A 57149-nucleotide genomic window follows, 5' to 3' on the forward strand; every position below is an offset into this window, starting at 1 on the left:
CGAGCTGGACGAAGGGCGCGATCTCTACAAGAGCCGCGTGAGCGCGGAGATCTTCACGCGGGCGAACTTCTTCGAGCGCGCCATCAACGACATCGTCCTGCGCTCCAAGGCGCACGTGAAGTCCAAGATTTGGTAGCCCCGGATTCGCGCGAGCACCGCGCTCCGCCCGAAGCCCGGGGCGAGCGGTTGGATCAACACCTGGCGCGCGCGTTTCCCGAGCTGACCCGTTCCCGGATTCGGGGGCTGATCGACGCCGGCCATGTGCGGGTGGACGGCCGCCCCGTGAAGGCCGCGGCTCGCCTTCGGGGCGGGGAACTCCTGTCGCTCCACGTGCCCCCGCCGGTGGCCGCCGTCCCGCAGGCCGAAGCGCTGCCGCTGGAAGTGCTGCACGAGGACCGGGACCTGGTGGTGGTGAACAAGGCCGCGGGCATGGTGGTGCATCCGGGGGCGGGACACGCCTCGGGCACGCTGGTGAACGCGCTGCTGCACCGGGTGAAGGACCTGGCGGGGGTGGGCGGAGAGCTCCGGCCGGGCATCGTCCACCGGCTCGACAAGGACACGACCGGGTGCATGGCCGTGGCGAAGAACGAGCAGGCGCTGGTGGCGCTGCAGAAGGCCTTCAAGACGCGCGCGGTGGAGAAGACGTACCTGGCGCTGGTGCACGGGCACCCGAAGGCCGAGGGGCGCATCGAGACGCTGTACGGGCGCCACCCGGTGCACCGCCAGCGCTTCACGGGCAAGGTGAGGGAGGGCAAGAGCGCGGTGACGGTGTTCCGCACGCGCGAGCTCTTCGAAGGGGCGGCGCTGGTGGAGGTGGACCTGCTCACGGGCCGGACGCACCAGATCCGCGTGCACCTGTCCGAGTCCGGGCACCCCCTGCTGTGTGACGCGCTGTACGGCGCGGGGCGCAAGGGGAAGGGGCACGTGGCGGAGGCCCAGGCCCAACTGGGCCGCCAGGCGCTGCATGCCTGGAAGCTGAGCTTCGCCCACCCGAGGACGGGCAAGGTGCTGACGCTGGAGGCCCCCGTGCCAGAGGACCTCACCGCCTGCATGCGGGTGCTGCGGGCAGGCGCCTGAGGCCTGCGGGCTACCAGTAACGGCGTGGAGCCGGAGCCGGAGGAGGAGGCGGCGCGGCCACCGGTTGCAGCATGCCGCAGCTCAGCAGCCGGTCGACGGCGGCCTTGAGCTCCTTCGCGGTGGTGCCACAGTCCTCGAGGTTGCTCATCGCCTCGGCAATGGTGCGATCTCCGGCGCCGAACTCCACCAGAAAGAGCCCATCCTCGGAAGCGAGCCCCCGGGGAGCCCCCCAGGAGGCGCGGGCCGCGTCGAATTGGGCCCGCCCCGAGCCAGAGCGAGCCTCCGCGAGCATGAGCTCATAGGCGGCCACGGCCTCGGAGCCCCTGGGGGAGAGTTGGAACTTCTGCGCGCGTCCGTAGCGGACCCGCTCCTTCGTTTCGTCGCTCATGCTGCCTTCATCCTTGATACCGGCGCAGAGCGAATCCCTGCGCGGTCATGCCTTTGGCTGAAGCCGACCGCGCCAGAGTCCGGACAGTCTAGTGCGTCTTCAGCCCGCAGGCTCAGGATTCCTTGGGCGCGGGCCCGCGGAATGCATCCAGCTTCTTGGCTGCTTCCAGCTTATGCGGGCGGCCTTCCCGGGCCGCGCGGTAGATGGCTTCGATGACACGCATGTCCGCCAGGCCCTCCTCGCCGGGCGTGTGCGGCACCCGGTTCTCTTGCACACACTGGGAGAAGTGATCCATCTCCCGGGCGAACTGGCTGCCTCCGGAGAAGCGGCGCTCGATGATGTCCTCGGCCTTGGGGTTTGCCTGGGACTTGCGGCCGATCATCAGACGCTGGCCCTCGTAGGCGAAGGCGGGGTTCATCTCCGCCCAGGCGTCCGAGCCCATCAGCCGCATCCGTTGGGATCTGTGCAGGCCATAGCTCGTGGTGCACGAGGCGAGCATTCCCGAGGGGAAGCGCAGGTGGAACGCGACGCTCTCCTCCACCTCCTTGAAGCGCGCATCGCCGGGGGTGCTGTACTGGGTAGCCTGGACCTCCACGGGCTCCTCACCGGTCAGGTAGCGCGCCGCGTTCAGGCAGTAGATGCCCACGTCCGGCAACGCGCCGCCGCCGGAGAGCGCCTTCTTGAGCCGCCAGTGGTTGGGGTCTCCCTGGTTCTGGCCATTGTCCGCGCCGAAGAACTTCAGGGTGCCCAGCTCCTTCTTGCGCGCCATCTCGATGAGGGCCCGGTGGTGCGGCTCGTACTGGAGCCGGTACGCCACCGCCAGCTTGCGGTTCGCCTTGGCGCACGCGTCGATCATCTGCTGGCACTCGGCCACGGTGTTGGCCATGGGCTTCTCGCAGAAGACGTGCTTGCCGGCCTGGGCGGCGCGCACCGTGTACTCGGCGTGCATGCTGTTGGGCAGCACGATGTAGACGACCTGCACCTCCGGGTTGTCCCGGATCTGATCGAACGACTTGTAGTCGTAGAGGGCCTTCTCCGAGACTCCGTACTGCCGGGCCACGGTCTGGGCCTTGGCCCGGTCGCCACTCACGAGCGCCACCAGGCGGCTGCGCTTGCACTGGGCGAAGCCAGGCACCAGCTCCTCCAGCGACAGGTGGCCCAGCCCCACGATGGCCCAGCCCACGCGCTGGTCCGGGGGGAGGGGGTTGGGCAGGGGCTCCGGCTCGCCCTCGGTGGGCGCGTCGATGGCGGGCAGCTGCACCTTGGAGGGCTGGGAGGGGGCTGCGGCCAGCACGGTGCCCGGGGCCCAGGTGCTCGCTGCCAGCAAGCCGCCGGTCGTGCCCAGCACGCTCCTGCGCGTCCACAACCGGGGGGTATCGTCGCTCATGGGAAGGCTCCTCTGCCGGGGGTTCGGAGCCAGCCAACCCCAAGCGGCCCGGGGGGAGCGACCCCTTCAGCTCCGGGGCGGGGGAAGGCGTGTCCTGGTGGACAGCCCCCGTGCGCAACCGTTCACCTTCTATCCCGCGTGGAGGCCCCGGGGGGCCGATCCGGGTATGCCTCGCATCCCGGGCCGGGCACTCCTGCCCGGACGCAGGAGCCAATCATGAAGAAGGGGACGTGCATCGTGGTGGGGGCCGGGCCAGGCCTGGGGCTGGCCGTGGCGAGACGCTTTGGCAAGGAGGGCCACCCGGTCGCCTTGCTGGGACGGAGGCTGGAGCCCCTGGAGGCACAGCTGGAGGCGCTGCGCGAGGCGAACGTCCACGCCCGCGCCTTCTCCGCGGATGCCTCGGATCCGGGCTCCCTCATCCACGGGCTGGAGCACGCGCAGACGGCCCTGGGGAAGGCGGGGATCCTCATCTACAACGCCGCCGCGTTGCGGAAGACGGGCCACGTGCTGGAAGAGCGCTTCGAGAACCTCGTCGAGGACTTCAAGGTCAACGTGGCGGGGGCGCTCGTGGCCACGCAGCAGGTGTATCCCGTCATGAAGCAGCAGGGCCATGGCACCATCCTCCTGACGGGGGGCGCGCTGGCGGTGGACCCCATGCCGCTCTATGCCTCGCTGGCCATCGGCAAGGCGGGCCTGCGCAACCTGGCCTTCAGCCTCGCCAAGGAGATGGAGCCCCAGGGCATCCACGTGGCCACCGTGACGATCTGCGGCTTCATCCAGGCGGGGACGCGGTTCGATCCGGACCGCATCGCCGAGGAGTACTGGCGGCTCCACGCCCAGCCGGTAGGGACCTGGAACCACGAGTCCGTCTACGAGTGAGGGCGTCCGGGCGGGCCCGGGGCCGTGCTGAGAAGCGCCTGAGCTCCGCGGGAGGTGCCTATGCCGCGCTGGAGGCGCTGGCCAGGGACGACGGGGGCGGAGTGGCCAGCCGGGTGGGGCTGGCCGCATCGAAGTGCCCGGCCGCCCGCTCCACGCAGTTGTCGCAGCGCCCGCAGTCCGCGGGCTCGGGCTCACCGAAGTACTCGTTGAGCAGCCGCCAGCGGCACCCGGTGGTCTGCCCGTAGTGCATCATCTGCTTGAGCCGCTCCCGGTCGCTCTGATGGCGCTTCTCGTAGGCGGAGAGGTACGCGTCGAGCTCCTCCGGGGTGTCGAAGCCGCGCAGTTGCTGAAGCCCCCGCGTGCCGCGCTCGAGAATGCCCGCCCCGGCGAGCTGCGCCACCAGCACCTTCACGCGGGCGGGCGGCAGGCCCGAGGCCTCCGTGAGGACCTTGAGGGACACGGGCTTGCCCTGGCGCTGGGCCCACAGCTCCCGGAGCACCGCGTAGAGCGCCTGGGACTGCTCACGCCGGGGGTACTTGCCCCCGAGGAAGTAGCTCTGGATGCGCCGGTCCTCCAGCCGGTAGAAGAGCACCGCGCGCGCCGGCTCCCCGTCGCGTCCCGCGCGCCCCGCCTCCTGGTAGTAGCTCTCCAGCGAGTCCGGGAACTGCCAGTGCGCCACGAAGCGGATGTCCGGCTTGTCGATGCCCAGGCCGAACGCCTTGGTGGCGACGATGACGCGGTAGCCGTTCTCCATGAAGCGCCGCTGCGTCTCCTCGCGCTCGCGGGCCTTCATCTTCCCGTGGTAGCGGCCCGCCTCGATGCCGGCATCCTGGAGCCACTTCCACACCTCCTCGGCCTTGCGGACCGTGGAGGTGTAGATGATGCCCGTGCCCGGCTCGTCCTCGAGCAGCTTCAGGAGCCGCGCCTTCTTGGCCTCGGGGTTCACCGTGCGGGCCACCTCCATGAAGAGGTTGTCGCGCCGGATGCCGGTGTTCACCCGCCGGGCGTCCCGGATGCCGAGCTGCTCGAGCACGTCCTCGCGCACCTGGGGCGTGGCGGTGGCCGTCAGGGCGAGCACGGGCGGATGGCCCAGCTGCTGCACCGCGTCGCGCAGCGAGAGGAACGCCGGGCGGAAGTCGTGCCCCCACTGGGAAACACAGTGGGCCTCGTCCACCACGAAGAGGGACACCCCCGCCTTGCGCAGCGCCTCGATGCGCTCGGGCTTCTCGAGCTGCTCGGGGGTGACGTAGATGATCTCATGCTCGCCGCGGCGCACCTCGCCGGCCAGCGCGTCGGCTTCCCGGGCCGTGAGGGTGGAGTCCAGCTTCACCACGGCCACTTCCGCCTCGGAGAGCTTGTCGTGCTGGTCGCGCATCAGCGCCAGCAGCGGCGAGACGACGACGGTGGCCTTGGGCAGGAAGAGGGCAGGCAGCTGGAAGCACAGCGACTTGCCGGCGCCCGTGGGCATCACCCCCAGTACATCCTCGCCGTCCAGCAGCGCCTCGATGATCTCCTGCTGGCCGGGCCGCAGCTCCTCCACGCCGAAGCGGGCCTGGGCCTCGGCCATGAGCTGCTTCCAGGCCGGCCGCCGGAAGCCCGGGACGCCTGTTGCCGCGGTCCTCTTCTTGGGAGTCGTCATGCGCGTGGCGGCGCCCGGGGTAGGACGGACGGCCGTGCCTCTCAAGGTAGGAGGCCTCTCCAGGAGGCGGGAGCGGCCCCGCGCTTCGCGGGCGCGAGGGCTTGCCTGTCCGCCTGGTGGTGGGAGGGGCGTCAAGGGAAGGGCCGCATCGCGCGCCCCCGCTCGGCCAGCGCTTCGAGCGAGAAGGGCTTGGTGATCATCTCCATGCCCGGCTCCAGGAAGCCCCCACGCACCGCCGCCCCCTCCGCGTAACCCGTGGCGAAGAGCATCTTGAGGCCCGGCCGCCGCTGCCGGGCGATCTCCGCGAGTTGCCGGCCATTCATGCCCGGCAAGCCCACATCCGTGATGAGCAGGTCCAACCGCTCCCGGCCTTCGATGTACGGCAGGGCTTGCTGGGCATCTCCCGCCTCCACCGCCTGGTCGCCACCGTCAGCGTGCCGCCGTCCGGCATGGCATCCCGGGCGTTGATGACCTGGTTGAGCAGCGCGTTCTCGAACTGGTTGGAGTCGGTGAGCGCCGGCCACAGCCGGGGCTCGAGCGCCATGCGCAGCACGATGTTCTCGCCCAGGGTGCAGCGCAGCAGCTCCTCCATGGAGGCCACCAGGACGTTGATGTCCGTGGGCTTCACGTCGAGCGACTGCCGGCGCGCGAAGGCGAGCAGCTGGTGGGTGAGGGACGCGGCCCGCATGGCGGACGAGGTCGCGGCCTCGAGGTTGTTGAAGTCGTGCGCGATGCCCCCGGTGAGCTGGCCCACGGCCTCCATCTTCTGGGCCTGGCGCATCGCGTTGGCGCAAACGGTTTTCGAAACCCTGCCGTCACCGCCAACCGGAAGGAAGACGGGGCGCTGTTTCCGGCAGTGAATCTCAAGGGGAGCGGCAGGCGGGCAGGCATCCCCGAGGGCAGGGCCCTGCGGTCATGGGCACCCCCATGCCTCGGGCATGAGCAGGCAGCGCGTTGTTGCGTGTCCGGAAGTGAATGCACAAGGTTTCCGGTTGAATCCCTTCCTTTGGGACGCGAGCGTTCGATGAGCCTTTCCCAGCCCGATGAAGTGTGGCTCCTGCGTGCCGAGATCGACCGTCTGCGCGGACTGCTGCTTCGGGAGGGGATCGATCCCAGTGGCACCGAGGATGCGAGCTACCGGCGCATCGTCGAGAGCGCCATCGACTTCGCGGTCGTCGCCCTGGATCGCCAGGGGCGGATCACCCGCTGGAGCGAAGGGGCCCGGCGCATTCTCGGGTGGACGCCGGAGGAGCTCCTGGGCGAGTACACCTCGGTGTTCTTCACCGAGGAGGACCGCGCACTGGGGGTGCCAGAGCTGGAGATGCGCACGGCCCTGGAGCAGGGACGGGCCCTCGACGAGCGCTGGCACCAGCGGCGCGATGGCTCCCGGTTCTGGGCGAGCGGGGAGATGATGCCGCTCAAGGACGAGCAGGGCACCCCCATCGGCTTCGTGAAGATCCTGCGCGACCGCACCGCGCAGAAGCAGATCGAAGAGGAGCGCGAGCGCTTCATCCTCCTGGCCGAGCAATCGCCCGACTTCGTGGGCCTCGCCGACGCACAAGGGCAGGGGGTCTTCATCAACCGGGCGGGACGCCGCATGGTGGGGGTGGGGGACGAGGAGACCCGCGGCGTGAGCATCGCGGACATCTTCCCGCCCGAGGAGCGCGCCTTCGTCCGGGACGTCATCCTGCCCGCCCAGCGCGCCCAGGGCCACTGGCGGGGCCGGATGCACTTCCTGCACCGGGGCACCGGAGCGCGCATCCCGATGGACTACAACGCCTTCGTCCTGCGCGACGGGACCGGCGCGCTCACCGGCTACGCGACCATCAGCCGCGACCTCACCGCCATCGAGCAGGCCGAGTCCGCGCTGCGCCGGAGCGATGAGCGCTTGCAGTTCGCCTTGAAGTCCTCGGGCTCCATCGGGGTCTGGGACTGGGACATACAGGCCAACAAGCTCTACATGGACGCGCGCTGCGCCTGGCTGTACTCCGTGCCGCCGGAGGCAGCGGCCGAGGGCGCCCCGCTCGAGGCCTATCTGCCCGGCATCCATCCCGAGGATGTGCCGCGGGTGAGCCAGTGGATCCAGCACTGCATCGAGACAGGCGAGGAGTACGAGAACGAGTACCGGGTGCTGCCCAACGGGGGCGAGGTGCGGTGGATCCAGGTCCGGGGGCGCGCCTCCCGTGGCCCGGACGGCAAGCCCGCTCGTTTTCCGGGCATCATCCTCGACATCACCCAGCGCAAGCAGGCGGAGCTGCGCCAGCGCGCGCTGTTGGACCTGAGTGACCGGCTGCGGGACCTGAATGGCCCGGGGGAGATCGCCGCCCTGAGCGCCGAGCTGCTCGGCGAGACGCTGGGCCTGTCCCGGGCGGGCTTCGCCCGGGTCGAGCTGGACACGCGAACCCTCGCCATCGAGCGGGACTGGTCCAACGGGAAGGTCGCGGGGATCGCGGGCAGCTACCCCCTTGCCGTCTTTGGCGCCGCCATGAACCGGTTGCGGCAGGGCCTGCCCATCGTCGAGCCGGACGCCATGACGGCGGAGTGGATGGCCCCGGGGGAGCTTGCGAACTTCCGGGCCCTGGACGTCCGGGGCTTCACCAGCCTGCCGCTCATGCGCCAGGACCGGCTCGTGGGCTTCGTCTACGCGCACAGCGCTTCGCCCCGGGCCTGGACGGAGGCCGACGTGGCCTTCATCCGGGAGATCTCCTCCCGGACCTGGGAAGCCATCGAGCGGGCCCAGGCCGAGCAACGGCTGCGCGAGAGCGAGGCGCGGCTGCGGGTCATCCTGGACACGGCTCCGGTGGGCATCGTCATCGCGGAGGCCCCCTCGGGGCGCATCGTCGGAGGCAACCGCCGCAGTGAGGAGATCCTCCGCCACCCCTTGCCCGAGACGCCGGACATCGCGAGCTACCGGAACTGGGAGTCCTACCATCCGGATGGACGCCGGGTGGAGGGCCACGAGTATCCGCTCTCGCGCATCATCCAGGGGGGCGAGGGGCCCTGTGCGTTGGAGGTCCTCTACGTCCGTGGGGACAGCACCCAGGCGTGGGTGCGGCTCATGGGCGCGCCCATCCGTGACGAGCAGGGCACGGTCACCGGCGCGGTCGTCGCCATCCTGGACATTGACCACGAGCGGCGCGCCGAGCAGGCGTTGCGCGAGCGCGAGCAGGACTTGCGCCTGCTGACGGACGAGTCGCCCGAGATGATCGGCTATGTCGATCAGAACATGGTCTACCGCTTCGTCAACCACACCTATGAGAAGTGGTTCGCCCGGCCCCGGGAGCAGATCCTGGGTGCCACCGTGGAGGCGCTGGTGGGGAAAGAGGCCTTCGCGCAGCGCGAGCCTTACTTCCGGCGCGCGCTCGCGGGCGAGGCGGTGTCCTTCGAGGGCGTCCTGAACACGCCGGGGTTGCCCCGCAGGGACCTGGAGCTGCGCTTCTTTCCCCGCCGGGATGCGCAAGGCGCCATCCAGGGCGCCTACCTCTTCGTCCTGGACACCACCGGGCGCAAGCGGACCGAGCGCATGCTGCGCGAGGCGAACGAGCGTCTGGAGCAGCGCGTGGAGGAGCGCACGCGCGAGCGGGACCGCATCTGGAACCACTCGGACGAGCTGATGGGCGTCATCGGCCTGGACGGTTACCTCAAGTCCATCAACCCGGCCTGGACCCGGCTGCTGGGGTACAGCGAGCAGGAGCTGCTGGCGCGCCCCTTCATGGAGTTCATCCACCCGGAGGACCACGCCACCGTGGCGAAGGTCATGGCGGGCCTGTCCCGCGGAGAGCGCATCCACCGGCTGGAGGACCGCTTGCGGAGGGCGGATGGCGTCTACCGGTCGTTCTCCTGGACCGCGGTGCCCGCCGAGGGCGGCATCTTCTACGCCATCGCCCGGGACGTCACCGCGGAGCGCGAGGCCACCGCGCTCCAGCAGCGGCTGTTCAGCATCATCGACCAGTCTCCCGACTTCATCGGCTTCTCGGATCCCCAGGGCCGAGTGCTCTATGTCAACGCGGCGGGCCAGCGGATGATGGGCATTGACGGGCAGGACAGGGTGGGCGCGCACTCCGTCCTCGAATACTTCATGCCCGAGGACCGGCCGCTCATCGAGGCCACGGCGCTGCCCACCGTCCTGCGCGAGGGCAAGTGGGTGGGCCGCGCCCGCTTCCGCCATTTCAAGACGGGGCAGGAGATTCCTGTCGAATACAACGTGTTCGCGACGCGCGATGAGCGTGGGGAGCTCATTGGCCTGGGCACGGTGAGCCAGGACATCTCCCGGCAGCTCCAGCACGAGCAGGTCCTGCGCGAGGTGGAGGAGAAGCTGCGCCAGTCCCAGAAGATGGAGGCGGTGGGGCAGCTCACCGGGGGCATCGCGCACGACTTCAACAACCTGCTGGGCGGCATCATCGGCGCCATGGAGATGCTGCGGCGGCGCATCGAGGCGGGCCGCTACGCCGATACGGAGAAGTACATCACTGCCACCGTGAACTCGGCGAACCGGGCCGCCGCGCTCACCGCGCGCCTGCTGGCCTTCGGCCGCCGCCAGTCGCTCGACGTGAAGCCCGCGGACATCAACGCGCTCGTCCTGTCCATGGCGGAGCTGCTGCGCCGGACCCTGGGCGAGAGCGTCTCGCTCAAGACCCTGCTCACGCCGGAGCTGTGGCCGGCGACGACGGACGCCAACCAGTTCGAGAACGCGCTGCTCAACCTGGCCATCAACGCCCGGGACGCCATGCCGGACGGCGGCAAGCTGACGGTGGAGACCCACAACACCCAGCTCGACGAGGCCTATGCCCGTGGCTTCGACGCGCTCAAGCCGGGCGACTATGTGCTGCTGAGCGTGAGCGACACGGGCCAGGGCATGCCGCCGGAGGTTATCGCGCGCGCCTTCGAGCCGTTCTTCACCACCAAGCCCATTGGCCAGGGCACGGGCCTGGGCTTGTCGATGATCTACGGCTTCGCCAAGCAGGTGGGCGGCCACGTCCGCATCTACTCGGAGGTGGGGCAGGGCACGACCGTCAAGCTGTACATGCCACGCCATGTGGGCGAGAGCGCCGAGGTGGGCAAGGCCCCGCGCGCGGGCGAGCCGCCCCGCGCCCAGGAGGGCGAGACGGTGCTCGTCGTGGAGGATGAGCCCGCCGTGCGCATGCTGGTGACGGACATCCTGGGGGACCTGGGCTACGCGGCGATCGAGGCGAAGGATGCCCGCTCCGCCTTGCCCTTCATCGAGGGGCCGGGGCGCATCGATCTGCTGGTGACGGACGTGGGCCTGCCGGGGGGGGTGAACGGGCGCCAGCTCGCGGAGATCGCGCGCCAGCGCCGCCACGGGCTCCAGGTGCTGTTCATCACCGGCTACGCGGAAGGCGCCTCGGTGCGCGGGGGCTTCCTGGCCCCCGGCATGGAGATGATCACCAAGCCCTTCGCGCTGGATGTCCTCGCGGCGAAGATCCGGGAGATGATCGAGCGGAAACAGAAGGTGCGGCCGGTGGATGACGCGTAGTCAGTTTTGCCGGATTTGATAGGATGACCATGGTTCATGGGAGTCCTGGATTCCGGAGCCTGACGTGGCGCGCACCCTGTCGATCACACACCTCACCTACGAATGTTTCCCCTTCTCGAAGTTCGGTGGCCTGGGGGACGCCGCGGGAAGCCTGCCTGTGTATCTTCAGCGGGCAGGCACCGAGAACACCGTCGTCACGCCCTTCTTTTACGGCGCGATGAAAGTGGGAAGTTTTCCGGTGGAGCGCTCGCTCGCCATCGAGGTGGACTACCTGGGGCGGCCGGAGCCCGTGGAGCTCCTCCTCACCCAGCACCGGGGGGTACGGTTCGTCTTCATCCAATCGGAGAAGTACTTCCGCCGCGCGGGCATCTACCATGACCAGACGGGGAAGCCCTACGCGGATCAAATGGAGCGGGCCGCCTTCTTCTCGAAGGCCGCGCTCCGCGCGTTGGCCGCGCTGGAGCTGCCCATGGACCGCTTGCTGATACACGATTGGTTCCCCACCCCAGCGGTCAGTTACCTCCGCGAGCACCCGGTGCCGGGCCTGAAGACATACCTCGTGGTTCACAACTTCCAGTTTCATGGCGCCGTGAAGGACTCGGACCTGGCGGGTCTCGAAACCTGTGTCCGGGAGGATCTCCAGGCGCTCACGGACGCGGGGCTCCACCGCTCCACCGGCTGCAACGCGGTGCTCCGGTCCGACGGGGTCATCCTGGTGAGCCCCTCCTACCGGGACGAGCTCGTGCAGGGCAATCCCCCGTTGCATACTGGGACGGAGGTATTCCGGAAGGTTCCCTTGGCCCGGCTGCATGGGCTGCTCAACGGCATTGACCGGGAGGTCTGGCGGCCCCGCTGGGATGACATGAGCCCTGGCGGCATCCTGGCCGCCAAGGCCGAGGCCCGTAGCGCCCTCCTCCGGAAGCATCCCGGGCTGGACCCCCGCAAGCCCATCGTCCTGATGATGAACAGGCTCGCCAAGCAGAAGGGGATCTTCCTCTTCATCAGCGAGACGGGCGGTATCAACGAGGAGAATCCTGCCCTCTTGTCCTCCCTGTTCGAGCAGATCAACCTCGTGGTGTGCGGGAGCCTGGAAGGAATCATCTCCCACGTCGACGCATCCCTCCAGGCGCTCGCCGGGCGCTTTCCCCGGAGCGTGGTCTATCTCAACGCGTACACGGAAGAGCGGGCCCACGAGCTGCTTGCCGCCTCGGACATGTACTTGCTGCCTTCGCTCTTCGAGCCCTGTGGCCTGACCCAGATGTACGCCATGCGGTACGGGGCGGTGCCCATCGCGCACGCCACCGGTGGGCTGAAGGACTCGATCGTGGACTGGGATGACGGCTCCGCCCGGGGGACGGGCTTCCTCTTTCAGGGCGTCTCCCTGGCCGGGCTCGATGGCGCGCTCCGGCGGGCCGTCCCCCTGTTCCACCGTCCGCACGCGTGGAGCTCACTCGTGCGTCAGGCGCTGGAGGCGGACCACTCCTGGGAGACGCGCGCCGCGGCCTACCATCAACTGCTCACAGGCAGCCCCCCGCTCAAGGAATGACGAGCACGGGCGTGCTGTCCAGGACGAGCGGGTCCGTGGCGCCGTCTCCACCCCAGAACTTCCACTGCTCGGCGGTGGCGACGAGCGGCCGGTAGCCGCCGTCGTAGTCCCAGGTGGTGACATACACCTGGACGCCCTGGAGGCTGTCGAGCCCCTGGAACAGCGCTTCGGGCAGGGTCAGGGAGACGGTCTGGATGGCCTCATCGGCTTCCAGGGCGCCAGGGGGCAGGGGCATGCCCTCCGAGGTGGCCGAGGCTCCCCGTGCGTCGAACTCCGGGACAGGTGACGGACCCGGCGCTCGGTGAATCCCTGCGGCAAGGCTTCCTGCGCTCGGCGCACGAGCACATGGCCCTCTATGGCCGGTTGCTGGGGGCTCGCGTGCAGGGGGCCGCTTGAGGCGGTAGGGTGAACCAGGAGGCCCGCCGCCTCAACGCGGCGTGGAAGGGCACGAGGGAAACGCAGTCATGCATGAAGTGCGCAAGCAGGGAGAACTCCCCACGGGGCTGTTCCGGTTGACGTGGCCGATCTTCCTGGAGCTGTTGCTGTTCATGCTGATGGGCACGGCGGATACGCTGATGCTCAGCAGCGTCTCCGATGACGCCGTCGCGGCGGTAGGCGTCGTCAATCAATGCATCTTCGTCTGCACGCTGATCATGGGGGTGATCAGCCATGGCGCCTCCGTCGTCGTGGCTCAGTACCTGGGCGCCCGAAGGAACAGGGAGGCCTCCCGGATGGTGGCGCTCTCCATCACGCTGAACCTGCTGCTGGGCCTCACGGTCAGCGCGGCGCTGCTGCTATCCGGGCAGGTGCTCCTGCGCCACGTGAACCTTCAGGGGCCCGTGCTGGCGATGGCGCAGACGTACATGGGCATCGCGGGTGGTTTCCTCTTCCTGCAGGCGCTCATCAACATCTTCTCCAGCATGCTGCGCACGTACGGCTTCACGAAGCACTCCATGTTCATCTCGATTGGGATGAACGTGTTCCACGTGCTCGGCAATTACCTGCTCATCTCGGGCCATCTGGGCTTTCCGAGGATGGGGGTGGCCGGGGCGGCGCTCTCCAACGTGGTGAGCCGCTCCCTGGCACTGGCCGTCTTCGTGTGGATGCTGTACCGCGTGATGGACGTGCGGATGGCGCCTCGCGACTACGTGACGCTCTCGAAGGAGTACGTCCGGAAGATTCTGAAGGTGGGGATTCCTTCCGCGGCCGAGCAGTTCATGTTCCACGGCTGCCAGGCCGTCTTCTTGTACTACGTGTCCTTCCTCGGCACCGCGGCCCTGGCTTCCCGGCAGTATGCGCTGTCGATCTCCCAGTACATTTTCCTGTGTTGTCTGTCGATCGGCTTCGGGACGGCCATCCTCGTCGGGCGCAAGGTGGGCGCCAACGACACGGAGGGCGCCTACCGTCAGGTCCTGGCGGGCTTGAAATGGAGCGTGGCGTTCTCCCTGGGGATGGATGTGGCCGCGATCCTCTTGCGCGAGCCGATCGTGGGCCTGTTCACGGACGACCCGGAGATCCTCCAGTTGACCACCCGGATCCTCGTCCTGAGTCTCCTGCTGGAGAGCGGACGGTCCATCAATCTCATCCTGGTGCATGCCCTGAGGGCCGCGGGAGACTCCTCGTTCATCGCCTACATGGGGTTCGTTTCGATGGCCTGCATGAGCCTCTCGCTGGGCTACTTCCTCGTCTTCCGGATGAACCTGGGGCTGGCGGGGGTCTGGCTGGCCATGGCGGCGGATGAATGGCTGCGTGGAACCCTCTTCTGGTTCCGGTGGCGGAGCAGGGCGTGGGCGAGGCAGTCGCTCGTCACCCCCGAGGAGGACCCTGCTCCGGTTGCCGCAGGGTAGGGCGAGGCCTCAGCCGCGCCCGAGGATCAGCCGGCCCGCGTGGTCGCCCACCATCATGCTGGGCGCGTTGGTGTTGCCCGAGGGGACGGTGGGCATGATGGCGGCGCTCGCCAGCCGCAGCCCCTCCAGGCCCCTCACGCGAAGCTGGGGATCCACCACCGCCAGGTCATCCTGGCCCATGCGGCACGTGCCCACCGGATGGAAGTCGCTCTCGGAGTGCTGGCGCAGGGCGGCCAGCAGCTGCTCGTCCGTGGAGACGTCCGGCCCGGGGGTGTGTTCCACGTCCTCCACCCAGTCGCGCAAGCCGGGCGCGGCGAGCAGGCCCCGGATGGCCTTGTAGCCTTCGAGTTGATGGGCCAGGTCCTCCTCCGTGGAGAGCAGGGCCGGGTCGATGAGCGGCGCGTCCCGGAAGTCCGCCGAGCGCAGCTTCACGGTGCCCCGGCTCGTCGGGTGCAGGTGGATGAGGCCAAAGGCCACCGCCTCGGAGGGGTACGTGCCCCAGCCGTAGCGCATGTAATAGGCCTGCGCCTGGAACCTCGGCATGCCGGGCCGGGGGCCCTCGCCGAAGAAGACATTCACGTCCATCGCGGTGATGTGAGACGCCGGCTCGGGCTGCCGCAGCTTCCGGGCCGCCACCGAGATGAGGTGATCGTGCAGGTTCTGGCCTACGCCCGCCACTGCCGCCACCACGGGGATGCCATGGGGCTCCAGGTCCTCCGGGCTGCCAATCCCCGAGAGCATCAACAGCTGGGGGGTGTGCAGGGTGCCCGCGCAGACGATGACTTCCCGGTTCGCCTTCAGCGTCTGCTCCGCGCCCGCTTGGTCCAGGATGACGCCGTCCGCCTTCTTCCCGCGCACGGAGATGCGCTTGACCTGGGCCCCGGTCAGGATGCTCAACCGGGGGTTGTCCGCGTGCGGCGCCACGAAGGCGGTGAAGGCGTCCTGGCGCCGGCCGTCCTCCCACACATTGAGCTGGGTGTAGCTCACGCCCCGCTGGCTCTCGCCGTTGTAGTCCGTGTTGCGGGCATGGCCGAGCCCGGCGGCGGCCTCGAACACCGCCTGGGCCAGCGCGTTGCGCGACGTGAGCGCGGCGGACGGCTGAATCGCCTGGCTCAAGGTCTGGAACGAGGGCTGAACGCTGCGGGCGTCCCACCCGGGGCATCCGGCCGCGGCCCAGCCATCGAAGTCGGCTGGGTTGCCCTTCACCCAGACCATGCCGTTGATGGAGCTGCTGCCCCCCAGCACCTTGCCGCAGGAGTAGGACTGGACCTTGTCCCGCAGCGCGGGCTGGGGCACGGACTTGTAGCCCCAGTCGGTCTCGGAGCCGGGCTGAGTCAGCTTCCAGGACTGGCTGAAGTCGCGGATCTCCTCGCGATCATTCGTGCCCCCGGCCTCGATCAGCAGCACGCGCGCATCCGAGTCCACGAGCAGCCGGGCCGCCAGGGTGCACCCCGCCGAGCCCGCGCCCACGATGATGTAGTCGTACTCGGAGGAGGCGTCCCCACAGCCAAAGAGGGTCTGGGTTCCCACGGCCGTGGCCGACAGGCCGAGCAGCGTCAGGAAGCCGCGGCGGGAGAGGGTTCCTTGCTGGAGTTGCTGGAGGAGACGGTCCTTGTGGGGACGTCCGGAGGGGGGCTTCTGGGTCATGGGGGCTCGCGTGAAAGGAGTATGGCTTCCCCGAGGAGGATTCGCTAAGCCCTAATTGCGGGAGAACACGCACAGTCGCGGATTCTCCTGGTCCGTGCGCGGACATGCCGGGCGCGGCTGCCCAGGCTCACTTCGGGAGAGGGACTCATGTTGAAACGGTTTGCAGCTGTGGCGGTCACCGGGGCAGTGCTGATGAGCCAGGCGGGGTGTTATCACACGAGCATCGTCACGGATCGCGCGCCGGGGGGCCGGGAGTACTCGGACCGCCAGTGGTTCACCATCGCGGGCCTGGTGCCGCTGTCTTCCCCCGCGGGAGGCGAGTGCCCCAACGGCCTGGCCCGGGCGGAGAGCGAGTTGAGCGGCACGGACTGGCTCATCAACATCGGCCTGGGGGTGGCGGGAGCCTTCGCGGGCGCGGCGATCTGCAAGGACGAATCCGATGAGCGGGTGTCTTCCTGCGCGGCGACCGGCGCCACCCTCATTCCGTTCCTGCTCGGCTCGCGCACGGTGAAGTACACCTGCGTTCCGGAGGCTCGCGGGCAGCAGGACTTCATGCCGCAACCTCCGGTTCCCCAGGGCTAGGGAAAGGGAGGCTTTTCGTCACAAGCCAGGGCTGCTCCCTCTGACTGAAGTGGGATGGATCCACTTGCGCCCGAGGGAAGCCCCATGGCCACCAAGACTCGACGTGTCTTCACTTCCAAGAAACCCGGTCTCCGCGAGCCCTCGACGCCGCCCCTGGTCTTGGGCCGCAAGGCGTTCCGCCAGAGCATGGTGGCGCTCTTCCAGGAGCTCGACACGGATGAGAAGGCCCAGCAGCGCTTCATCCAGGACCCTTCCGGCATCATCATGGACCGGGTTTTCCAGGAGAAGTTGCCACCGCAGCGCGCCTCCGAGGCGAACCGCCTGCTCTTCTCGGTGCTCGCCAACAAGCAGTTCTTCCGCTGGATGGACCAGTACGCGAGCGAGAACAAGGGGCGGCGGGTCAGCAAGGATGAGTTCAACCAGGACTTCGCCAAGGCGCTCCTGGAGTTCGGAGACCACGAGCTGCTGCTGAGCGTGGTGAGCAATGCGAGCACGGGCTTCGGCATTCCGGGCATGGGAGACCGTGCCCAGCAAATCCTCATCAACAACGCGGCGGGGACGGCCGTCGCCACGCCTGTCAACTCGCCGAGCACGAGCGACCAGACCCTGAGGTCCAGCCAGAACTTCAACGGCCTGGGCTTTGGCGATCTGGGCCAGCTCGTCAACCCCGCCATCCTGCGCTCGATCTCCGAGCAGCTGCTCGCCCGTGCCCAGGAGTTGAAGGACGTGGGCGCGCTGGCCGATCTCTCCGTCCAGATCCGGTGAGGACCTCATGCACACGTCCCCATTGGCGGCCGGTTTGTTCCAAGGGCGCAAGACCTTGTCCATCATGCCCACCTTCACGTGTCCCGCCGCGTGCAAGGACTGTGGAACGCTCAGCAGCCCGAAGGATCGGACCCGCTTGTCCTTGAGCACCATGCTCGACGCCATCCATCAGGCGAAGGAGCTGGGCTTCTACAATGTGGTCTTCACCGGAGGGGAAGCGACCTTGCGGTGGGATGACTTGTTGGCCGGCATCGCCGAGGCGCACGCGCTCGGGTTTCCCACGCGCATTGTCACCAACGCGCACTGGGCCCACTCCCGCGAGGCCGCCCACGAGAAGATTGCCCGGCTCATGGACGCGGGCTTGTCGGAGATCAACTACAGCACCGGGGATGAGCACGTGCGCTTCATTCCCCTGGAGCGGGTGGTCCACGCCACGGTCGCGGCCGTCGAGCGGCGTCTCCAGACGCACATCATGGTCGAGCTCCGGGCCGAGCGCCGCGTCACCCGGGAGCTGCTCCTCGGACAACCCGCCATCGCGGCGCTGGCCCCGGAGCTTCGGGAGTCTCTCCGGGTCATCGAGAGCCCCTGGATGCCGCTGGCGCCGGGGGAGACGGAACGCTACCCGGACCACGTCGCCGTGACCGCGGCCAACCTTCCCAGCCGGACCGGCTGTGACAGCGTCTTGCAGACCTACACCCTGCAGTCCGATGGCCGGATTGGCTCCTGCTGTGGTCTGGGGCTTCGCGTCATCCCCGAGCTGAACGTGGCCACGGCGGGTGAGGGCAGCGCGTTCCTGAAGGAGGCCATCGAGGCCGCGGAGAGTGACTTCCTGAAGCTGTGGATCCGCTACAAAGGGCCCGAGAAGATCCTGGCCTGGGCCGCCGAGCGGGACCCCTCCATCCAGTGGGAAGGCCGCTTCGGCCACCACTGCCAGGCGTGTCAGATGCTCTACCGGGATCCGCGCGTCGCACGGGTCATCCGCGCGCACTACAAGGAGATCGTCGCCGAGGTGATCCAGAGTGCCTGGCTGGATGAGCGGTATGCGCCCTCGCGGTTGCGGCGCGAGGCCTCTCCCAGCCAGCTCGATATGACCCGCTGAGCTGCCCGCCAGCGGCGTCACAGGACGATGGGGGGCTCGATGAGCGCTGGGGGCGTGGCCCGCCGCTCCTGGGGATCCGCGATCCACGTCGGCTCCCGGGCGGTCTCTCCTGGCTTCCACGCCCGGGGCACGCGCCGGATGCCGACGGGAAAGATGCTCAGCTCCCCGTTCCTGCCGATGTGCAGCCGGATGAAGTTCTTCCAGTCGGGGATTGCCAGGGAGGAGAACGCCTCGTTCGCGTGGGCGCCGAAGACGTTGAGCGAGAGGAGCAGGTAGAGGCCCATGAGCGTCGGTCCGGCCAGGAAGCCGCCCACGAAGAAGAGCCCGGCGCTGAGCAAGTCCCTGCCTGGGCTCCGGAAGGGCAGATGCAGGACGGAGCCCATCAGGTGCGCCACGCCCACGGCGAGCAGGAACACCGCGGCCAGGTGCGCCAGGCCGTGCAGCCCCCCCGCGGCCCAGCGCCAGCGGCCGAAGCTTTTGTCCGCGAAGCCGATCAGCCCCAGGAGGGCAAGCACGGTGATGAGCACGAGCCCCGGGCTGGAGAGCAGCGTGAGCCCCACGAGCCCCAGGGACTGCGGCACGCTCGCATCGCCGAGGTTCACCGGGAGCGCCCAGGCCAACAGCAGGTAGAGCAGGCCAGTGAGCAGCCCAAACCGGGGGCTGGTGGCCGCGAGCCCGAGGTTGCGCCAGCACAGCCGCCGGGACTCCTGGGGGCTCGGGAAGCTCTTGCGCGGGGTGAAGCCCTCCCGCAGCGTGGCCTCCGTCCGGTATGCGTGGGTCGGGTGTAGAAAGGCACCGCCTCCTCCGGCGACGATCTTCTGTCTCCCCTCCGCGTTGGCATGGCGCTGGTAGTGGTGAATATCTCCCGCGAGGAAGACGCTGACCTTCTTTCCCAGCACGTGCTCTTCGAGGTAGCGGAGGTTGTTCTCCAGGCGGAAGCGGCTCTCCTGGGAATGCGTCTGGGCGGCCAGCCAGGCGGGCTCCGCCAGGCACAGGATGATGCGGTCGCCCTCACGCATCTGCTTGGCGAGCTCCTCGAAGTAGGAGACCTGGGGCCGGTCGATGTCCGACTCGAGCTGCATGTCCACGCCGAGCAGCCACCACCCCTGGGGCAACTTCACGGAGAAGTAGCTGCGGCGCTGGTGGGTCTTGAACCCGTCAAGGGTGCGGCCCTGGCAGAACAGGCGCATGAAGGAGACGAGCCCGTCATACCAGTCATGGTTCCCCGGGACGGCGAACAGGTGGGGCGGCCGCCGCTGCCCGCGAATGGCACAGACCCAGGGCTGGAGGGTCCGCTCGACGTACTCCGCCACGCTCGCGGCCGGGTACACCTCGTCCCCACCGAACACGAGCAGCTCCCCGCCGCGCGTCTCATAGGTGGCTCCTGAATCGTCCCGCACCGCGAGGGTGGGGTGTGAAACCGCCTGGGCCACCGCGTAGGTGGAATCCCAGCCGTCCCCCAGGTCCGAGACATAATCGAACCACAGCTCCTCCCGGGGGGTGCCCGCCGCATCCACGGAGAAGTCATAGGGCTTCACCTCGGGAGCCGCCAACGCGTCGAGCAGCCGCCGGTCGGCCTGCTTTCCGATCGTGGCGGAGATGGAGGCCCTCAGGCCTGTCTTCGCGAGGAGGAGGGGATCCAACCAGGACACCATCTTCCGGCCCGGGGGCCGGGGCGGCGCAGCGGGAGAGGACGCTGGCACGCTGCCTACGTGCGCGTGTGAGGCCATGGCGCTTCCTTCACGGGGACATGAAACGAGGGGTGAGAAGTGGGGCGGCGGGCGCGATCGATGAGGTGATCGGCGAAGCGGTCGGCCAGGGCCGCGATGGTGAGGCTGGGGTTGGGACCGGTGGGGCCCGGCATCACCGCCCCATCGGCCACATAGAGGCCGGGGTGGTTGAAGACCTGGCCATGGGCGTCCACGACGCCTTGCCCGGCGGTGCGGCCCATGGGACAGCCGCCGAGCGGGTGCACGGTGATGACGCGGCTGAGATAGCTGAGCGGGTTGTGGATCAGCTTCCCTTCGAGCGCATCGGCGATCTCCGCCATGGTCTGGCGGACGCGCCGGAAGTAGCTGGACGAGCGGCGCATGCTCCAGTCGATGTCCAGCAGCCCGTCACGGTTCAGGGTCATCCGCCCATCCGGGATGTCCCGGCCCATGGCGAGCAGCGGCAGCGAGCTGGCCGAGCCCACGCAGTCGCCGAGGACGCTGGCGATCTCGGCGCTCACGTCGGTATCCCGGCTGAGGCCGAGCCACCCCTTCACGAGCCGCTGGCCCAGGCTCATGAAGCGGCGCAGCAGGGCGAGCTGGCCGCTGCCCTCGTAGAGCCAGTTGACGAACTCCGGGTAGCCCGCGTCCTCCACGTAGTAGCCGCGTCCCGTGCCCCCTTCGGCGGCATCCCGGATGTGGAGGGCGCTGGTGATGACCGGGCCGTGGCCCCCATTGAGGATGCGCGGCTCGCGCTTGCCCTTGCTGCTGTCCGTACACTTGAAGAGGAACCCCAGCAGGTCGCCGTTGCCGCAGAACCGCGTCCCGAGCTGGCCGCTGAGCCCCGGGAACGCCGCCCGGTTCTTGAGCAGCAGGTACGTCGACCCGAAGGTTCCCGCCGCCAGGACGAGCTGGTCCGCGGAGATGATCGTCCGGGGCAACATCGAGCTGGGCACTTCGGGCCGCTCGCCCTCCCGGGCCTCCGAGTGGTCCACGTACTCGACGGCGTACTCATCCCCCTCGGGCCAGAAGGCCTTCACCTCGGCCCGGACGCGCAGCTCCGCCCCGAGCCGCTTCGCGGCCGAGAGGTACGTGTAGTCGAGCGTGTTCTTGCTGCCGTAGTTGCAGCCAATGTCACACTCGCCACACAGCCGGCAGGTCAGGCGCGTCCGCCCGTGCAGGTTCGGGAACCGCTCCCGGATGGGCTCTCCCGGCACGGGGCGCTGTCCCGGGTTGGCGAACGTCACCCCCAGCGGTGGGAGCTGCCAGTCGTCCTCAAGGCCCATCCGCTCGGCGGCGAGCTTCATCGCGATCGTCTTCGAGGTGTGGCGGTAGGGCTCGTGCTCGAAGGGGTAGCGCTGGGTCCCGAGCATCTTCTCCACGGCGTCGTAGTGCGGCTCCAGGTCCTCGCGGGTGACGGGCCAGTCCTCGTATCCGCCGTCCCGCGGGTCCTCGTGGACGAAGGTCTTCTCGTCCTTGCGTAGCAGCACGTTGGCATAGATGAGCGAGCCACCTCCGAGCCCGCTGGCCACCACGCCGCCCAGCCTCTTGAAGGACCACAGGTTGAAGAGCCCGTGCAGTCCCATGCTCGGGTCCCAGAAGTTGCTGCGCATGGCATAGGGGCTGCGAGGGAAGGAGCCGGGCGGATAGGCCTTGCCGCGCTCCAGGAGGCAGACGCGCAGGCCTGCCTCCGCCAACCGCCAGGCCATCACCGAGCCGCCAAAGCCCGAGCCGACGATGATGGCGTCAAAGTGTTCACGGCGTGGGTTCACAGGGGGGCTCCGGTTTCTTTGCCGGAAGGAGACAGCGGCTGGCTCGCCGCCGCATCGGCCCTGCGGGCAAGGGGGAGGTAGACTTCCCAGAGGGCACCGAGGAAGAACTGGCCAAAGTTCATCACGGCCTGGAGACCGGCGGGCCCCTCGCGGGACGAGCGCATGCTGGAGACGAGCTTGAGCAGCTCTCGCAGGCCCAGCTTGAGGACGCCCGCGCCCACCGTGGGGCCGCGCTCGTCCGGGCCTTCATGGAGCCGGCAGTAGAGCCGGGTGGTGTCGTGCCACAGATCCGAGCCTGGATCGTCGTGGATCGTCTTCGTGCCCGCCAGGTAGTACTCGCGGCCCTGGTGCTCGAAGGCCATGCCATAGGTCATCAGCCGGGTGTCTGGGCTGTCTCCAGACTTGAAGAGGTTGAAGCGCCCCCGCTTCACCGGGAGGTTGTCGCCGAAGGGCGGATAGGAGACGTGGGCGGCGAGGTGGGCCTCATGCTGAGGGTCCCGGATGAACGCCTCCATGTCATCGATGCGGATGGTGGCGTGGAAGGTGAAGGGGGTGGGGTGGCCCTGGGTGGCCCCCGTGAGAGGATCGGTCTCGTGAAGTGCCAGCGGACCGGACATGGTCTCGCGGAAGGTGAAGTCAGAGGCAGGGGTTGTCATGGGCACTCCGTTACACCGGCCTGTCCAGCTCGGCTTGGATGAGAGGAAAGACGTCCTGGGCTGCGTTCTGGCCCATGAAGATGTCCAGGTGCCCGTACCCGGGAATCACGTGCAGCGCGTGGTAGCCGGGCCGGTGCCGCGAGAGCTGCGCATGGGTGCGCCGCTGGCTCTCGGGCAGGAAGCACCGGTTCAGGGCTCCGGCGAGAAAGACGAAGCGGGCGTCCGTCTCGGGCGGGCGCTCGGCCACGTCCTCGGGGAGTTCCCGGTAGCCCTCCACCGGCACCAGCTGCCCCGCGCGCAGGCACTGGGCCATCTGCTGGAAGAAGGTGAGCGGTACCTGGGCGAACTCGTGCTTCAGCCACTCGTGCGTCTCGGGGTTGAGGTTCTCGTGGCGCCAGAGCGTCGGGAACCCCGTGCCGTACGTGAAGCTCGCCAGCCTGCACACGGTGTTGTCACACTCTCGATGGGTGGCCTTCACCAGCAGGGTGATGGCCCTGGCGACGGCACCCTTTGCCTCCAGACCCCATTGAGGGTTCAGGTGGTCCGTCAGCCGTGCCACCACAGGGAGGGCGTAGCGGGCCTTCCAGCCCGCCGAGCGCGGCACCTGGGGATGCAGGGAGACGGCGTTGCTGACGATGACCTTCACCTGCGGGACGAGCCCCGCCACCGCCGACAGCATGAAGCTCGTCGAGCCCTGGCAGTGGACGATGGCCTTCACCTCATCCCAGCCGGTTTCCCGGACGATCGTCTGAATGGCCTTGGGGTGGTCGTGGACGGCGGCCTGGTCGAGCGTCCATGCGTTGGGTTCGAGGTCGATGCTCGCACGCCAGTTCTCCAGCCACACGTCGTGGCCAGCCGTCACGAGCGCATCCACGAGGGTCTGCTCGACAGGCGCGCGGAAGATGTTGGCGCGCACGCCTGCCCCATGGACGAGGACCACGGGACCCTTGTCCGGCGCTCGCTCTCCGCGGACATGAACGAGGTTCAACTGCCGTCCATCTCCGGCCACGAAGGGCACGACGCGCTCCGTGCAGCGGGGAGGAGAAGGGGATTCGGTTCGCATGAAGGCTCACGTTTCTGGCTGAAGGCACACGGCGCTCTTGCCCTGCCGCGCCTGTCTCACCGCGATGGAGTACCCTCTCACTGAATGTGATGGCGCGGTGTTCTCCTGCGGAGCCAGGCGGGCAGCCATCCGCTCACATCGTGCTAGGGTGTGCTCCGCGTTCTGCGGACGTCCCGCGAGGAGCCCTCCCCATGAACACCGCCTCCGCAGCCGATGGCTTCGACCGTCTGCCCGTCATCGATGTCCGCGCGCTCACCGATGTTTCCTCGAGTGCGGCGGCCCGGAAGGCCGTCGCCACCCAGATTGGCGCGGCCTGCCGGGAGAGCGGCTTCTTCTATGTCGTGGGCCATGGCGTTGACGCGGGGCTTCAGTCTCACCTGGAGGACTTGAGCCGCCGCTTCTTCGCGCTCCCGCTGGAGGACAAGCTGGCCATCCGCATGGCGCTCGGCGGCCGTGCGTGGCGCGGGTACTTCCCCGTGGGGGGCGAGCTGACCTCCGGCCGCCCGGACCGCAAGGAAGGCCTCTATTTGGGTTCCGAACTCGGACCCGGGCACCCGCTCGTCCGGGCCGGGACGCCCCTTCATGGCGCCAACCTGTTTCCCCGCGAGCCCTCGGGCCTGCGCGACGCCGTCCTGGAGTACATGGCCGCGCTCACCCAGCTCAGTCATGTCCTCATGTCGGGCATCGCGCTCAGCCTGGAGCTGGCGGAGGACTACTTCGCCGCGCGCTACACGGCCGACCCGCTGGTCCTCTTCCGCATCTTCAACTACCCCCCTGGGGACGACACCGCCGAGGACGGACACCCCATCTGGGGGGTGGGCGAGCACACGGACTACGGCATGCTGACCCTCCTCAAGCAGGACGAGGCGGGAGGGCTTCAGGTCAAGTCGCGCCAGGGGGGCCAAGTGCGCTGGGTGGAGGCGCCGCCCGTGCCCGGCTCGTTCGTGTGCAACATCGGGGACATGCTCGACCGCATGACCCGGGGCGTCTACCGCTCGACGCCGCACCGGGTGCAGAACCGGGCGGGCCGTGACCGCCTGTCCTGGCCGTTCTTCTTCGACCCGGGGTGGACGGCGGCGGTCCGGCCCATCGAATCCCCAGCCCTCGCGGGTGCGGCGGCGGATGATGCCTCCGAGCGCTGGGACCGGCAGAGCGTGCATGCCTTCCAGGGTACCTACGGGGACTATCTCCTCGGCAAGGTGGGCAAGGTCTTCCCGGACCTGAAGACCGAGGTCCTGTGAGAAGCATGCGCGCAACCGAGGACGCCCCTGAAGCGGTCTCCACCACCGAGGCCTTGGGGCTGACGCGCCGGGGCCACCTGGGCACTTGTATTTCTCGATGACTCGAATGCGCTCCGCCGCCTGCGCTACGCCACGGCCCTCTTCGCGTTCCAGCCACACAACGTCATCACCCTGCACGGACACAAAGCCGGAGGCCTACCGGGTTCAGGGCAGGGGGACCACGGAGGGCGACGGATGGATGGGTGCGGATCCATCGCCCACCTGGCCATCCGCGTTGTTCCCCCAGCCCCAGAGGGTCCCATCCTGGAGTTGCACCAGGACGTGATGCCAGCCCGCGGCCAAGGCGGTGGCGTTCTTCACTCCCGGCACCTGCCGTGGCGTGGGCCGCGCCTCCTGGCTCCCATCTCCCAGTTGGAAGAGCTCGTTGGTGCCCCAGGTCCAGACGGTGCCATCGGCGAGCAGCGCCGCCGAGAAGGAGGTGCCCGCCGCCACAGCGGCGGCCTTCGTCAAGCCCGGCACCTGGACGGGCGACACCTGAGCGCCGGACCCGGGTCCGGTCTCCCCCTCGACGTTGGTACCCCAGGCCCAGACGGTGCCATCGCTTCGCAGCGCCAGGGTGTGGACCATGCTGGTGGACAGCGCGGTGACCCCTGTCAGACCCGGCACCTGCATGGGCACCCGCAGGTGTTCTCCCTCTTCCGGGGACCGGCTGAACATGTCACGGCCCCATTGCCAGACGGTGCCATCGGCGCGCAGCGCCACCGAGCGGTGTTGGCTGGCGTCCAGGGCGGTGATGTCCGTCAGTCCAGAGACCTGAACCGGCACGGTCCGCTCCCTCTCCGTGCCATCCCCCAACTCCCCGTACGCGTTGCCGCCCCAGGCCCAGACGGTGCCATCGGTGCGCAGGGCCAAGGCATGATCGCCGCCGGAGACCACCGTGGTCATGCCTGTGAGACCCGGCACCGGGTGGGGCGTGGTCTTACCCTGCCCCTCGTTAGAAGGCACCTGGAGGCCGCTGCCCCAGGCCCAGACGGTGCCTTCGTGGTCCACCGCCAGCGAGTGGTAAGCCTCCGCCGCCAAGGACTTGATGCCCGCCGGGCGGGGCAGCCGCACCGGCGCCGGTTGCGCCTCGGCGGCCGTCCCTTCTCCCATCTGCCCGGCATTGTTCTTCCCCCAGCCCCAGACGGCGCCGTCGCGGTCCAGCGCCAGCGTGTGGTACACGCCCGGGGCCAGGGCGGCGGCGCCCGTCAGCCCCTGCACCTGCACGGGGCGGGGGCGCTGGAGGGCTCGCTCCTTCCCGAGCTGGCCCTCTTTGTTGTCTCCCCAGGCCCAGACGGCGCCCGTGCGGTCCACCACCAGGGTGTGGAGGGTCCCCGCGGTCAGAGCGGCCGCATGCTCCATCCCGGAGATGGGCGTGGGCACGGTGGACGCGTGGGTGGTGCCATTTCCGAACTGACCGTACGCGTTGCTGCCCCAGGCCCACAGGCTGCCATCTTTCCGCTGCGCCAGCGAATGGCGCCCGCCTGCGGCCACCCGGGCGACGTCTGTCATCCCGGACACCTGCACCGGCGTGAGGCGGTACGTGGCCGTTCCATCACCGAGTTCGCCATACCGGTTCAAGCCCCAGGCCCAGACGGAGCCATCGGCGCGCAGCGCCAGCGTGTGGTCGAAGGACGCGTCTAGGGCGATGACGTCCGTCAGCCCGGGCACCTGCACGGGAGCAGAGCGGCTCTGGTCCGTTCCATCCCCGAGTTGACCGGAGTAGTTGGCGCCCCAGGCCCAGACGGAGCCATCGGCGCGCAGCGCCAGCGAGGAGTCGCCCCCCGCGGCCACAGTGGTCACCTCCGTCAACCCTGGCACCTGCGCCCAGGTGCGTCGCGATTGCCTCGTTGCATCCCCGAGCTGACCATAGTTGTTGAGGCCCCATGCCCAGACGGTGCCATCCTCACGCAAGGCCAACGAGTGCCCGGCGCCCGTGGCCAGGGCCTTGATCCCGGTCAGCGCGGACAGCCGCACGGGCGTCAACTGCTGGAGGAGGGGCGTCTCCCCCAGCTGGCCGTCCCGGTTGTTGCCCCAGGCCCAGACGGAGCCATCGGCGTGCAACGCCAGGGAGTGGAAGCCCTTCGCGGCGATGGCCACGATTCCGCTCAAGCCGGGCACCTTCACGGGCCTGTCCCGGGTCTCGGTGGTTCCGTCTCCGAGTTCGCCGTGAGCGTTGCGTCCCATGGACCAGACCGTGCCGTCATCGCGGAGGGCCAGGGAGTGCCCAGTGCCCGCCGCCACGCTCAGCGTCTTGGCCGGTAACTTCTCTCCCGGCCCAGGGAGAGGGGGCGCTGGGGGCGTTCCATCCGGTTGCCCACAGCCCACCACCAGCCACACACTCAGCCACACTCCCAAGATTCGGCTCATCATCCAGCTCCAGAATTCGTGTTGCCCCGAACGGGCCGCACCCCGGCTCCAGCCGGACCACGCCCCCTTCCAACGCGACGGAGCCGTAATCTTCCCCGCTCACCCTGAGAATGCTGAAACCGCCTGGGCGGGAGGGGGCCGCCGTGGTCTTGCGTGGGTGGCATGAAAAAATTGTCTGCCGCCTCGCGGAGCGGTGAGGCGGCTCCTCTGGATGGGCCTCCCATGCCTGCTGTCCTGCCAGGTGAGCAAGGCGTCGAGGCCCGGCAGGGACGGCCCTGGGGCTTCCCGTAGTCCCGTGCTGATGGGTTGGGCGCCGTGGTCCACGGGTGCCTGGAAGGCGTTACGGCAGAAGCGCGTCAGTTGAAGGGGGGGAGGGGCCTGGGACACCCGCTCGTCTGCTGGGGACGGGAGGAAACAAGTCTTCGTTGCTGAATCGAGGGCGCGCCTCACCTTTGTTCCCAGCGGCTTCACATCACGGACTTCAAGGAACCATGTCATGGCCAATACCGACATCGATGCGCTGAACTCCTTTTTGCGGGGTGAGTTGTCCGCCGTGGAGACCTACCGGCAAGCAAGCAAGCACATCAAGAGCGACCTCGCTCGTACGGAACTGGACGCGTGCAGGGAAGACCACGAGGCCCGTGTGGCCGCCATCAAGGAGCGCATCCAGAGTCTGGGGGGCCAACCCGCTGACAGGTCCGGGCTGTGGGGCACCTTTGCCAAGGCTGTCCAAGGCGGCGCGGACTTGCTGGGCGAGAAGGCCGCCATCGATGCGCTGGAGCAGGGCGAGGATCACGGCTTGGCGGACTACAACCGCGACATGGACAAGCTCCACGGCGCCGCGCGCACCTTCGCACGCCAACAGTTGTTGCCGGCCCAGAAGCATACGCATGCCCGGATCAGCCGTCTGAAGCACAACCCGAACCTGCACTGAGCGCAGTGGTTGCGCGGCGCCGGACATCGCAAGGCGCCCATTCCGGCTTCGATGCCCAGCGGATGAAAGCCCTGGGCCTCCTCCTGCAACGTCTCAACTGGAGCCTCGCAATCCTGAGGCTGTGGTCCCTCCTCGCCTGGGGGCGAGGAGAAGCTGGAGCAACAGAAGACTGTTGGCAACGTGAAGGGCTATCACACAGCGATTTCCAAGGAGATGACCATGTCGATCGGTGGCGTTGCGAGCCAGCTGACGGGTGGAATTCGTGGCAACACGAAGATGGAGAACGATTGGATTAACGGGGCGCCGGCCGAGATGCGCCCGCAGCTGCAGGCGCAGCTGGAGATGCAGAAGATGCAGGAGGTCGTGCAGATGATCACCCAGATGATGAAGGCAATGCACGAGATGTCGATGAGCATCATCCGCAACATCGGCGGGTAATCTGGTGGTGGGGATTGCCCCGGTGTCTGCTCACCGTCGCTGAGGTACATCCAGCGAGGGAGAGCCACCCAACCGGGGCAGGCTCACCTCGCTGCAAGTCATACGTCCACAGATGCACCACGGTGCCCGCGACGCCCTTGCTTCCATCGACGTGGAGGCACTTGTTGTGCTGGGCCCAGACCCACCGCTTGCCCTGGAGCACCCACTGCTGGTTGGCATTGCCCGCCATGCACGCCCAGAGGTGAATCCGGGTGCCATTGGCGTCCACCCCCCCCGTTCACGTCCAGGCATTCGTGCTAATCGGAATCTGATTCCGGAACGCCAAGCTCCTCGGGGAGTGGGGCATAAATAAACCTTAGCCCCTTTGGGAGTTGGACAACATGGAAGCCTTGGCCGGCAATTCTCACGCGTTCGCCATCAGAGGCACTTCCACTGGTGAGCCAGTTGTCAGCTTCTTTTTGTGTTGGGAAATCATGAGAGACTTTGATTTTGTACGAGGGGTCAAAAAAGTCCCGACAGTACTTTCTGAACTCGTCTAGCCTTCTGATATGCCGGACGTAGAGCAATGCAATGGCAGCAAGTTGGATTGCTCCTCTTTCTTTCGAATCTTGTCCATGCGCTTGGCTGACGGACTCCAGGGTGGCAAGGCTGTCTTCCAGGTCAAAGTTTGGAATGTGTGTCATGTTAGAGCGGGATCAAGACCAATGCACCAGCCATGACTGCGACGATGAAGACAACTCCGGTGACGGCCACAATGGTCCCAGGTGAAGCCTTACACCCCGGACAACGACACGTTCTGCTGGCGCTTGGAGAGCACCTTCACCGGCTGGATGGCCATCACACGCATGAAAACCTGGAGCAGCTCCGGGTCGAACTTGCTGCGCAGCTCCGTCCACATCAGCATCAGCGCCACGTCCGGGCCGTAGGCGTCCCGGTAGGGGCGCTTGCTCGTCAGCGCGTCGTACGCGGCGCAGATGGAGATGATCTTCGCGTACACCCCCAGGTTCATCTTGGGGATGACCATCTGGATGTTGCCGTTCGAGTCCCGCACCGCCGTGCCGAAGTCCGTCTTGTGCTCGAACGTCGTTACCACCCGCAGCAGCGTGGAGCGCGAGAAGCCCTTCTCCATCAGGATGTTGCGCACCGAGATGAGCGGCGCCTTCTGGAACAGCGCCTTCTCCTCCGGCGTCAGCGCCCCCTTCTTGGTCGCCAGCTCCTCCGGGATGGTGATCATCCCCGCGTCGTGGAACAGCGCGATGTATCCCAAATCCCGCAGCTGCGGCTTCGTCAGCCCCAGCTCCGCCCCGAACACGATGCTGATGAGGCAGACGTTCACCTGGTGGTAGACGAGGTAGTCCTCCTCGCGCTTCGTCGTCGTCATCCCCAGGAAGTGCGTCTTCTGGTCATAGGAGATGTCCACGAAGTCTTGCACCAGCCGCAGCGCCTTGGCCGAGTTCAGCGGCTTTCCCTCGCGCACCGACTCCATGTACTTCTGGAGGAAGAACACCGCGCGCGCGTAGATGGTCATCGCGTACTTCTTGCGGTCCACCTTCTGGTCGTTCGGGTTCTCCAGCGAGTCGTCTTCCTTGCTCAGCTTCTCGCGGAGCTTGGAGAACCGGGCCACCTTCATGTTCAGCAGCTTGCGCTGCGCGAGCCCGTCCTCCTCCACCTGCGCCGTCTGCTCCTTGCTGAAGATCCAGACGAAGTTCTTCAGCTCCGGCACCGTGATGGACTTGGTCAACGAGAAGCCGCCCACGTCCTTCGCCCGCAGCTCCGTCAGCAGGTAGCGCTGGTTGTCGATGGAGTTCAGGTCCACCTTCACCAGCATGTTGTTCAGGTAGAACGAGTCCTTCACCCCCACCAGCTCCAGCCGCCCCTCCTTGGAGAGGATCTGGTTGATGAGATCCTGCAATTGCAGCAGCGGCTTCTGGAAGACGGCGTTGTCCGGGTCGTACATCTTCGCGGACCGCACCAGCATGTAGAGCCCGCTCACCAGCCCGCGCGCCATGGCCTGGAGCTTCTCCGAGTGCTCGCGGCCAAACTCCCCCAGGTTCTCCGACTGGCCTTGGGTGATTTTCAGGTTCTCGGCCATGCCGTCACGCCTCCTCGGGGCTCGAGTCCCCGAACAACGCCTTCTTCGTCTGGTACATCGCCTTGCGCGCCGCGGTGAGCACCTCCACCGGCTGCCCCTTGTCTTCCACCACCCCCTGAAGGATTTTGTAGGACTGGATGGTGCCCGCGCTCGCCAGGCCCTGCACCGCCAGCAGCTTGTCGTTCAGCACCTTGCCGCGGTTGAGCAGCGAGGGCCGCTGGGCGAGCAGCTGCGTCATCACCGCCAGCGCCGAGGGCAGCCCCGTGGCGCCGATGGCCCCGTAGAGCGCCGCGCGCTCCTCCGCCGTCCGCTTCTCGAAGTCCGGCAGGCGCACCACGCGAATCAGGTCCGCGAAGGCCTTCTCCGGGTCGAACTCCGGCAGCAGCCGCGCGGCCTGGATGCGCACCTGGGAGATGGGATCATTGAGCATCTCGGCGATCATCCGCCGGGCCTCCGCCGAGCGCGTGCGCGCGATGGTGCTCATGACTTCCAGCTTCACCAGCAGGTTGCGGCCCTTGAGCACCTGCCCGAACATCTTCAGCCGCTCCGGGTGCTGGCTCCTGTCCAGCACGTAGACCATGTCGCGCACCGTCTGCGGCCGGTCCGAGGCGAGCCGGACCACGAACGGGTCCGGCTTGTCCTTGGCGAACGGCGCCAGCACGTCGCACAGGAGCTGCCGGTTCTCCGGCACCTCGATGGTCTCCAGCACCGTCAGCAGGGTGATGACGCTGTGCTCATCCAGCATCTGGAGGTAACGGGTGATGTCCGCGGCGTTCTTCGGCCGGCTCAGCTTGAGCGTCTCGCCCAGGCGGGTGAGCCGCTGCTCCTCGCCCATCTTCTGGACGAAGTAGGCGCGCAGCCGGCCGATGTTGCTCGCGTCCGCGCCCTCGCGCTGCTCCAGCGCGCGCAGCTTGAGCACCATCTGGTTGATGGTGGCGAAGTCATCCTGGATGAGCATCGCGTCCAGGAGCTGGACGAAGATCTCCTCCAGGAGCGTGGCGTCATCCACGCCGCCTTCCACCACCTGGAACACGGCGCTCACGAGCTTGGGGAACAGCCGCTCGTTCTCCTCCTGCTCAATCTCCTTCTGGAGCTGGGCCTTGAGCGTGTCGGAGGCGTACGTGCCGCCCACCACCACGCCGCGCACCTGCTCCACGCCCTCCATCTTCGCGTCCAGGTCCTCCGTGGAGACGCGCGCGAAGCGCAGGTAGTCGTCCGAGTGCGTCTTCAGCCGGGAGTAGAGGTAGTTCACCACCTTGTCGACCTCGACCTGGACCTCCTCTTCCGAGGCGCCATCCACGTTGAAGCCCTCCACCACCACGTACTCCACGTGCTCCAGGTTCGCGCGCCACAGCTGCGCGAGCACGTCGTCCGCGCCTCGCTCCGGCTCCGACAGGGCAATGAGCGTGAAGGTGACCAGCTCCTCCACCGTCAGCCCCGGCCGGAAGATGATCTGGCGGATGCCGTCCCGGTAGAACTTGTAGGGCAGCGGCGTGTCCTCGGCGAACAGCGGCTCGCCCAGCAGCAGCAGGTTCTGCTGCTCCACCTTGAGCGACAGCGGGCCATGCTTGTCCGTGTACACCGCCAGGGCTTCCTGGGCCTTGCCGAGGAACTCCGGGAACTTGGCCTCGTTGTGGCGGTACATGCCGATCTGCTTGATGCCCTTGAGCAGATGGAAGGTGAAGCCCTGCGCCAGTTCGACCTTCTCGCGGGCGGCAGGATCCGCGGATGGCTCCGGGCTCGAGGGGCTGGCTGTCTGGGGCTGGGCCATGGTCTTCAAGGGGGCGCGGGCGAGGGGAACCCCATTCTACCCGTTCAAAGGGGGTGGAAAGGTCCCTTACGCCCGGACCCTTCCACCTGCCATGTAGGTGGGTGCCTACCCAGAGGGTCCTCCTGCCCGGAGGGGCAGGAGGAGGGCAGGCAGGCCCTGGGTTACTTCTTGGGCGTGGCCTCGGTGGCGTCCGGGTTGCGCAGCGCGGTGCGTAGCAGGAACAGGGCCACGCTGCCGAAGAGGGCCAGACCCCAGAGGTTGGACCAGAGCGGGTCGGCGTGCTCGCTCTCGCCGATGGCGTTGAGCAGCGAGCCCAGGGCCCCTTCCGTGCCGAACAGCGCCGGGAGGTTGAGGGCGCGCGTGGCGGCCCCGTCGGTGACGATCTCCAGGAAGGCGATCAGCACGCCGGCGATGGAGCCACCGGCGATGAGGCCCGAGGAGAGCAGGGTGCCCGGGGAGAAGTCCGCCTCGGAGCCGCCGCGCATCCGGTCCACCATGCGGCGCACCATGCCGCCCACGAAGATGGGGGCGCTGCTGGAGATGGGCAGGTACACGCCCACCGCGAAGGGCAGGGCGGACACGCCGCACAGCTCCAGCATCAGCGCGATGAAGACGCCCAAGAGCACCAGGTCCCACGGCAGCTTCTGCGTGAGGATGCCGTCGATGATGAGCGCGAAGAGCTGCGCCTTGGGCGCGGCGTAGCGGGTGAGGGGCACGCCCTCGTACTCGCTCACGCGGCCGCCGATGGCCGGGTCCACCAGGTACTGGATGGTGCCGCCCGAGTCGACGAGGTACTTGCCCGCGGGCACCGGGGTGTCCGCCCCGCGCACGAACCCCTCCGTGTAGGTGCGGTCCGGCCCCGGGGTGAGCGTGCCCAGCTCGGAGACCTTCACCGACAGGCCCGGCTTGAGGGCGAGCAGCGCCCCGGAGGCCTGGGCGGTGTCCGCCGCGCGCCACGTGCGCAGCTCCGTGGCCCCGTCCTGGGTGGACAGCTCGAAGCCCTGCTTCCACAGCTCGCGCCGCAGGGCGGCCTCCTCGACACCCTGGGCGGCCAGGGCCTGTTGGGCTCCGGCCCAGGACCAGGTGTGCTGCGTGCGCGTCTTCTGGGTCGTCTCGGTGAGGGCGACGCCCGGGTGCCGCTCGGGGATGAGGCTGGTGCCGCCCTCGTTGAGCAGCACCAGCACCAGGCCGATGAAGAGCGCGCTGGTGAGCACGCCCACGAAGAGCGCCATCTGCTGCCGGCGCGGGGTGCCGCCCACGAGGTAGGCGGTCTTCAGGTCCTGCGCCGTCGTGCCGCCGTTGGAGGCGGCGATGCCCACGATGGCCGCGGTGGTCAGCGCCATGAAGCGGTCCGAGGAGTCCGTCCACCCCAGCATCAGGTACACCAGGCAGGTGATGAGCAGGGTGGCCACCACCATGCCCGAGATGGGGTTGGAGGAGGAGCCGATCTCCCCGGTGATGCGGGCGCTCACCGTGACGAAGAAGAAGCCGAAGATGACGATGAGCAGCGCGGAGAGGAAGTTCACGTGCAGCGGCGGGGCCAGCCAGATGGCCACGATGAGCAGCAGGCTGCCGCCGATGACCAGGGTGACGGGCAGGTCCTGCTCGGTGCGCAGCAACTGGGGCATGGCGCCCTGATTGCGCGAGGCCCGCAAGGTGTCGAGGCTGCGGCGGAAGGCGCCCACGATGGTGGGCAGCGAGCGGATGAGGCTGATGAGGCCGCCGGTGGCCACCGCGCCCGCGCCGATGTAGAGCACGTAGGCGTTGCGGATCTGATCCGGGGACATGTCCCGGATGAGCCGGGTGTCCGTGGGCAGCACCTTCTCCGCGAGCCCCGAGCCGAAGAACGAGATGAGCGGGATGAGGATGAGGTAGGAGAGCACGCCGCCCGCGAAGGTGATGGAGGCCACGCGCGGGCCGATGATGTAGCCCACGCCGAGCAGCTCCGGGCTCACCTCCATGGAGACGCTGGCGCCCTTGAGCGCCGTCAGCTTCGTGCCCACCGCCTCCCGGAAGAGCTTCATCCCGGAGTATGCGAACTTGTAGATGCCGCCCAGGAGGAAGCCGGTGATGACGGTGCGCGCGTTGGTGCCGCCTTGCTGGCCCACGATGAGCACGTCCGCGCTGGCGGTGCCCTCGGGGTAGGTGAGCTTGCCGTGCTCCTGGACGATGAGGCCCTGGCGCAGCGGAATCATCATCAACACGCCCAGCACGCCGCCCAGCGCCGTCGTCATCAGGGCATGCGTCAAATCAATGTCATAGCCCAGCAGGAGCAGCGCGGGCAGCGCCGCCGCCACGCCGAAGGCCAGGGACTCACCGGCCGAGCCCGTGGTCTGGACGATGGTGTTCTCCAGGATGCTGGAGCGCCCCAGGGCCCGGAAGATGGCGATGGAGAGCACCGCCACCGGGATGGAGGCGGACACCGTGAGGCCCACCTTGATGGCCAGGTACACGGAGGAGGCCGCGAACACGATGCCCAGCACCGAGCCGAGCAGCAGTCCGCGGAACGTCAGCTCCGGGGGCGACTCGGTGGCGGGGACGAAGGGGGTATGGGCCAGGGGCGCGTGGGCCTGCGCGAGGGGGACGCGATCCTCGGCGATCGGCGGGTGGGACAAGGCTGCCTCCAAGGACTACTGAAGGAGCCCCTTGTAGCAGGCCCCCCCCGGGGCCGCGAATCTTCCCCTGTTCCTGAAACGGCAACGCCCCCGCCGGTGAGGGCAGGGGCGCTGGGAAAAGCCCTTCCGGGGGCGCGCTTACTGGAGGGCCGCCGCGGCGTCCGGGTCCACCTCGGCCATCAGCGCCGCCAGCTCTGCCTTGAGCTTGTCCTTGGCGCGGATCTCCAGCTGGCGCGCGCGCTCGCGCGAGAAGCCGAAGTGCTCGCCCAGCTCCTTGAGCGTCATGGGCCGCTCGTTCATGACGCGCTGCTCGATGATGAAGCGCTCGCGCGGGTCCAGCCGCATGAGGGCCGTCTGCACGCGGTTGGTGATGATGCCCGCCTCCTCCTTGTCGGCGAACTCGTCGTCCTGCGGCGCGGTGGCGCTCGCCACGAAGTCCACGTGGCTGTTGCCGCCGTCCTCGCCCATGGGCGCATCCAGGGACAAGTCGCGGCCGCCCATGCGCTGCTCCATCTCGCGCACTTCCGAGGCCTTCACGTTGAGCTTGGTGGCGATCTCATCGACGTTGACCACCGCCCCGTCCCCGGCGCCGAACTTCTCCAGCTCGCGGCGGGTGCGCGCCAGGCTGAAGAACAGCTTCCGCTGCGCCTGGGTGGTGCCGAGCTTCACCAGCGACCAGCTCTTGAGGATGTAGTTCTGGATGTACGCGCGGATCCACCACACTGCGTACGAGATGAGGCGGATGCCCTTGTCCGGATCGAACTTCTGCACCGCCTTCATCAGGCCGATATTCCCCTCCTGGATGAGGTCGCTCATCTTGATGCCGTAAGAGCGGTACTCGTAGGAAACCTTCACCACGAAGCGAAGGTTGGAGGTGACCAACCGGTGGCCCGCCGCGAGGTCGCCCTGGATGAACTTCCGGGCCAGCGCCTGCTCCTCCTCGACGGACAGCAACCCGTAGTGGTTGATCTCCGAGAGGTACATCGTCAAGGAGCCAGAGTTGGACGACGGGTCGTTGGAGATCTGCATGGTGGATTTCTCCCAACGAGGCCTCGAAAGGCCCGTTGAAGTTGAGTGGGTTGTTTCGACTGACAACCGCATGCCCGATGCCTAGAGCAACCCCGGTGCCAGTCACGGGCATGTCAAAACCTCAGTAAAACCAGTGGGTTGCAGCGTCACGATCCCGGGCGTAGGGGCGGAAGCGTGAAAGGATTACAGACGCCTCCCGGAAGGCACACGGCCCTGCGCCTGAAGGGATTTCGCCGTGTGGAGCACCGCGCCTCCGGGTGAATGGATTGCATGTCTCAGCACTAACCGGCCGGAGCGAAAGTCTCCCAGCAACCACGGGGCACGGCTGGCCCGAAGGCGGGGGACCGGGCAGGGCTCAGGATGCCCGGCGTGTGCTCAGCACCTGGCGCAAGGGGCTCAGGAGCTGCTCGGTCTCCCCGGGCCGCAGGGGGCGCTGGCCAAAGCGGGCCTCGAGGTAGCGCCGCGTGAGGGGCGCCAGCGGGGCCGCCAGCGTGGAGCGCTCCCGCGTCAGCCGCGCGGTGAGTTCCTCCAAGGCCTCGCCCTCGCGCATGCGCACCCCGGCCTCGCGCAGCAGCCGCTCCACGGCGTCGGCCAGGTGCGTGGCCTGGTGCGGCCGGGGGGCGGAGGTCCGCCGGGCCAGCCACTGCCACACCGCGTAGGTGGCCAGCCCCGCGGCGAGGGCCAGGCCCCAGATGCGCGCCGGGGGCAGCCGCAGGGTTTCCCGGCGGGGGCCGCGCGGCGGGCGGACGAGGTTCTGCGCCATCGTCATCTGGTCCCTCAGGGAGTAGTCGATGACGGTGGAGCGCCAGCGCGTCTCCAGGGCCTCATAGAAGCTCGTGAGGAGCTCCAGCACCGCCAGGCTCTGGCTGGAGCGGTTCGCGGGCGGCGTGGCGTCCACGGTGACGAAGCCCCGGCCGGGTACCAGCACATGGGTCCAGGCGTGGGCATCGCCGGCGCGGACCACATAGCCGCCGTCCACGCGCTCGCCCCCGAAGAAGCCCGAGGCCAGCCGCGCGGAGATGCCCTGGGTGCGCAGCAGCAGGGTGAGCGCGGTGGCGAAGTGCTCGCAGTGGCCCGCCTTGCGGACGAAGAGGAAGTCCAGCAGGGGCTCATCCACGTCGCCGGACAGCTCCAGCGTGTAGGCGTACTCGCGCTGCAGGAAGGCGGCCAGCTTTCGCGCCGCGGCCTCCGGGTCCCGCTCTCCCTGGAGCACCTCCTGGGCCAGCGCCGCCACGCGCGGGTCCAGGTCCTCGGGCAGCGCCAGGAGCTGGGCCCGCTCGGTGGCGCTCATGGGCGTGGTGGCGTCCGTCTCCGGGGGAAGGCTGGTGGCCTCGTAGCTGTAGGCGACGCCGGGCACCTGGAAGCGCACCTCGCCGCCGCCCATCTCCATCAAGGCGGTGCGCTGGCTGCCGAGGGCCGCGTGGACCAGGGCATTGCCCAGGCGCGTGGGCGTCTCCAGTGCCACCAGCGTGCTGCCCCCGTACGCGGGCAGCAGTTCGATGCGCTGGTGGATGGAGTGCTCGCCCCCGTGCCGCAGCGTCACCCGGGGGCGGGGCGGCTTGGGCTTGCCGATGCTCGTCCACTCCTGGCCGTCGAAGGTGTCGTAGGTGCGGGCCAGCCAGTAGGCATCGAGCCGCTCCCGGAGCGGGTCTGGGGTGAGGTGGGCCCGCAGCACCACCCGGGGGTTGCTCTTGAGGGTGCCTTCGCCGCCCAGGCGCACGGTGTCCGCCAGGCCCGTGGTGGCCCCGAGCCCCGGCGAGGTGCGCCGCGCGGCCATGTTCCAGTTCAGCCGGGGGAAGAGCAGGAAGAAGGCCGCCGCGCCACATACCGCGAAGAGGATGCCGATGCTCAGGGGGCGCACCACCGCGCGCACGGGGACCGGCTCGCCCGCGGGCACGGCGCCCTCCACCACCCCCAGCCCCATGGAGAGGCTGGCCAGCGTGCCGAAGGCCACCAGGCAGAAGGCGAAGCCCAGCTCACCGGACAGGGCCGCGCCGCCAGCCACCATCAACAGGCCCGCGAGCTGCACCTGTCCATCCGTGCGGGGCTCCGGCGTGGACAGCATCCGGTGGCCGGCGATGAGCCCGGCAAACGCGCACGCGGCCACCACCAGGTCCACGTGGCCCGCGTACACCGAGGCGGCGAGCACGCTGCCCAGCCCCAGCAGCAGCGCCGCGGTGGCCTTCGCGCGGTGGGCGAAGAGGCGCCAGCCCAGGAGCGCGCTGCCCAGCGCGAGGCCAAAGAGCACCAGCGTCCACCCGGGCAGCTGCCCGGACACGGCCATGGAGGCGAAGGCCGCCCCGGCGCCCAGGTCCCGGAGGAGCAGCCGCAGCCGGGAGCCGCTCATGCCGCCTCCTCGGAGTGCTCCGGGTCCAGCGCCTCGAAGCCGAGCCACGCCAGGGCGCGGAGGATGCGGCGCTCCTGGTACCCGCCGGCCGCGGGCGGAAGGCGGCCAGTCCCCGTCTCCAGGCCCACCTCGTGGCCCGCCTCGAGGAGCTGGTGGGACAGGGCCGCCACCTCCTCACAGCGCCGCTCCAGCGCGTCGCCCTCGAGGCCGGGCGCCACCTTGAGGACGAAGGTCCGGCGCTCCTCGCGCTCGCGCTCCACCTTGAGGAGCTTGCCGGCCCCGGCGCTCTTGAGCCAGTGCACGCGCCGGGCATCCTCGCCCGGGGCGAGCTCGCGCAGGCCCGCCACATCGCCCGCGCCATCGTGGCGGCGAGGGCTGCTGGCGTCTCCGAACGCGCCCACCCGGGCCTCTCCGGGCAGGGTGCACGCATAGCCCCGGCGCGGGTAGACAAGGAGCAGGCCCTCCTGGGCGAACACGCGCGTCTTGGCGAAGAGCCCCAGGGGCCAGGTGGTGGTGACGCGCACGCCGCTCAACCGCAGGGGGCCCCGCTCCGGGGCTTGGAGGTCGGCGCGCACGGTGTACTCGGCGCCCGCGGGCAGGTAGCCCACGCGCCCCTCGCCCGTGAGGGGCGTGGCCTCCTCGGACAGGGTCAGGGCGAACGCGGCCCCCTGGCGCCGGGAGAGCGCCCACCGGTAGGCGAAGGGCTCGCCCGCGAAGGCCGACTCGGAGCCCAGCCGGCGGATGTCCAGGTGCCGCAGGCACCGCTCGGACAGCACGCCGGACACCACCACCATGGCCAGGAGCAGGCCCAGGAGCAGGTACAGGAGGTTGTTGCCCGTGTTGAGCGCGCCCAGGCCCACGCCGAACGTCACCACCAGGTAGGTGCGCCCGACACGCGTCACCTTCAGGGTGAAGGGGGGACGGAACCGGGCCCGGAGCCGCGCCCAGCCAGCCAGCGGGCGGAACGTCACCGGGGCGCCACCACCTTCCGGGCGAGCTCCTCGAGCAGGTGGGAGGCCTCCTCGCGGGCGGTGGGCCCCTGCATGTTGCTGCGCAGCATCAGCCGGTGCGCCAGACACGGCACCAGCACCGCCCGCACGTCTCCCGGGGTGACGAAGTCCCGCCCGTCCCACAGGGCATGGGCGCGCGCCGCGCCGCCCACCGCCAGCACCGCGCGCGTGGAGGCGCCCCGCTCGATGTCGCCATGCTCCCGGGTGGCCCGCGCCAGCCGGACGATGTACTCGGCCACCGCGTCATCCATCCGCAACCCGGCGGCGAACGCGCGCAGGCTGATCAGCTCCTCGGGGCCGGTGACGGCCTCCAGCGTGTCCAGGGCCAGGGGACGCCCCTGGGTGGTGAGCAGCCGGGCCTCCACCTCCGGGGCGGGGTGGCCCAGCGACAGCCGCATGAGGAAGCGGTCCAGTTGGGAGTCCGGCAGGGGATAGGTGCCGTTGAGGTCCACCGGGTTCTGGGTGGCCACCACGGTGAAAGGGGCGGGCAGCGGCCAGGTGGAGCCATCCATGGACACCTGGCCATGGGCCATGCCCTCCAGCAACGCGGACTGGGTGCGGGGAGGGGCCCGGTTGAGCTCATCGGCCAGGACGAGCTGCCGGAAGATGGGGCCCTGCCGGAAGGTGAAGGTGGCGCTTGCCGCGTGAAACACCTGGGAGCCCAGGATGTCGGTGGGCATCAGGTCCGCGGTGAACTGGATGCGGGAGAAGCTCAGCCCACAGGCGCGCGCGAGCGCCTCGGCGAGTGTCGTCTTTCCCACACCCGGGACATCCTCCAGGAGCACATGGCCCCCGGCGATGACGCTGGTGACGGTGAGGCGGGCCTGGGTCTCCTTGCCCTGCACCGCCCGGGACAGATGGGCAGAGAGGCGCTCCATGACCTGGCGTGCGGTATCGGCAGTAAGGGCGGCGGCGAGGGCGCGGACAGGAGGGTTCATCCCGTCATGCAGCTTACCCCGAGCCGCCCGCTCGCTGGGATTTCCGTCCAAGCAACCGGGCCTGATGCTTGCTTCCCTGCCCAGGCAGCGAGGCTAGGCCAGCACTTCCTCGGGCGTGTAGTAGGCCCGCGGCGTGCTGCCGGTGCTGACCCCGAAATACCGGAACATCCGCTCGTGGTGCCCGGCCAGGCCGCGCATCTGCACCTTGCGCGAGGTCAGCTCCCCGGTGAGCACGCCCACCGCGGTGTCCTTGAATTCACGCAGGTGCGTGAAGTCCAGCACCACTTCCTGGGTGCCCAGTTCCTCGAGCGAGTGGCGCAGCTGCACCGCCGTACGCCAGTCCAAAGTCCCCTCAAGACGGAGGGTGACGCGCCCCGACAACTCTTCCTGGTGGATCTGCAGTCCCGCCATGATGCGCTCTCCCTTGATTCTGATGAACCTGCTGATTCTCGAATCCAGAACGGGCACGGTGCCTGAATCATTTTCCAAAACTTCTTCTAGGCCCGGAAACCCCCGAAAATCCGGAGGCATTCACCGTACGGCGGGAACAATGTGCGCAATTCAGAAGAGTTTTCAGTCCCCCCCAGGAGAAAAGTGCCTGACTGTCCACTAGCAGGCGGAATGGGTGTCACACAGCCGTCAGCTCTTGCTGCCTTCCGTCTGCTGTTGAGCACGCAGGGTCAGCTCGCGCTCCTGCTTGGCCTTGAGCTTACGGAATTCGCCCACGACCTTGGCGGGGTAGCCGGCCATGAACTTCTTACGTACCTCGTGCTTGGCGAGGATGCGGCGGGCCAGGCCCGGCCCCGCGTTGTAGGCCACCAGCGCCTGCTCCACGCTGCCGAAGCGCCGGATGAGGTCCGCCAGGTAGGCGGTGCCCAGCTCGATGTTCGTCTCGGCATCGAAGAGGTTGGTGGAGCGCCCCAGCCGGAACCCGGCCTTGTCCGCCAGGTGCGTGCCGGTGCCCGGCATCACCTGCATCAGCCCCATGGCCCCCACGCCGGATACCGCATAGTTGTTGAATGAACTCTCGCAGCGGATCAACGCGACGACGAGCATCGGGTCGACGCGGTTGCGCTCCGCCTCGCGCACGATGGCCACCGCCACCCGCCGCTGCTGCCGCAGGGGCAGGCCAGAGGCCTTCACCGCCTCGGTCACCCCCAGCCGCGCGGCTTCCGCGTAGAACGCCTCGTCCTGGTACTCCTTCAACCGGGCCTCGGCCTCCCGGAGCGCGCGCTCCCGTTCCGCGAGCTGCACGCGCAGCTCCGCGATCTCCGGAGTCTCACCCACCGCGCTGTCCGGCAATTTCGAAGGAAAGCCTGGGACCGCCAGCCCTGCCAGCATCGACGCCGCCGCCACCGCCACCGTCCACCGTTGCATCGCCCCACTCCTCACGGCGCATCGAACTGTCGCGCCTCGGCAAATCCTGCCGAGCACCTAAGCACCCGCCGTGCCAAGCCGGCCGCTGGCCGCGCTATCATTAAGATCTCTTGAAAACGCGCACCGTCCCGTGGGGCGGTGAGGCAACGTGGGCCAGAAAAAATGCCCGTCCGTGGAAGAAGTTTGCCCAGCAAGGGTGATGTGAACCTCTGATCAGCACCCCGGAGGGCAGGGGTTGCCACCGCGAGGGGCACTTCCTAGGTTCGCCTTCGATTTTCGGATTGGCGATGCCAGGAGGGGGCGGGCGTGTTCTGGACGATGAGCATCATCCTGTTTGTGTTGTGGGGCATGGGGATGGTGACCGGCTCCACGGAAGGTCTTTGGGTCCACCTGTTGCTCGTCTTCGCGGTGACGGCCCTCATCCTCGCGGTGGCCCGGCAAGGGCGGCGGAGGCTGGTCGGATGATCGCGGAGCAACGCATGGAGGTGGGGCTGCCGAAGGATCCCTCGGGCTTCGTGCGGCGGCAGTGTCCGCACTGTCAGCGCACCTTCAAGACGATGCCGAGCCCCTTCGATGCCCGGGTGCTCCAGCGCCGGTTGGCGTCGATCTTCCCCTTCGAGAACGTGGACGAGGGCTTCGAGCCGGTGCCTTCCTGGCACTGTCTGTACTGCGGCCACCACGCGGATGGGGACGAGTGGCTGGCCCGGGATCACTCGGATTACCTGGAAGCGCTCGCGCGGGGGTGGGCCAACCACGTGCGCTACGAGCAGCTCTCGCACGTGTCGCGCACGCTCTCCCAGAACCCGCGGCCCACCTTCGTCGCGGTGGCGCCGGATGCGCTGCCGGAGGGGCCAAGCCAGGATCCGGAGGATCTGCGCGTCATTCCCATGGTGTGCTGTGGCGAGGACGTGAAGGCGCAGTGGGACTGGGACGGTCCCTTCCACTGTCCGCGCTGCGGAACGCGCCACGGCGAGCCGGGCGGCCGCCACCACATCCAGCTCGAGTTCATCCAGGAGTAGACGCAGGCCGGGCGCCGGGGGCAGTCTGTCCGGCAGCCCATGCGGACCGAACGACTCGCGGCGTCCCTTGCCCTGTTGCTGGCCACGGGCGGGGCGCTCGCGCACGAGGCGGAGCTCATCGCCGCGCAGGCGGGGCGCACCCGGCCGGGGGCCCCGGACGTCCAGGCACGGCTGACGATGACGGCCGAAACGCTGGGCTTGTTGCTTTCCAATGGAGCTGCTCCGGAGGGCCCGCGCTCGCAGGAAGACCTGACGGCGAGGCATCCGGCGATTGCCCTCCGTGTCTGGGATGCGGCTCCGATTGGCACGCCCGAGGGGCGCTGTGCCCGCACCGCGCACCAGGCCCAGCTGCACGAAGGGCGCGTGGTGCTGACCGCCACCTTTCACTGTCCGCCAGGCCCACTGTGGCAGACCTTCGGGCTGCTCTCCGCCTTGCCCGCGGCTTACCAGGTGGTGCTGAGCCGTCCCGGTGAAGGACCGGCGGAGTCCCGTTTCGTGGATGCCCGTCAGCCTCACGTGAGGCTGCCCGGGGAGGGGGACACGGCGCCGGGACTGAGCGGTTGGGTGGGCTTGGGGGTGAAGCACATCCTGTCCGGGGCGGATCACCTCGCCTTCCTGGTGGCGCTGCTGCTCGGGGGCGGCACGCTCCGGCGCCTCCTCGTCCTGGTGACGTCCTTCTCCGTGGCCCACTCGCTCACGCTGGGGGCGGTGGCGCTGGGCCTCCTTCCCCTGGGCGAGCAGGGGGAGCGCTGGGCCGAGGTGGCCATCGCCCTGTCCCTCATTTACGTCGCGGGCGAAAACTTCCTGGTGCGCACGCCGCGCCACCGGCCCGCGCTTACGTTTGGCTTTGGACTGGTGCACGGATTAGGCTTTGCCAGCGTGCTGAAAGGCTATGGCCTGGGCGAGGCCGTGGTGCGGGGGTTCCTGGGCTTCAACCTGGGGGTGGAGCTGGGCCAAGCACTTATTGTTTTGCCGCTTGTACCGCTCTTGCGGCTGAGCCAACGCCGGCCAGCCGTTCATCGCTGGACGATGAGGGTGCTCTCCAGTGCGGTTTTGTTGATGGGCATAAACTGGTTGATCAAGCGGGTCGGTTGAATACTTAGGAAGCTGTTCCTAATTTGCCGCCGACGGTGGGGAAAGGGGTCGCTGATGGGGGCGAGACACTCTCGCTTGGCCGCGGCACTGGCCGCAGCCTGGGAAGCAGAAGTCATCTCGGCACGTCGAATGACGGCTTTGGCGGAGCGCGTGCCCGAGCCACGGGCCAGGGCCCGCCTGATGGTGCTGGCGGCGTTCTGCAGGGCACACGCCTCGCGCCTGCTGGCCCGGCTCGCGGCGCTGGGCCGGGGGCCGCTGCCGGTGCCCTCCGAGGACTTCGAAGTGGGGGACGACCTGGCGCTGGAGCTGCGCCGCGAAGGTGTCTTCGCCCGCACGGCGGCCACCCGCTACGAGTCCACCGCGGAGATGGCCCGCCAGCACGCGGATCTGTCCTCCGCGTGGGTGTGCGAGCTCAACCGCACCGAAGAGCAGGACCGCTCCCGGGAACTGCTGGCGCTGGCGGAGGGGACGTTCCTGTCCCTGGATGCCGTCGCGGCCCCCGCCGAGCCGTAGCCCAGGGCCCGGGCCGTTTCCCGGGCTGACATCCCCCACGCCTTGGGCGTAAAACGCGCCCATGGCGAAGGCGGAGAGCTACAACGATCTCATCTTCCAACTCGGGGATCTCGCGCGAGATCTGCTCGCGGGCAAGCCCAACTGCCCGCGCTCCATGGATCGCGTCTACCGCGCCGAGGAGGCGCTGATGGCGCGCCGGGAGGCGCTCGCCGCATGCGAGCAGCAGATGAACGACGAGGAGGCGGCCTACCAGGACTTCCTTGCCCAGCAGGAGGCGGAGAAGGCCGAGCATCAGGCCGTGGTGAAGAAGTGGAAGCGCGCGGTGGATGCCATCGAGGGCAAGGTCAAGGACATGCGCAAGGCGCTGTCCGGCAAGCGCGCCGAGATGCGCTACGCGGCCAAGGCCCTGAAGAAGCTCGAGGCGAAGATCGCCGACATGGAGATGACGCGCCAGGATCCGCAGCAGATCGACACGGCGCGTCAGAACCTGAAGAAGAACCGGCTCACCCAGATGCGGCTCGTCCGCGAGGTGGAGGCCCTGGAGTATGATCTCAACCACGCCCTGACGCCGGTCCCTGGCCAGCCGGGCGCGCCGGGCATCCTGGCCCACAAGCGCCTGCTGGAGATGATGGACGAGGCGGAGGAGCGCAAGGAGGCCTACGAGCAGGCCATGGAAGCGCACGACCAGGTGATCGGCCAGAAGGAGCAGGAGGCCCAGGCCGCGGAGGATTACCTGGATCAAGCGCTGTTCCTCCTGGGCGAAGAGGTGTATGGACAGCGCCTGGCGCACGCGCAGCTCGCGCCGTTCTACCCGAGGCTGGATCGCGCCGAGTGAGGGCGGGATGCTCCCTCGGTGCTTGACGTAGGAGGCGCGTCTGCTAAATTGCGCCGCTTCCTGCTGCCCGTCGTCGTAAAAACGGGACAAGCGTTTGATTTCATTGAGTTTTCTGCGCGGAGACGCGCTGGCTGTGAGGATGACGTGAAGGGTCTGATTGGCAAGAAGATCGGCATGACCCAGGTGTTCAACGACGAGGGAAACCTCGTTCCGGTGACGGTCGTTGACGTCAGCACCTGCCAGGTGGTGGGCAAGCGGACGCCTGAGAAGGACCAGTACTCGGCGGTGACGCTGGGCTTCGGAGAGATCCGGGAGAAGGTCCTCAACCAGGCCCAGCGGGGCTTCTTCAAGAAGAACAACGCGGGCCTGCGCCGTCACCTGAAGGAGTTCCGGGTCACCCCCGAGGACGCGGCGCAGTTCAACGTGGGCGACGCCGTGAAGGCGGACCTGTTCACCAAGGGGCAGCTGGTGGACGTGACGGGCACCACGAAGGGCCGCGGTTTCTCGGGCGTCATGCGCCGCTGGAGCTTCAAGGGCTCGCAGACGAAGACCCACGGTACGCACGAGTACCAGCGTCACCCGGGCGCCATCGGTCAGCGTAAGACGCCGGGCCGCACCTACCCCAACAAGAAGATGCCGGGCCACTACGGCGTGGATCAGGTGACGACCCAGAACCTGACCGTCGTGGACGTGGACACCGAGAAGGGGCTGCTGCTCATCAAGGGCGCCATCCCCGGCCACAACGACGCCATCGTCTACGTGCGGCCGAGCGTGAAGGCCGCGCTGCGCGCCCAGCACAAGGCCGCCCGCGGCTAAACCGGAGTCTCTTGTAGCCCCAACGCCCCGGACTGGAGCCCCCTCGCGGGTTCCGGACGGGGCGTTGCCATGTCCAGGCATGGGCGGCGGAAACGTTGGCCAGCGGGCGGTGTGAAAAAAATGCACGGTCCCGGGTGCCATACCGCTTGCCCGGAGGACCTCCCGTGGGCAGATGGATGCGCCAACGGAGGCAGGCGTCGCTGGGACGCTTGCCCTCCGAGGGGGCGCAGATCCTTATCGCACACCGCGGTCCACCCCTGGGCCGCGCCGGGAATTTATGTCGACCGTTCGTTCGCTTCCGGTCCTCGCCGCGCTCACCCTGGCCCTGACGGCCATGAGCGCCGCCGGACAGGAAGAGCTGTTGGAGGAGGCCGTTGTCCGCAACCGGCTCTATCGCCCCGCGGGCAACTTTGAGCTGTCCCCCAGCGTGGGCGTCTCGTTCCTCACCTATTTGACGGCCCACTACACGTTCAACGTGGGGCTGGCCTACAACCTCTTTGACACGCTGGCGCTGGAGGCCCGGGGCGGGTACGCGTTCAGCCGCCACACGGGCCTGGCGCGCTCCATCTCCGAGAGCTTCTTGAACCGCGAGGACAAGAAGGTCACCGACGAGCTGGAGGACCTGTGGCGGATGAACCTCCACGGCGTGGTGGGCGTGCGCTGGGCGCCCGTGTACGGGAAGCTGTCGCTGCTGGCGGACGTGCCCGTGCACTTCCAGGCGTACCTGTGGGCCGGCGGCGGGCTGGCCTCGCTCAAGCGCGAGTCGCTGATCCAGTGCGGCCAGGTGGTGGACCGGGGCCTGGGCATCTGTGATGACCGGACGGATCCGCTGGACCGCTCCACGGCGAAGGAGCGCTTCTGGGTGACGGAGACCCGCGCGGCGCCGGTGGTGAGCGCGGCGGTGGGACTTCGCTTCTTCGCCTTCGAGCGGCATGGCGTGAAGCTCGAGATCCGCGACTGGGTCTTCCAGGACGACTACCGCGTGGAGCTGTCGCGGGACGAGTGGGAGGCGGGCCGCGAGACGGGCGTGCCGGCCACCAGCCCCGGCCTCACCCACCTGGTCCAGTTCGACATTGGTTACACCTTCCTCTTCTAAGGCTTATGCGAACGATCCTGTCCTTCGCGCTCCTCGTGTCGGCGGCTGCCCAGGCGCAGACCCTGGCCCCCGCTGGCGCCGTGCTCGTGCGCTCCTCCCTGGCGATGCAGGTCCAGGACTCCGAGGCTCCTCCTCCTTCTCCCGCGGCGCCCCGGCATGAGATGGGCTCCAGCGTGCCCGATCAGGCCCCCGCGCCCGAGGCGCGGCCGCTGTCCACCGGCCAGGCCGAGCCCGAGGCGGCGGCCCCGGCTCCGGCCCCGGCGGGGGAGATGCCCGCGGATGCGCCCACGGTGACGGTGGATGAGTCGGAGCTGCGCACCACCACGGCCGAGCAGCAGCGGCTGGTGCACGGCGCGCCGCTCTACAACCCGAACGTGGCCGTCCACATCGTCCAGAAGAAGCGCTTCGCGGACGAGGGCCAGCACGAGTTCGCGCTCTACCCGGTGGCGGTGCAGGTGAACGGCAAGTTCACCAACCACCTGGGCAGCGCGCTCCACTACACGTACCACCTGCAGGAGAACTTCGCGCTCCAGGTGGCGGGCCAGTACAACTGGTACACCGACGAGAGCGACTTCAACCTGGAACTCATCGACAAGGTGCGCGAGCAGGCCCAGGCCGCCTCGTCGCTGCTCCTGCAGTGGGGCACGCAGGTGGGCGTGGAGGTGACGCCGCTCTACGGCAAGTTCGCCTTCTACGACAACATGCTCGCCCAGTTCAGCGTGGTGCTCAACGGCGGCGCGGGCGTGGGTGGCACCCGGCACCTGATCCGGCCCGAGGTGTCCAACCAGGTGGGGGGAGAGAGCTTCACCGTGCCGGCGCGCTTCGGCTCCGCGGGCAACAAGTTCCTGGGCTCGGTGGGCGGCGGCTTCCGCCTGCAGCTGGGGGACTCGTACGCCGTGCGGCTGGAGGTGAAGGACCTCATCTACACCGCGCGCGTGGACCGCGTGGATGGGTGCAACCTGGCCGACTTCGAGCAGATGGAGGCCGCCCGGGTGGCCAACGCGCCCTTCGAGGGGCTGCCGCTCAGCGGTGGCTGCAAGTACCAGAAGTTCGACGGCGTGGACCCGAAGACGCGGAAGAACTACCGCGAGGACATCATCCTCGGCAGGGATCTGGTCGAGGAGCCCTCGTCGGATGTCCTCAACAACGTGAGCTTCTACGCCGGTTTCTCGGTGCTCTTCTGATGGAAACCCACGCCATGTCCCGACTGCTCGTCCTGGCCGCCGTCGCCCTGGCGCCGTTCGCGGCGTCCGCGCAGGATGCGAATACCTACAACCGCGCCCTCTCCGCCTTCAACGCGGGAGAGCTCGAGACGGCCACGCCGCTCTTCTTCCAGGTGTCCGAGGGCGCCGCGGACGCGGAGACCAAGGGCAAGGCCGAGTACTACCTGGCCCAGTCCTTCGCCCGGAAGGGGCTCCCGGTGAGCGCCTTCGTCACCTACGCGGCCATCGTGAAGGCGGGCCCCCAGCACCCCTCCTACCTCCAGGCCGTGGAGGGGCTCGTCGACATGCAGCAGCAGCTCGATGAGCAGAACCTCATCCCCAGCCTCCTCAACCAGGCCTACACGGACGAGGTGCGGGACCGGTGGGTCACGCTGCCCAAGGAGGTGCTGGCGCGCATCAACTACCTGGTGGGCACCATCAGCCACCGCCGGGGCCGCCTGGAGGAGGCGCGCTCCCTGCTGGAGGCCGTGCCCGCCGACAGCCGCGTCTACGCCAAGGCCCGCTACCTGCTGGGCGTGGTGCTCGCCGACCGGCGCTTCCCGGGCCGGCCTGGGGAAGGGGAGGCGCTCGATCAGACCGCCGTGACGTCCTTCCGGAGCGTCATCGACCAGAAGGGCGAGCGGCAGCTCGAGCTGGAGGAGACCCGCCACCTGGCGATGCTGGCGCTGGGCCGCCTGCACTACGGCCGCGGCGAGTACAAGCAGGCCATCGCCGCCTACGAGTCCGTGCCGCGCTACACCCGCATCTGGGACCAGGCCCTCTTCGAGAACGGCTTCGCCCGCTTCCAGGACGAGGACTTCGGCGGAGCCCTCGGCAGCCTCCAGGCCCTGCACGCGCCGCAGTTCGCGGGGGCCTTCCAGCCCGAGTCGTGGATCCTCAAGGCCACGGTCTACTATTACAGCTGCCTGTTCGATGAGGTGAAGACGACGCTCGGGGCCTTCGAGCAGGTCTACGAGCCCATGGCCAAGCAGCTGGAGCCCTTCACGGGCGAGGACGTGGAGCTGGTCTCCGCCTTCAACCTGGCCGCCTCGGAGAACCGGCGCCTGCCGCGCCCGGTGTACCTGTGGCTGCGCAACAACGAGCGCATCCGCGAGGTGATGCGGATGCTGGACCGCGTGGACCGGGAGAAGAAGGAGATCCTCGGCACCTCCGCCTGGAGGGGGAGCGCGCTCTCGGCCCAGACGGCCACCGCCCTGGAGGATGTGCGCGGCACGCTGCTCCAGGTGGGCGGCACCCTGGCCCGGAGCCGGATCCGCGAGGCGTTCGACAACCTGCGCACCTTCTCGGATCAGGCCGAGATCATCCGGGTGCAGACCGCGCTGGACGAGAAGGACCTCCTTCAGGAGGGCGTGGATCAGAAGGCCTTGCTCACCCGGCAGTCGCTCTACCGGCCCGCGATGCCCGGCGCCGCGTGGAACTACTGGAAATTCCAGGGAGAATTCTGGATCGACGAGATTGGCTACTACCAGTACACCCTCAAGCGGGGTTGCCCGGCCAAGCAGGGAGAGTAGCGCCCGCTTCCGGGAATAGGCCGTTCAGATAGGAGTAACGAAGGGCCCCTGTGCGTTGTCCGCCGCGCAGTGGCCCTTTGTGTTTTCACCGGGATGTTCAACGCCCGAAAGATCCAGAGCCTCCCTGGGCATGATTCGCGGTGATGGCACGGCGGCAGCACTTCTCATTCCAGAGGTGCGCGTCTACTTTGCGTCGTCCTTGGCATGGCAGGAGTTTGCATGAAGGCGTTCCTTCGGTTCGGTGCGCTCGCTGTGGGCGTAACGCTCACCGTGAGTGGTGTGGGTGAGGCGGCGGCGGCAAAGAAGGCTACGGCGAAGAGGCCCTCTGCGGCGGCCAAGGCGGTCCCAGGTAAGTCCAAATCCAAACAGACAAAGTCCCAGGCCGCGAAGTCGCCCGTGGCGGCCGCGGTCCCCGTGGTGGCGGACGAGAAGGACAAGCGCCAGGGCCCCGCGCGCGTGAAGCCCGCCAACGAGAAGTTCGCGGAGCTGCCGCGCATCGCGGACGCCAAGAAGGATGCGCTGGCGGACCGCAAGCGCGATGAGGCCATCGAGGGCTTCAAGCGGCTGATCCCGAAGATCCAGGACGGCAGCGAGCGCAAGGCGGACCTCATCTACCGGCTCTCGGAGCTGTACTGGGAGAAGTCCAAGTACCTCTACCGGCTGGAGATGGACCGCTTTCTCGCGGCCGAGAAGGCGTTCGATGCCGCGCAGGCGCGCGGTGAGAAGGTGGAGCCCCCGCAGCAGGACCATCGCGACAGCGAGCGCTACCGCGCCGAGACGATGAGCCTCTACGAGGACCTGCTGCGCGACTACCCCAAGTACGAGCACATGGACGAGGTGCTCTTCGCCCAGGGCTACAACCTCTACGAGCTCAACCGGGGCCCCGAGGCGGTGAAGCGCTACCAGCAGCTCATCCGCGACTTCCCGCAGTCCCAGTTCGTCCCGGACGCGTACATCCAGCTGGGCAACTACTTCTTCGAGAACAACAAGCTGGCGCCCGCGCGGGAGAACTACGAGAAGGCGCGCGACACGCGCGTGCCGAAGATCTACGCCTACGCCATCTACAAGCTGGCGTGGTGTGACTTCAACAGCGGTGGCTACGAGGACGGCCTCAAGAAGCTGCAGGAGGCCGTGGAGTTCGCCGAGACGCAGGGCGAGGAGCTGGGTGACCTCAAGACCGAGGCGCTCAACGACTTGACCGTCTTCTACGTCCAGCTCGATCAGCCCAAGGAGGCCCTGGCCTACTTCAAGGCGAAGGCCCCGGCCAAGCGCCAGGGACGGCTCATCGCCAAGACGGCGGTGGGGCTCGCGGACGCGGGCCACTTCGACAGCGCCATCCTCATGTTCCGCACGCTCGTGGACGACGCGCCCATGGGCCCGAACGCGCCCGAGTACCAGCAGGCCATCGTCCGCTCCTACGAGGGGCTGCGCCAGCGCACGCAGGTGCGCGCCGAGATGAAGCGCATGGTGGACCTGTACCGCCCGGGCGGCACCTGGTGGCAGGCCAACGCCGGGGACAACCCGGTGCTGCGCAACGCCTTCAACGTCACCGAGGAGGCCATGCGGGTGATGGTGACCGAGTACCACCAGGAGGCGCAGAAGACGCGCCAGGTGGAGACCTACCGGCTCGCCCGCGACATCTACAAGCAGTACGTGGACGCGTTCGCCTCCAGCGAGGACCCGGACTTCGTCGCCGACTCGGCCTTCAACCTGCGCTTTTTCTACGCGGAGATCCTCTGGGCGCTGGAGGAGTGGGAGGCCGCCGCCGGGGAGTACGACGCCGTGGTGTCGTTCAAGATCCCGGACCGGGACTCGGCCCGCGAGGTGTCCAACGAGGCCTACCGCAAGAGCGCGTCCTTCGCCGCGGTGCTCGCCTACGACAAGCTCGTGAAGATCGAACGGGGCCAGCTCACCAAGAGCGACCTCAAGGACGGCCAGAAGGTCAACGAGAACAAGGACAAGGGCGACGTCGAGAAGAAGCGCATCGTCAAGAAGGACGCGAAGCAGCAGCAGGAGCAGCCGCTCACGCGCCTCGAGGCGCGCCTGGTGGCCGCGTGCGACACGTACAACTCGCTCTATCCCAACAACCCGGACGAGATCGACCTGCGCTACCAGGCGGCCGTCATCCTCTATGACCGCAACCACTTCGTGGACGCGGCGCGGCGCTTCGGGGAGATCATCACCAAGTTCCCCGAGGAGCGGCGCTCGCGCGACGCGGCCGACCTGACGATGTTCGTGCTGGAGAGCCGCGAGGAGTGGCAGGAGCTCAACACGCTGTCGCGCCAGTTTCTGGGCAACAAGAAGCTCAGCAAGCCGGGCAGCGAGTTCGCCACGCGCGTGGCGAAGGTGGTGGAGGGCAGCCAGTACAAGTGGGTGGATGAGATCGTCTACCGCAAGGAGAAGAACCCGAAGAAGGCCGCGGAGCTGTTCCTCTCCTTCGTCACCGAGTTCCCCAAGTCGGAGAACGCGGACCGGGCGCTCACCTACGCGATGATCATCTTCCAGGAGGCCGCCGAGCTGGATCGCGGCGTGGAGGCCGGTGCCCGCGTCCTCAACGAGTACCCGGACAGCGTCTTCGGCCTGAAGGTCCGCTACACGATGGCGGGCTTCTACGAGAAGATGGCCGAGTTCCGGAAGTCCGCCGAGATGTACGAGGCCTTCGTGGATGCCTACGACGCCGCGGTGAACGGCGGCAAGGAGGCGAAGGAGGCCAAGGGCACGAAGCTGGCCAAGGCCAAGGCCCCGAAGAAGGGTGCCAAGGCGCAAGGAAAGAAGCAGGAGGAGGTTGCCTCCACGGAGGCCGCCCCGCCGCAGACCGAGCGCCAGCAGCTCGTGAAGGAGGCTGGCGAGTGGGTGGCCGACGCCCTCTTCAACGCGGGCCTCTGGTGGGAGGGCGTGGGCGAGGCGCAGAAGTCGGTCTCCGCCTATGCCGAGTACCTGGCGCGCTTCCGGGACCGCAAGGACGTGCCGCAGATCGCCTACAACGTCGCGCTCGTGCACGAGAAGACGGGCCGCTGGTCCGAGGCGGCGCGCGCCTTCGCCTCCTTCGCCGACACGTATGCGAAGGATCCGCGCACCTCCAGTGGGCAGATCTACCTGGCGCACTACCGGGAGATGCTGGCGTACCAGCAGGCCAAGGACCTGCGCTCCGTGGACCGCGTCCGCGCGGACCTGCTGCGCGGCTGGGGCCGGCTGTCCGACACGGACAAGCAGGACGTGAAGATCCTGGATGCGTATGCCCACACGCGCTTCATGGAGCTGGAGTTCCTGTGGCGGCGCTACACCAACATCCGCTTCTCGCGCGTGGCCACCATCCGCAGGGATCTCGCCGCCAAGCAGAAGGAGATTCAGCGCGTGGAGAAGGAGTACGCGGCGGTGCTGGCCGTGGGCTCGGGCGAGTGGGGCATCGCGGCGCTCACCCGCATCGGCATGGCCTACGCGGACTTCGCGAAGAACATCCTCGAGTCGCCGGACCCGAAGGGGTTGGATGAGGATCAGCTCGCCATGTACCGCGGCGAGCTGGAGAACCTGGCCCTGCCGCTGGAGGACAAGGCGACCGAGGCGCTCGAGAAGGCGCTCCAGAAGGCCTACGAGCTGTCCATCTACAACGAGTGGACGCTCACCGCGCAGGAGCAGATGAACCGCTACCGTCCGGGCGCCTACGCCCAGGTGCGCCAGGTGCCCTTCCGGGGCAGTGAGTTCTTCGCCACCTCGGGCGTCGTGAAGGAGCCGGAGCTGTCGGCCTCCGCCACCGCCTCGCCCACCCCCGGCGCCGTGCCTCCCGCGCCGGCCACCCCGGCCGCCGCGGAGCCTCCGCCGGCCTCGCCCGCGCCCGCCGCCCAGGTGGGGGAGGTCCAGCTGTGATGCGCACCCAGTCCAAGGCTCCCGCAGGGAAGAACGCCATGACGCTCGCCCGCTCGCTCACCACCGCCGCGCTCGCCTTCACCACCGCCTGCGCGACGTCCTCGCAAATCAAACCCGCCACCGCCGATGCGCCCGGCGAGCGGCGCATCCCGGTGGCCACCTCCGAGGTGCCCTCGGCACCACCGGCCTCCAATGATTCAGGGCCGCATGCCCTGTTCATCTCGGCCCTCGCCGCCTTCGACGCGGGCAACTACGACGCGGCCCGCAAGGGTTTCGAGCAGGTGGTGGCGGCGGCCCCGCAGAGCCTCAACGCCCAGTTCAACCTGGGGCTCATCGCCGAGCGCCAGGGCCGGCTCGCCGATGCCCAGGCCGCCTACGAGAAGGTGCTCGCCCAGGCGCCGGACCATCAGCCCTCGCTGCTGAACCTGGGGCGGCTGTACCGGGTGCAGGAGAAGTTCGCCGAGGCCATCCGCCTGTACGAGGGGGCGCTGAAGGCGCCGGGCCACGCGCACGATGTGGCGCTGCTCAACAACCTCACCGTGGCGTACCGGCTCGCGGGCCAGTTCGAGCTCGCCGAGGCCACCGCCCGCCGCGTCCTGGCGCGCAGCAAGGACAACCCCGAGGCGTACAAGAACCTCGCGCTCGTCTACTACGACCAGGGGCAGTACCGGCTCGCGGAGCTGGTGAGCGCCAACGCGCGCAAGCTCGCGGAGAATGATCCCGGCGTCTACAACAACCTGGGGATGATCTACCTGAAGCTGAACGAGCGTCCCCGGGCGCTCGCCCAGTTCCAGAAGGCCGTGTCGCTCGATGACAAGTTCGCTCCGGGCTACCTGAACATCGGCGCCATGTCGCTGGCGTACCGCGACTACGCGGGGGCCGAGAAGGCCTTCGCCCGGGCGGTGGAGCTGGACCCCACCTCCTACGAGAGCCACCTGTATTACGCCTATGCCCTGGACGGGCAGAAGGGCAGCGACGGCAAGCGGGGCATCGCCGCCGGGGACGTCTTCGAGAAGGTGCTCGCCATGCGTCCCGAGCACCCGGAGGCCGTGTGCGGCGCCGGGTGGGCGTACGCCGCGGACCGGGCCGGTTGGCAGAAGGCGCTCGGCTACCTCGAGCGCTGCAAGGCCCTGCAGGCCACCTCGCCCCAGGACCGCCAGACGATCGACGCGAAGGTCCAGGGCATCCAGGCCATGCTCAAGAGCGGGCAGCAGCAGCCCGCCGCCGAGCAGAAAAAGGAAGCGGTCCAGGGCAAGGACGGCTCCTTGCTCGACAAGGTGTCCGATGAGGCCGCGCGCGAGGAGGGGACGCCCGCCGAGGAGCCGCCTCCCGCGGACGAGACCGCCTCGGAGGAGCCCGCGCCTTCCCAGGAGGTGCCCGCGGCCTCTCCGGACAGCCCGGCTGGGGCCCCGGTGCCTACGCCCTGAGGGGCATCCAAGTTTACGGGACGGGGAAGAATTTTTTTCCGTCCTGGGTGGGGGCAGGTGACGGACCGGGCCCCGGCCCTTTAGGATCCAAGGGGTTGCACTTGGATCGACTCCTGCAAGACCGATGAGTGATGGGAGGTTGGAGATGAGACGACTGGCTTCGGTGGTGGTGGTGGCCCTGCTGGGCGCCAGCCCCGCGCTGGCTCAGGACAACGACGTGAAGATCATCCAGGAGGCCGACAAGACGATCTATCGCAAGAAGACGGTCATCGACTTCACGGACGTGACGGTGGAAGGCGAGCTCACGAAGCCCGAGGGCTCCTACCTCCTCAACCGGAAGAAGACGGACTTTCAGAGCCTCATCAAGGTTCGGGACAACTTCAACCCCGAGCTGCAGAAGTCGGTGGATAACCTCTAGCGCCTGGGAGGGCGCTCGTTTTTCTTTGGGGAAGGGCGGAAGGGAACATCCTTATGGCGGCGGCGAAGAATAACGGACTGAGGTTGCGCATCACCGGACCAGACGGTTCCACGATGGAAGCCATCGCGGACACCGAGAGCATCATCGTCGGTTCGGGGGCGCAGGCAGCGGTGAAGATTGCGGACCCTAGCGTCTCCAACCTCCACGTGATGTTGAAGGTGGACAAGGAGGGCGGGGTAACCGCCATCGATCTCGGCAGCGAGGCCGGGACGCAGGTGGGAGACCAGCGGTTGCTGGTGCCCAAGGCGCTGGTGCCCGGCGACGTGCTCAAGATGGGCTCCTCGCGCGTGGAGGTGCTCTTCGGCGAGGCGCCCGCGGCGGCTCCCAAGCCCCCCGCGGGCGCGCAGGTGAATGGCCGGAGCTTCCAGAGCTCGGTGACGCAGCGGGCCCCGGTGCCCCCCGCGCCCCCGGCGGCGCCTGAAATCGTCATCCCCTCGGCCAGCCGCGCCGTGGCGCCCCCGGGCATGAAGGCCAAGAGCCTGGCCGCGGTGCCCACGGTGGCCCCGGTGGCCAAGAAGCCCCAGGTGCCCGCGCACCTGCAGGAGCCGCTCCCGCTGGACGCGCTGCCCACCCCGGAGGCGAAGATCCTCCAGGTGGCCATGCTCTGGGGCGACCAGCTCCTCGAGGTGCGGCACTTCCGGGACGGCGTGCCGGTCACCATCGGCGAGGGCAAGAAGAGCGTCTTCCACGTCTTCGTGCCCGAGGTGGGCGCGCGCCACGTGCTGGCGGTGGGCAAGGGCGAGCAGGTGGAGCTGCGCGTGCCGGGCAAGGCGGGCGTCATCGTCACCTCGCAGGGCGATGTGCGGACCAAGGACGCGCTGCGCGCCTCCGGCCAGCTCTCGCAGGCCGCGGCCGCCGAGGGCCAAGTCTTCACCCTGGGCCTGCATGACCGGGCCGAGGTGTCGCTCGGCACGCTCGCCTTCGTGGTCCGCTACGTGCGGCCCTCGCCGGCCATCCAGGTGAGCACCGTCGAGGAGGCGGACTTCACCTACTTCAAGATCGCCTGCATCACGCTGCTGGCCTCGGGCGCGCTCGTCGCCGCCATGCTCCTGACGCCGCGCACGGAGTCTCCGTCCGCGGATGACCTGCTCCAGTCCCAGCAGCGCGTGGCGAAGTTCCTCGTGACGCCGGAGAAGAAGCAGGAGCTGAAGAAGCTCAAGCTGGCCGGCGTGGAAGAGGGCGCCAAGGCGAAGGACGAGGAGGGCAAGTTCGGCAAGGAGGAGGCGAAGAAGGCCGAGGCGGATCCCTCCAAGGCGGGCACCCCCGTCGTGGACAAGACGAAGAAGGAGAAGGACCGCCAGGTGGTGGGCCAGGTGGGCCTGCTGGGCGCCTTCAAGGGCCTCAAAGGCGGCGCCTCGGACGTGTTCGGTCCGGGCGGCCTGGGCACCGGCATCAACAACGCCCTGGGCGGCCTGAAGACCGGCGCGGGCATGGGGGATGCGCAGGGCGTGGGCGGCCTCGGCTCGCGCGGCACGGGCTCCGGCGGTGGCGGCAAGGCGCTGGGCATCGGCGGCCTGGGCA

The 57149-nt window shown here is 68.6% G+C and carries 49 protein-coding genes (2 of these 49 running past the window's edge); 26 read left to right on the forward strand and 23 right to left on the reverse strand.

The annotated features are described in order from the left end of the window. A protein-coding gene (locus tag KY661_RS30215) for a hypothetical protein (RefSeq protein WP_002618271.1) crosses the window boundary here: on the forward strand, positions 1 to 136 show its 3' portion. Its footprint begins 128 nt before the window's first position; only the last 136 of its 264 coding nucleotides appear in the window; its start codon lies beyond the left edge, outside the window; the stop codon is at positions 134 to 136. Continuing rightward, on the forward strand, positions 130 to 1077 hold the full coding sequence (locus tag KY661_RS30220) for an RluA family pseudouridine synthase (RefSeq protein WP_225413500.1): 948 nt from the start codon (positions 130 to 132) through the stop codon (positions 1075 to 1077). Before KY661_RS30215 ends, KY661_RS30220 begins: the two co-directional genes overlap by 7 nt. Positions 1078 to 1087: 10 nt before the next feature. Here the strand turns inward: KY661_RS30220 and KY661_RS30225 are convergent, their stop codons facing one another. Beyond that, on the reverse strand, positions 1088 to 1465 hold the full coding sequence (locus KY661_RS30225; RefSeq protein WP_075008603.1) for a hypothetical protein: 378 nt from the start codon (positions 1463 to 1465) through the stop codon (positions 1088 to 1090). A gap of 112 nt (positions 1466 to 1577) precedes the next feature. Further along, positions 1578 to 2852: a Gfo/Idh/MocA family protein gene (locus KY661_RS30230; RefSeq protein WP_225413501.1), complete on the reverse strand. Its 1275-nt coding sequence runs from the start codon at positions 2850 to 2852 to the stop codon at positions 1578 to 1580. 216 nt (positions 2853 to 3068) lie between these two features. Between KY661_RS30230 and KY661_RS30235 the strand changes: the two genes are divergently transcribed. Beyond that, positions 3069 to 3731 carry an SDR family NAD(P)-dependent oxidoreductase gene (locus tag KY661_RS30235; RefSeq protein ID WP_075008602.1) on the forward strand — a complete coding sequence of 221 codons (663 nt, stop codon included), beginning with the start codon at positions 3069 to 3071 and terminating at the stop codon, positions 3729 to 3731. A 58-nt stretch (positions 3732 to 3789) separates the two neighbouring features. Here the strand turns inward: KY661_RS30235 and KY661_RS30240 are convergent, their stop codons facing one another. The 3 genes from KY661_RS30240 to KY661_RS30250 all read right to left on the reverse strand — a co-directional run bounded on the left by KY661_RS30240 (position 3790) and on the right by KY661_RS30250 (position 6151). Then, the gene (locus KY661_RS30240) at positions 3790 to 5370 is read right to left on the reverse strand and encodes a RecQ family ATP-dependent DNA helicase (protein ID WP_225413502.1); all 1581 of its coding nucleotides are present in this window, start codon (positions 5368 to 5370) and stop codon (positions 3790 to 3792) included. Between the two features lie 131 nt (positions 5371 to 5501). Then, complete coding sequence (locus KY661_RS30245) at positions 5502 to 5783, reverse strand: response regulator (protein ID WP_225413503.1); 282 nt, start codon at positions 5781 to 5783, stop codon at positions 5502 to 5504. Next, positions 5690 to 6151: a hybrid sensor histidine kinase/response regulator gene (locus KY661_RS30250; protein WP_225413504.1), complete on the reverse strand. Its 462-nt coding sequence runs from the start codon at positions 6149 to 6151 to the stop codon at positions 5690 to 5692. The genes KY661_RS30245 and KY661_RS30250 overlap by 94 nt, the downstream gene beginning before the upstream one ends. A 243-nt stretch (positions 6152 to 6394) precedes the next feature. Between KY661_RS30250 and KY661_RS30255 the strand changes: the two genes are divergently transcribed. After that, positions 6395 to 10864 carry a PAS domain S-box protein gene (locus tag KY661_RS30255; RefSeq protein ID WP_225413505.1) on the forward strand — a complete coding sequence of 1490 codons (4470 nt, stop codon included), beginning with the start codon at positions 6395 to 6397 and terminating at the stop codon, positions 10862 to 10864. Between the two features lie 64 nt (positions 10865 to 10928). Beyond that, on the forward strand, positions 10929 to 12410 hold the full coding sequence (locus tag KY661_RS30260) for a glycogen synthase (protein WP_225413506.1): 1482 nt from the start codon (positions 10929 to 10931) through the stop codon (positions 12408 to 12410). Here KY661_RS30260 and KY661_RS30265 read toward each other — a convergent pair. After that, positions 12400 to 12645, reverse strand: a complete 246-nt coding sequence (locus KY661_RS30265; RefSeq protein WP_225413507.1) for a glucodextranase DOMON-like domain-containing protein — start codon at positions 12643 to 12645, stop codon at positions 12400 to 12402. The genes KY661_RS30260 and KY661_RS30265 overlap by 11 nt on opposite strands. 26 nt (positions 12646 to 12671) lie before the next feature. On the opposite strand from KY661_RS30265, the gene KY661_RS37400 reads away from it, so the two are divergent. Next, on the forward strand, positions 12672 to 12806 hold the full coding sequence (locus tag KY661_RS37400) for a hypothetical protein (RefSeq protein ID WP_263437484.1): 135 nt from the start codon (positions 12672 to 12674) through the stop codon (positions 12804 to 12806). Between the two features lie 68 nt (positions 12807 to 12874). After that, on the forward strand, positions 12875 to 14257 hold the full coding sequence (locus KY661_RS30270) for an MATE family efflux transporter (RefSeq protein ID WP_225413508.1): 1383 nt from the start codon (positions 12875 to 12877) through the stop codon (positions 14255 to 14257). A 9-nt stretch (positions 14258 to 14266) separates the two neighbouring features. Here KY661_RS30270 and KY661_RS30275 read toward each other — a convergent pair whose 3' ends face one another. Next, on the reverse strand, positions 14267 to 15904 hold the full coding sequence (locus KY661_RS30275; protein WP_225413509.1) for a GMC family oxidoreductase: 1638 nt from the start codon (positions 15902 to 15904) through the stop codon (positions 14267 to 14269). Between the two features lie 147 nt (positions 15905 to 16051). Between KY661_RS30275 and KY661_RS30280 the strand changes: the two genes are divergently transcribed. The 3 genes from KY661_RS30280 (at position 16052) to KY661_RS30290 (ending at position 18350) form a co-directional block, all read left to right on the forward strand. Next, positions 16052 to 16486: a hypothetical protein gene (locus KY661_RS30280; RefSeq protein WP_143101507.1), complete on the forward strand. Its 435-nt coding sequence runs from the start codon at positions 16052 to 16054 to the stop codon at positions 16484 to 16486. Between the two features lie 84 nt (positions 16487 to 16570). Then, positions 16571 to 17251, forward strand: a complete 681-nt coding sequence (locus tag KY661_RS30285; RefSeq protein WP_225413510.1) for a hypothetical protein — start codon at positions 16571 to 16573, stop codon at positions 17249 to 17251. 64 nt (positions 17252 to 17315) lie between these two features. Next, the gene (locus KY661_RS30290; RefSeq protein ID WP_398577269.1) at positions 17316 to 18350 is read left to right on the forward strand and encodes a radical SAM protein; all 1035 of its coding nucleotides are present in this window, start codon (positions 17316 to 17318) and stop codon (positions 18348 to 18350) included. Between the two features lie 17 nt (positions 18351 to 18367). Here the strand turns inward: KY661_RS30290 and KY661_RS30295 are convergent, their stop codons facing one another. The 4 genes from KY661_RS30295 to KY661_RS30310 are packed head-to-tail and all read right to left on the reverse strand — an operon-like array spanning position 18368 to position 23550. Next, positions 18368 to 20080 (reverse strand): metallophosphoesterase family protein, encoded by a 1713-nt coding sequence (locus KY661_RS30295; RefSeq protein ID WP_225413512.1) that lies wholly within the window; start codon positions 20078 to 20080, stop codon positions 18368 to 18370. Continuing rightward, on the reverse strand, positions 20059 to 21831 hold the full coding sequence (locus KY661_RS30300) for a GMC oxidoreductase (protein ID WP_225413513.1): 1773 nt from the start codon (positions 21829 to 21831) through the stop codon (positions 20059 to 20061). Before KY661_RS30300 ends, KY661_RS30295 begins: the two co-directional genes overlap by 22 nt. Then, the gene (locus KY661_RS30305; protein WP_225413514.1) at positions 21828 to 22487 is read right to left on the reverse strand and encodes a hypothetical protein; all 660 of its coding nucleotides are present in this window, start codon (positions 22485 to 22487) and stop codon (positions 21828 to 21830) included. Before KY661_RS30305 ends, KY661_RS30300 begins: the two co-directional genes overlap by 4 nt. Positions 22488 to 22497: 10 nt before the next feature. Then, positions 22498 to 23550 (reverse strand): alpha/beta hydrolase, encoded by a 1053-nt coding sequence (locus tag KY661_RS30310; protein WP_225413515.1) that lies wholly within the window; start codon positions 23548 to 23550, stop codon positions 22498 to 22500. Positions 23551 to 23741: 191 nt separating this feature from the next. Here KY661_RS30310 and KY661_RS30315 point away from each other — a divergent pair, with 191 nt between their 5' ends. Beyond that, positions 23742 to 24791, forward strand: coding sequence for an isopenicillin N synthase family dioxygenase (locus tag KY661_RS30315; RefSeq protein WP_225413516.1), 1050 nt, complete (start codon positions 23742 to 23744; stop codon positions 24789 to 24791). A gap of 204 nt (positions 24792 to 24995) precedes the next feature. Here the strand turns inward: KY661_RS30315 and KY661_RS30320 are convergent, their stop codons facing one another. Then, entirely contained in the window at positions 24996 to 27200 is a 2205-nt protein-coding gene (locus KY661_RS30320) for an RCC1 domain-containing protein (protein WP_225413517.1), read from the reverse strand. Positions 27201 to 27696: 496 nt separating this feature from the next. Between KY661_RS30320 and KY661_RS30325 the strand changes: the two genes are divergently transcribed. Beyond that, entirely contained in the window at positions 27697 to 28134 is a 438-nt protein-coding gene (locus KY661_RS30325; RefSeq protein WP_225413518.1) for a DUF2383 domain-containing protein, read from the forward strand. A 219-nt stretch (positions 28135 to 28353) separates the two neighbouring features. Continuing rightward, positions 28354 to 28572 carry a hypothetical protein gene (locus tag KY661_RS30330; RefSeq protein WP_225413519.1) on the forward strand — a complete coding sequence of 73 codons (219 nt, stop codon included), beginning with the start codon at positions 28354 to 28356 and terminating at the stop codon, positions 28570 to 28572. On the opposite strand, the gene KY661_RS37810 is transcribed toward KY661_RS30330, so the two are convergent. The 11 genes from KY661_RS37810 to KY661_RS30385 form a co-directional block, all read right to left on the reverse strand. Further along, on the reverse strand, positions 28550 to 28840 hold the full coding sequence (locus tag KY661_RS37810) for an RICIN domain-containing protein (protein ID WP_225413520.1): 291 nt from the start codon (positions 28838 to 28840) through the stop codon (positions 28550 to 28552). The genes KY661_RS30330 and KY661_RS37810 overlap by 23 nt on opposite strands. Before the next feature lie 28 nt (positions 28841 to 28868). After that, complete coding sequence (locus tag KY661_RS30340; RefSeq protein ID WP_225413521.1) at positions 28869 to 29255, reverse strand: hypothetical protein; 387 nt, start codon at positions 29253 to 29255, stop codon at positions 28869 to 28871. 89 nt (positions 29256 to 29344) lie between these two features. Further along, positions 29345 to 30664, reverse strand: a complete 1320-nt coding sequence (locus KY661_RS30345; RefSeq protein ID WP_225413522.1) for an HD-GYP domain-containing protein — start codon at positions 30662 to 30664, stop codon at positions 29345 to 29347. A gap of 4 nt (positions 30665 to 30668) precedes the next feature. Further along, entirely contained in the window at positions 30669 to 32435 is a 1767-nt protein-coding gene (locus KY661_RS30350; RefSeq protein WP_225413523.1) for a HEAT repeat domain-containing protein, read from the reverse strand. 161 nt (positions 32436 to 32596) lie between these two features. Next, positions 32597 to 35050, reverse strand: coding sequence for an OPT family oligopeptide transporter (locus KY661_RS30355; RefSeq protein ID WP_225413524.1), 2454 nt, complete (start codon positions 35048 to 35050; stop codon positions 32597 to 32599). Between the two features lie 138 nt (positions 35051 to 35188). Next, positions 35189 to 36079: an RNA polymerase factor sigma-32 gene (locus tag KY661_RS30360; RefSeq protein ID WP_075008577.1), complete on the reverse strand. Its 891-nt coding sequence runs from the start codon at positions 36077 to 36079 to the stop codon at positions 35189 to 35191. 355 nt (positions 36080 to 36434) lie between these two features. Beyond that, positions 36435 to 38426, reverse strand: coding sequence for a transglutaminase TgpA family protein (locus KY661_RS30365; RefSeq protein ID WP_225413525.1), 1992 nt, complete (start codon positions 38424 to 38426; stop codon positions 36435 to 36437). Then, positions 38423 to 39397, reverse strand: coding sequence for a DUF58 domain-containing protein (locus KY661_RS30370; protein ID WP_225413526.1), 975 nt, complete (start codon positions 39395 to 39397; stop codon positions 38423 to 38425). The genes KY661_RS30365 and KY661_RS30370 overlap by 4 nt, the downstream gene beginning before the upstream one ends. Next, positions 39394 to 40374 (reverse strand): AAA family ATPase, encoded by a 981-nt coding sequence (locus KY661_RS30375; protein ID WP_225413527.1) that lies wholly within the window; start codon positions 40372 to 40374, stop codon positions 39394 to 39396. Before KY661_RS30375 ends, KY661_RS30370 begins: the two co-directional genes overlap by 4 nt. Positions 40375 to 40467: 93 nt before the next feature. Beyond that, positions 40468 to 40785 carry an STAS domain-containing protein gene (locus KY661_RS30380; RefSeq protein ID WP_075008663.1) on the reverse strand — a complete coding sequence of 106 codons (318 nt, stop codon included), beginning with the start codon at positions 40783 to 40785 and terminating at the stop codon, positions 40468 to 40470. 228 nt (positions 40786 to 41013) lie between these two features. After that, positions 41014 to 41751, reverse strand: coding sequence for a lytic transglycosylase domain-containing protein (locus KY661_RS30385; RefSeq protein ID WP_225413528.1), 738 nt, complete (start codon positions 41749 to 41751; stop codon positions 41014 to 41016). Between the two features lie 306 nt (positions 41752 to 42057). Here KY661_RS30385 and KY661_RS30390 point away from each other — a divergent pair, with 306 nt between their 5' ends. The 13 genes from KY661_RS30390 to KY661_RS30450 form a co-directional block, all read left to right on the forward strand. After that, the gene (locus tag KY661_RS30390; protein WP_143075969.1) at positions 42058 to 42216 is read left to right on the forward strand and encodes a lmo0937 family membrane protein; all 159 of its coding nucleotides are present in this window, start codon (positions 42058 to 42060) and stop codon (positions 42214 to 42216) included. Further along, on the forward strand, positions 42213 to 42770 hold the full coding sequence (locus KY661_RS30395; protein ID WP_075008572.1) for a hypothetical protein: 558 nt from the start codon (positions 42213 to 42215) through the stop codon (positions 42768 to 42770). The genes KY661_RS30390 and KY661_RS30395 overlap by 4 nt, the downstream gene beginning before the upstream one ends. Before the next feature lie 39 nt (positions 42771 to 42809). After that, positions 42810 to 43865, forward strand: a complete 1056-nt coding sequence (locus KY661_RS30400) for a HupE/UreJ family protein (RefSeq protein WP_225413529.1) — start codon at positions 42810 to 42812, stop codon at positions 43863 to 43865. A gap of 129 nt (positions 43866 to 43994) precedes the next feature. Next, the gene (locus tag KY661_RS30405) at positions 43995 to 44378 is read left to right on the forward strand and encodes a hypothetical protein (RefSeq protein ID WP_225413530.1); all 384 of its coding nucleotides are present in this window, start codon (positions 43995 to 43997) and stop codon (positions 44376 to 44378) included. Between the two features lie 61 nt (positions 44379 to 44439). After that, a complete protein-coding gene (locus KY661_RS30410; RefSeq protein ID WP_075008569.1) occupies positions 44440 to 45213 on the forward strand; it encodes a hypothetical protein in 774 nt (257 codons plus the stop codon). A gap of 144 nt (positions 45214 to 45357) precedes the next feature. Continuing rightward, entirely contained in the window at positions 45358 to 46029 is a 672-nt protein-coding gene (gene rplC / locus KY661_RS30415; protein WP_075008568.1) for a 50S ribosomal protein L3, read from the forward strand. Positions 46030 to 46306: 277 nt separating this feature from the next. Beyond that, on the forward strand, positions 46307 to 47125 hold the full coding sequence (locus tag KY661_RS30420; protein WP_225413531.1) for an outer membrane beta-barrel domain-containing protein: 819 nt from the start codon (positions 46307 to 46309) through the stop codon (positions 47123 to 47125). A 5-nt stretch (positions 47126 to 47130) separates the two neighbouring features. Continuing rightward, complete coding sequence (locus tag KY661_RS30425; protein ID WP_225413532.1) at positions 47131 to 48309, forward strand: outer membrane beta-barrel domain-containing protein; 1179 nt, start codon at positions 47131 to 47133, stop codon at positions 48307 to 48309. A 14-nt stretch (positions 48310 to 48323) separates the two neighbouring features. Continuing rightward, on the forward strand, positions 48324 to 49859 hold the full coding sequence (locus KY661_RS30430; protein WP_075008565.1) for a tetratricopeptide repeat protein: 1536 nt from the start codon (positions 48324 to 48326) through the stop codon (positions 49857 to 49859). A 219-nt stretch (positions 49860 to 50078) separates the two neighbouring features. Next, positions 50079 to 53723, forward strand: a complete 3645-nt coding sequence (locus tag KY661_RS30435; protein WP_225413533.1) for a tetratricopeptide repeat protein — start codon at positions 50079 to 50081, stop codon at positions 53721 to 53723. Further along, complete coding sequence (locus KY661_RS30440; protein WP_225413534.1) at positions 53723 to 55150, forward strand: tetratricopeptide repeat protein; 1428 nt, start codon at positions 53723 to 53725, stop codon at positions 55148 to 55150. The genes KY661_RS30435 and KY661_RS30440 overlap by 1 nt, the downstream gene beginning before the upstream one ends. A gap of 145 nt (positions 55151 to 55295) precedes the next feature. Further along, positions 55296 to 55568 carry a hypothetical protein gene (locus tag KY661_RS30445; RefSeq protein WP_075008662.1) on the forward strand — a complete coding sequence of 91 codons (273 nt, stop codon included), beginning with the start codon at positions 55296 to 55298 and terminating at the stop codon, positions 55566 to 55568. A gap of 53 nt (positions 55569 to 55621) precedes the next feature. Continuing rightward, on the forward strand, positions 55622 to 57149 hold the 5' portion of the coding sequence (locus KY661_RS30450; protein WP_225413535.1) for a TonB family protein. Its footprint extends 407 nt past the window's final position; the window shows 1528 of its 1935 coding nt (coding positions 1-1528); it begins with the start codon at positions 55622 to 55624; its stop codon lies beyond the right edge, outside the window.

The sequence above is a fragment of the Allostigmatella hybrida genome, from assembly GCF_020103775.1.
Classification (GTDB): domain Bacteria; phylum Myxococcota; class Myxococcia; order Myxococcales; family Myxococcaceae; genus Hyalangium; species Hyalangium aurantiaca.

Bases quoted from the DNA above. Each gene is read 5' to 3' on its own strand.
- KY661_RS30225 (WP_075008603.1), bottom strand. From the start codon at position 1,465: ATGAGCGACGAAACGAAGGAGCGGGTCCGCTACGGACGCGCGCAGAAG.
- KY661_RS30230 (WP_225413501.1), bottom strand. From the start codon at position 2,852: ATGAGCGACGATACCCCCCGGTTGTGGACGCGCAGGAGCGTGCTGGGC.
- KY661_RS30235 (WP_075008602.1), top strand. From the start codon at position 3,069: ATGAAGAAGGGGACGTGCATCGTGGTGGGGGCCGGGCCAGGCCTGGGG.
- KY661_RS30240 (WP_225413502.1), bottom strand. From the start codon at position 5,370: ATGACGACTCCCAAGAAGAGGACCGCGGCAACAGGCGTCCCGGGCTTC.
- KY661_RS30250 (WP_225413504.1), bottom strand. From the start codon at position 6,151: ATGCGCCAGGCCCAGAAGATGGAGGCCGTGGGCCAGCTCACCGGGGGC.
- KY661_RS30255 (WP_225413505.1), top strand. From the start codon at position 6,395: ATGAGCCTTTCCCAGCCCGATGAAGTGTGGCTCCTGCGTGCCGAGATC.
- KY661_RS30265 (WP_225413507.1), bottom strand. From the start codon at position 12,645: ATGCCCCTGCCCCCTGGCGCCCTGGAAGCCGATGAGGCCATCCAGACC.
- KY661_RS30270 (WP_225413508.1), top strand. From the start codon at position 12,875: ATGCATGAAGTGCGCAAGCAGGGAGAACTCCCCACGGGGCTGTTCCGG.
- KY661_RS30275 (WP_225413509.1), bottom strand. From the start codon at position 15,904: ATGACCCAGAAGCCCCCCTCCGGACGTCCCCACAAGGACCGTCTCCTC.
- KY661_RS30280 (WP_143101507.1), top strand. From the start codon at position 16,052: ATGTTGAAACGGTTTGCAGCTGTGGCGGTCACCGGGGCAGTGCTGATG.
- KY661_RS30285 (WP_225413510.1), top strand. From the start codon at position 16,571: ATGGCCACCAAGACTCGACGTGTCTTCACTTCCAAGAAACCCGGTCTC.
- KY661_RS30290 (WP_398577269.1), top strand. From the start codon at position 17,316: ATGCCCACCTTCACGTGTCCCGCCGCGTGCAAGGACTGTGGAACGCTC.
- KY661_RS30295 (WP_225413512.1), bottom strand. From the start codon at position 20,080: ATGGCCTCACACGCGCACGTAGGCAGCGTGCCAGCGTCCTCTCCCGCT.
- KY661_RS30305 (WP_225413514.1), bottom strand. From the start codon at position 22,487: ATGACAACCCCTGCCTCTGACTTCACCTTCCGCGAGACCATGTCCGGT.
- KY661_RS30310 (WP_225413515.1), bottom strand. From the start codon at position 23,550: ATGCGAACCGAATCCCCTTCTCCTCCCCGCTGCACGGAGCGCGTCGTG.
- KY661_RS30315 (WP_225413516.1), top strand. From the start codon at position 23,742: ATGAACACCGCCTCCGCAGCCGATGGCTTCGACCGTCTGCCCGTCATC.
- KY661_RS30320 (WP_225413517.1), bottom strand. From the start codon at position 27,200: ATGAGCCGAATCTTGGGAGTGTGGCTGAGTGTGTGGCTGGTGGTGGGC.
- KY661_RS30325 (WP_225413518.1), top strand. From the start codon at position 27,697: ATGGCCAATACCGACATCGATGCGCTGAACTCCTTTTTGCGGGGTGAG.
- KY661_RS30330 (WP_225413519.1), top strand. From the start codon at position 28,354: ATGTCGATCGGTGGCGTTGCGAGCCAGCTGACGGGTGGAATTCGTGGC.
- KY661_RS30340 (WP_225413521.1), bottom strand. From the start codon at position 29,255: ATGACACACATTCCAAACTTTGACCTGGAAGACAGCCTTGCCACCCTG.
- KY661_RS30345 (WP_225413522.1), bottom strand. From the start codon at position 30,664: ATGGCCGAGAACCTGAAAATCACCCAAGGCCAGTCGGAGAACCTGGGG.
- KY661_RS30350 (WP_225413523.1), bottom strand. From the start codon at position 32,435: ATGGCCCAGCCCCAGACAGCCAGCCCCTCGAGCCCGGAGCCATCCGCG.
- KY661_RS30360 (WP_075008577.1), bottom strand. From the start codon at position 36,079: ATGCAGATCTCCAACGACCCGTCGTCCAACTCTGGCTCCTTGACGATG.
- KY661_RS30365 (WP_225413525.1), bottom strand. From the start codon at position 38,426: ATGAGCGGCTCCCGGCTGCGGCTGCTCCTCCGGGACCTGGGCGCCGGG.
- KY661_RS30375 (WP_225413527.1), bottom strand. From the start codon at position 40,374: ATGAACCCTCCTGTCCGCGCCCTCGCCGCCGCCCTTACTGCCGATACC.
- KY661_RS30380 (WP_075008663.1), bottom strand. From the start codon at position 40,785: ATGGCGGGACTGCAGATCCACCAGGAAGAGTTGTCGGGGCGCGTCACC.
- KY661_RS30385 (WP_225413528.1), bottom strand. From the start codon at position 41,751: ATGCAACGGTGGACGGTGGCGGTGGCGGCGGCGTCGATGCTGGCAGGG.
- KY661_RS30395 (WP_075008572.1), top strand. From the start codon at position 42,213: ATGATCGCGGAGCAACGCATGGAGGTGGGGCTGCCGAAGGATCCCTCG.
- KY661_RS30400 (WP_225413529.1), top strand. From the start codon at position 42,810: ATGCGGACCGAACGACTCGCGGCGTCCCTTGCCCTGTTGCTGGCCACG.
- KY661_RS30405 (WP_225413530.1), top strand. From the start codon at position 43,995: ATGACGGCTTTGGCGGAGCGCGTGCCCGAGCCACGGGCCAGGGCCCGC.
- KY661_RS30410 (WP_075008569.1), top strand. From the start codon at position 44,440: ATGGCGAAGGCGGAGAGCTACAACGATCTCATCTTCCAACTCGGGGAT.
- KY661_RS30420 (WP_225413531.1), top strand. From the start codon at position 46,307: ATGTCGACCGTTCGTTCGCTTCCGGTCCTCGCCGCGCTCACCCTGGCC.
- KY661_RS30425 (WP_225413532.1), top strand. From the start codon at position 47,131: ATGCGAACGATCCTGTCCTTCGCGCTCCTCGTGTCGGCGGCTGCCCAG.
- KY661_RS30430 (WP_075008565.1), top strand. From the start codon at position 48,324: ATGTCCCGACTGCTCGTCCTGGCCGCCGTCGCCCTGGCGCCGTTCGCG.
- KY661_RS30435 (WP_225413533.1), top strand. From the start codon at position 50,079: ATGAAGGCGTTCCTTCGGTTCGGTGCGCTCGCTGTGGGCGTAACGCTC.
- KY661_RS30440 (WP_225413534.1), top strand. From the start codon at position 53,723: ATGCGCACCCAGTCCAAGGCTCCCGCAGGGAAGAACGCCATGACGCTC.
- KY661_RS30445 (WP_075008662.1), top strand. From the start codon at position 55,296: ATGAGACGACTGGCTTCGGTGGTGGTGGTGGCCCTGCTGGGCGCCAGC.